The organism is Streptomyces sp. NPDC048461, assembly GCF_055587105.1.
Genome location: NZ_JBVJGW010000002.1, coordinates 526,846 through 582,949, shown reverse-complemented (window position 1 = coordinate 582,949; position 56,104 = coordinate 526,846). Strand labels below are relative to the sequence as shown.

General features: G+C 75.3%; 48 protein-coding genes and 1 riboswitch (2 of these 49 running past the window's edge). Of the genes, 25 read left to right on the top strand and 23 right to left on the bottom strand.

Features of this window, described 5'->3' with window-relative positions:
• A protein-coding gene (locus tag ACZ6S8_RS05440) for a beta-ketoacyl-ACP synthase III (protein WP_469452697.1) crosses the window boundary here: on the bottom strand, positions 1-22 show its beginning. It extends 920 nt beyond the left edge of the window; the window shows 22 of its 942 coding nt (coding positions 1-22); the start codon lies at positions 20-22; the stop codon falls past the left edge of the window.
• Between the two features lie 204 nt (positions 23-226).
• On the opposite strand from ACZ6S8_RS05440, the gene fdhD reads away from it, so the two are divergent.
• Positions 227-1,057 carry a formate dehydrogenase accessory sulfurtransferase FdhD gene (gene fdhD, locus ACZ6S8_RS05435; RefSeq protein ID WP_469452695.1) on the top strand — a complete coding sequence of 277 codons (831 nt, stop codon included), beginning with the start codon at positions 227-229 and terminating at the stop codon, positions 1,055-1,057.
• A 55-nt stretch (positions 1,058-1,112) separates the two neighbouring features.
• Here the strand turns inward: fdhD and ACZ6S8_RS05430 are convergent, their stop codons facing one another.
• Both ACZ6S8_RS05430 and ACZ6S8_RS05425 read right to left on the bottom strand, forming a co-directional pair.
• Positions 1,113-1,544, bottom strand: coding sequence for a (2Fe-2S) ferredoxin domain-containing protein (locus ACZ6S8_RS05430; RefSeq protein WP_469452693.1), 432 nt, complete (start codon positions 1,542-1,544; stop codon positions 1,113-1,115).
• Positions 1,545-1,553: 9 nt separating this feature from the next.
• Positions 1,554-2,588, bottom strand: a complete 1,035-nt coding sequence (locus tag ACZ6S8_RS05425; protein WP_469452691.1) for a bile acid:sodium symporter family protein — start codon at positions 2,586-2,588, stop codon at positions 1,554-1,556.
• Between the two features lie 134 nt (positions 2,589-2,722).
• Between ACZ6S8_RS05425 and ACZ6S8_RS05420 the strand changes: the two genes are divergently transcribed.
• From ACZ6S8_RS05420 to ACZ6S8_RS05390, 7 genes are all read left to right on the top strand, one after another.
• A complete protein-coding gene (locus ACZ6S8_RS05420) occupies positions 2,723-3,574 on the top strand; it encodes a LysR family transcriptional regulator (RefSeq protein ID WP_469452689.1) in 852 nt (283 codons plus the stop codon).
• Between the two features lie 587 nt (positions 3,575-4,161).
• On the top strand, positions 4,162-5,985 hold the full coding sequence (locus ACZ6S8_RS05415) for an AMP-dependent synthetase/ligase (protein WP_469452687.1): 1,824 nt from the start codon (positions 4,162-4,164) through the stop codon (positions 5,983-5,985).
• 113 nt (positions 5,986-6,098) lie between these two features.
• Positions 6,099-7,364: an ABC transporter substrate-binding protein gene (locus tag ACZ6S8_RS05410; protein WP_469452685.1), complete on the top strand. Its 1,266-nt coding sequence runs from the start codon at positions 6,099-6,101 to the stop codon at positions 7,362-7,364.
• Positions 7,365-7,379: 15 nt separating this feature from the next.
• A complete protein-coding gene (locus tag ACZ6S8_RS05405) occupies positions 7,380-10,145 on the top strand; it encodes an ABC transporter permease subunit (RefSeq protein ID WP_469452683.1) in 2,766 nt (921 codons plus the stop codon).
• Between the two features lie 32 nt (positions 10,146-10,177).
• A complete protein-coding gene (locus ACZ6S8_RS05400; RefSeq protein WP_469452794.1) occupies positions 10,178-10,948 on the top strand; it encodes an ABC transporter ATP-binding protein in 771 nt (256 codons plus the stop codon).
• A gap of 114 nt (positions 10,949-11,062) precedes the next feature.
• A complete protein-coding gene (locus ACZ6S8_RS05395) occupies positions 11,063-11,911 on the top strand; it encodes an aldo/keto reductase (RefSeq protein WP_469452682.1) in 849 nt (282 codons plus the stop codon).
• A gap of 18 nt (positions 11,912-11,929) precedes the next feature.
• Entirely contained in the window at positions 11,930-12,349 is a 420-nt protein-coding gene (locus ACZ6S8_RS05390) for an RICIN domain-containing protein (protein ID WP_469452680.1), read from the top strand.
• A 45-nt stretch (positions 12,350-12,394) separates the two neighbouring features.
• On the opposite strand, the gene ACZ6S8_RS05385 is transcribed toward ACZ6S8_RS05390, so the two are convergent.
• On the bottom strand, positions 12,395-12,700 hold the full coding sequence (locus ACZ6S8_RS05385) for a 4a-hydroxytetrahydrobiopterin dehydratase (RefSeq protein ID WP_383926263.1): 306 nt from the start codon (positions 12,698-12,700) through the stop codon (positions 12,395-12,397).
• 141 nt (positions 12,701-12,841) lie between these two features.
• On the opposite strand from ACZ6S8_RS05385, the gene ACZ6S8_RS05380 reads away from it, so the two are divergent.
• Positions 12,842-13,633, top strand: a complete 792-nt coding sequence (locus ACZ6S8_RS05380; protein WP_469452678.1) for a helix-turn-helix domain-containing protein — start codon at positions 12,842-12,844, stop codon at positions 13,631-13,633.
• Here ACZ6S8_RS05380 and ACZ6S8_RS05375 read toward each other — a convergent pair.
• Positions 13,619-14,041, bottom strand: coding sequence for a hypothetical protein (locus tag ACZ6S8_RS05375; RefSeq protein WP_469452676.1), 423 nt, complete (start codon positions 14,039-14,041; stop codon positions 13,619-13,621). The two genes, ACZ6S8_RS05380 and ACZ6S8_RS05375, sit on opposite strands and share 15 nt — an antisense overlap.
• Before the next feature lie 256 nt (positions 14,042-14,297).
• A complete protein-coding gene (locus ACZ6S8_RS05370) occupies positions 14,298-14,606 on the bottom strand; it encodes a hypothetical protein (protein ID WP_469452674.1) in 309 nt (102 codons plus the stop codon).
• Positions 14,607-14,930: 324 nt separating this feature from the next.
• On the opposite strand from ACZ6S8_RS05370, the gene ACZ6S8_RS05365 reads away from it, so the two are divergent.
• Positions 14,931-17,087: a PIG-L family deacetylase gene (locus ACZ6S8_RS05365; RefSeq protein WP_469452672.1), complete on the top strand. Its 2,157-nt coding sequence runs from the start codon at positions 14,931-14,933 to the stop codon at positions 17,085-17,087.
• A 63-nt stretch (positions 17,088-17,150) separates the two neighbouring features.
• On the opposite strand, the gene ACZ6S8_RS05360 is transcribed toward ACZ6S8_RS05365, so the two are convergent.
• Positions 17,151-18,641: a glycoside hydrolase family 15 protein gene (locus ACZ6S8_RS05360; protein ID WP_469452670.1), complete on the bottom strand. Its 1,491-nt coding sequence runs from the start codon at positions 18,639-18,641 to the stop codon at positions 17,151-17,153.
• Positions 18,642-18,992: 351 nt separating this feature from the next.
• Between ACZ6S8_RS05360 and ACZ6S8_RS05355 the strand changes: the two genes are divergently transcribed.
• From ACZ6S8_RS05355 to ACZ6S8_RS05335, 5 genes are all read left to right on the top strand, one after another.
• Positions 18,993-20,558: a DUF6056 family protein gene (locus tag ACZ6S8_RS05355; protein ID WP_469452669.1), complete on the top strand. Its 1,566-nt coding sequence runs from the start codon at positions 18,993-18,995 to the stop codon at positions 20,556-20,558.
• 204 nt (positions 20,559-20,762) lie between these two features.
• The gene (locus ACZ6S8_RS05350) at positions 20,763-21,788 is read left to right on the top strand and encodes a hypothetical protein (RefSeq protein WP_469452667.1); all 1,026 of its coding nucleotides are present in this window, start codon (positions 20,763-20,765) and stop codon (positions 21,786-21,788) included.
• On the top strand, positions 21,785-22,351 hold the full coding sequence (locus ACZ6S8_RS05345) for a toxin-antitoxin system, toxin component (protein ID WP_469452666.1): 567 nt from the start codon (positions 21,785-21,787) through the stop codon (positions 22,349-22,351). Before ACZ6S8_RS05350 ends, ACZ6S8_RS05345 begins: the two co-directional genes overlap by 4 nt.
• 83 nt (positions 22,352-22,434) lie before the next feature.
• On the top strand, positions 22,435-23,964 hold the full coding sequence (locus tag ACZ6S8_RS05340; RefSeq protein ID WP_469452665.1) for an NAD(P)/FAD-dependent oxidoreductase: 1,530 nt from the start codon (positions 22,435-22,437) through the stop codon (positions 23,962-23,964).
• Positions 23,961-25,157, top strand: a complete 1,197-nt coding sequence (locus ACZ6S8_RS05335) for an MAB_1171c family putative transporter (protein WP_469452663.1) — start codon at positions 23,961-23,963, stop codon at positions 25,155-25,157. The genes ACZ6S8_RS05340 and ACZ6S8_RS05335 overlap by 4 nt, the downstream gene beginning before the upstream one ends.
• Here ACZ6S8_RS05335 and ACZ6S8_RS05330 read toward each other — a convergent pair.
• A complete protein-coding gene (locus ACZ6S8_RS05330) occupies positions 25,132-26,733 on the bottom strand; it encodes a peptide MFS transporter (protein WP_469452661.1) in 1,602 nt (533 codons plus the stop codon). The genes ACZ6S8_RS05335 and ACZ6S8_RS05330 overlap by 26 nt on opposite strands.
• A 136-nt stretch (positions 26,734-26,869) precedes the next feature.
• A complete protein-coding gene (locus ACZ6S8_RS05325) occupies positions 26,870-27,715 on the bottom strand; it encodes a bifunctional 5,10-methylenetetrahydrofolate dehydrogenase/5,10-methenyltetrahydrofolate cyclohydrolase (protein ID WP_469452792.1) in 846 nt (281 codons plus the stop codon).
• Between the two features lie 61 nt (positions 27,716-27,776).
• Positions 27,777-27,870, bottom strand: a riboswitch (ZMP/ZTP riboswitch).
• A 57-nt stretch (positions 27,871-27,927) separates the two neighbouring features.
• Between ACZ6S8_RS05325 and ACZ6S8_RS05320 the strand changes: the two genes are divergently transcribed.
• Positions 27,928-28,689, top strand: coding sequence for a class I SAM-dependent methyltransferase (locus ACZ6S8_RS05320; RefSeq protein ID WP_469452659.1), 762 nt, complete (start codon positions 27,928-27,930; stop codon positions 28,687-28,689).
• A 215-nt stretch (positions 28,690-28,904) separates the two neighbouring features.
• Positions 28,905-30,494, top strand: a complete 1,590-nt coding sequence (locus tag ACZ6S8_RS05315; RefSeq protein ID WP_469452657.1) for an RNA polymerase sigma factor — start codon at positions 28,905-28,907, stop codon at positions 30,492-30,494.
• A gap of 185 nt (positions 30,495-30,679) precedes the next feature.
• Here ACZ6S8_RS05315 and ACZ6S8_RS05310 read toward each other — a convergent pair whose 3' ends face one another.
• From ACZ6S8_RS05310 to ACZ6S8_RS05300, 3 genes are all read right to left on the bottom strand, one after another.
• Positions 30,680-32,104: an amino acid permease gene (locus tag ACZ6S8_RS05310; protein ID WP_469452654.1), complete on the bottom strand. Its 1,425-nt coding sequence runs from the start codon at positions 32,102-32,104 to the stop codon at positions 30,680-30,682.
• Positions 32,105-32,179: 75 nt separating this feature from the next.
• The gene (locus ACZ6S8_RS05305; RefSeq protein WP_469452652.1) at positions 32,180-34,381 is read right to left on the bottom strand and encodes a phage holin family protein; all 2,202 of its coding nucleotides are present in this window, start codon (positions 34,379-34,381) and stop codon (positions 32,180-32,182) included.
• A 149-nt stretch (positions 34,382-34,530) separates the two neighbouring features.
• Entirely contained in the window at positions 34,531-34,935 is a 405-nt protein-coding gene (locus ACZ6S8_RS05300) for a recombinase family protein (protein WP_469452650.1), read from the bottom strand.
• Between the two features lie 137 nt (positions 34,936-35,072).
• Between ACZ6S8_RS05300 and ACZ6S8_RS05295 the strand changes: the two genes are divergently transcribed.
• Both ACZ6S8_RS05295 and ACZ6S8_RS05290 read left to right on the top strand, forming a co-directional pair.
• A complete protein-coding gene (locus ACZ6S8_RS05295) occupies positions 35,073-35,849 on the top strand; it encodes an MBL fold metallo-hydrolase (protein ID WP_469452648.1) in 777 nt (258 codons plus the stop codon).
• Positions 35,846-36,484: a DedA family protein gene (locus ACZ6S8_RS05290; protein WP_469452646.1), complete on the top strand. Its 639-nt coding sequence runs from the start codon at positions 35,846-35,848 to the stop codon at positions 36,482-36,484. The genes ACZ6S8_RS05295 and ACZ6S8_RS05290 overlap by 4 nt, the downstream gene beginning before the upstream one ends.
• 73 nt (positions 36,485-36,557) lie before the next feature.
• Here ACZ6S8_RS05290 and ACZ6S8_RS05285 read toward each other — a convergent pair whose 3' ends face one another.
• The 3 genes from ACZ6S8_RS05285 to ACZ6S8_RS05275 all read right to left on the bottom strand — a co-directional run bounded on the left by ACZ6S8_RS05285 (position 36,558) and on the right by ACZ6S8_RS05275 (position 40,207).
• Positions 36,558-37,970 (bottom strand): amidase, encoded by a 1,413-nt coding sequence (locus ACZ6S8_RS05285; RefSeq protein WP_469452644.1) that lies wholly within the window; start codon positions 37,968-37,970, stop codon positions 36,558-36,560.
• Between the two features lie 236 nt (positions 37,971-38,206).
• Positions 38,207-39,424, bottom strand: a complete 1,218-nt coding sequence (locus ACZ6S8_RS05280; protein WP_469452642.1) for an aminotransferase class I/II-fold pyridoxal phosphate-dependent enzyme — start codon at positions 39,422-39,424, stop codon at positions 38,207-38,209.
• Between the two features lie 213 nt (positions 39,425-39,637).
• Positions 39,638-40,207 (bottom strand): TIGR03086 family metal-binding protein, encoded by a 570-nt coding sequence (locus ACZ6S8_RS05275; RefSeq protein WP_469452640.1) that lies wholly within the window; start codon positions 40,205-40,207, stop codon positions 39,638-39,640.
• Between the two features lie 191 nt (positions 40,208-40,398).
• On the opposite strand from ACZ6S8_RS05275, the gene ACZ6S8_RS05270 reads away from it, so the two are divergent.
• A complete protein-coding gene (locus ACZ6S8_RS05270; RefSeq protein WP_469452638.1) occupies positions 40,399-41,217 on the top strand; it encodes a methyltransferase domain-containing protein in 819 nt (272 codons plus the stop codon).
• A gap of 113 nt (positions 41,218-41,330) precedes the next feature.
• Here the strand turns inward: ACZ6S8_RS05270 and ACZ6S8_RS05265 are convergent, their stop codons facing one another.
• From ACZ6S8_RS05265 to ACZ6S8_RS05255, 3 genes are all read right to left on the bottom strand, one after another.
• On the bottom strand, positions 41,331-43,298 hold the full coding sequence (locus ACZ6S8_RS05265; RefSeq protein ID WP_469452637.1) for a DUF5107 domain-containing protein: 1,968 nt from the start codon (positions 43,296-43,298) through the stop codon (positions 41,331-41,333).
• Positions 43,299-43,505: 207 nt separating this feature from the next.
• On the bottom strand, positions 43,506-44,405 hold the full coding sequence (locus ACZ6S8_RS05260; protein ID WP_469452635.1) for an arginase family protein: 900 nt from the start codon (positions 44,403-44,405) through the stop codon (positions 43,506-43,508).
• Between the two features lie 25 nt (positions 44,406-44,430).
• Positions 44,431-44,985 (bottom strand): GNAT family N-acetyltransferase, encoded by a 555-nt coding sequence (locus tag ACZ6S8_RS05255; protein WP_469452633.1) that lies wholly within the window; start codon positions 44,983-44,985, stop codon positions 44,431-44,433.
• 35 nt (positions 44,986-45,020) lie between these two features.
• Here ACZ6S8_RS05255 and ACZ6S8_RS05250 point away from each other — a divergent pair, with 35 nt between their 5' ends.
• Together ACZ6S8_RS05250 and ACZ6S8_RS05245 are read left to right on the top strand one after the other, a co-directional pair.
• Complete coding sequence (locus tag ACZ6S8_RS05250; RefSeq protein ID WP_469452631.1) at positions 45,021-45,428, top strand: hypothetical protein; 408 nt, start codon at positions 45,021-45,023, stop codon at positions 45,426-45,428.
• Positions 45,429-45,464: 36 nt separating this feature from the next.
• Positions 45,465-45,956, top strand: coding sequence for a hypothetical protein (locus tag ACZ6S8_RS05245; protein ID WP_469452629.1), 492 nt, complete (start codon positions 45,465-45,467; stop codon positions 45,954-45,956).
• Between the two features lie 16 nt (positions 45,957-45,972).
• Here ACZ6S8_RS05245 and ACZ6S8_RS05240 read toward each other — a convergent pair whose 3' ends face one another.
• The 4 genes from ACZ6S8_RS05240 to ACZ6S8_RS05225 all read right to left on the bottom strand — a co-directional run bounded on the left by ACZ6S8_RS05240 (position 45,973) and on the right by ACZ6S8_RS05225 (position 50,818).
• Positions 45,973-47,988, bottom strand: a complete 2,016-nt coding sequence (locus tag ACZ6S8_RS05240; RefSeq protein WP_469452627.1) for a dipeptidyl-peptidase 5 — start codon at positions 47,986-47,988, stop codon at positions 45,973-45,975.
• A 13-nt stretch (positions 47,989-48,001) separates the two neighbouring features.
• On the bottom strand, positions 48,002-49,360 hold the full coding sequence (locus ACZ6S8_RS05235; RefSeq protein WP_469452625.1) for a M20/M25/M40 family metallo-hydrolase: 1,359 nt from the start codon (positions 49,358-49,360) through the stop codon (positions 48,002-48,004).
• Positions 49,353-50,186, bottom strand: coding sequence for a M55 family metallopeptidase (locus tag ACZ6S8_RS05230; RefSeq protein ID WP_469452623.1), 834 nt, complete (start codon positions 50,184-50,186; stop codon positions 49,353-49,355). The genes ACZ6S8_RS05235 and ACZ6S8_RS05230 overlap by 8 nt, the downstream gene beginning before the upstream one ends.
• Before the next feature lie 188 nt (positions 50,187-50,374).
• A complete protein-coding gene (locus ACZ6S8_RS05225; RefSeq protein ID WP_469452621.1) occupies positions 50,375-50,818 on the bottom strand; it encodes an SRPBCC family protein in 444 nt (147 codons plus the stop codon).
• Between the two features lie 195 nt (positions 50,819-51,013).
• On the opposite strand from ACZ6S8_RS05225, the gene ACZ6S8_RS05220 reads away from it, so the two are divergent.
• Both ACZ6S8_RS05220 and ACZ6S8_RS05215 read left to right on the top strand, forming a co-directional pair.
• Complete coding sequence (locus ACZ6S8_RS05220) at positions 51,014-52,075, top strand: Rv2578c family radical SAM protein (protein WP_469452619.1); 1,062 nt, start codon at positions 51,014-51,016, stop codon at positions 52,073-52,075.
• A gap of 112 nt (positions 52,076-52,187) precedes the next feature.
• Positions 52,188-53,765 (top strand): alpha/beta hydrolase, encoded by a 1,578-nt coding sequence (locus tag ACZ6S8_RS05215; RefSeq protein WP_469452617.1) that lies wholly within the window; start codon positions 52,188-52,190, stop codon positions 53,763-53,765.
• Positions 53,766-53,819: 54 nt separating this feature from the next.
• Here the strand turns inward: ACZ6S8_RS05215 and ACZ6S8_RS05210 are convergent, their stop codons facing one another.
• A complete protein-coding gene (locus tag ACZ6S8_RS05210; protein WP_469452615.1) occupies positions 53,820-54,371 on the bottom strand; it encodes a HEAT repeat domain-containing protein in 552 nt (183 codons plus the stop codon).
• A 403-nt stretch (positions 54,372-54,774) separates the two neighbouring features.
• On the opposite strand from ACZ6S8_RS05210, the gene ACZ6S8_RS05205 reads away from it, so the two are divergent.
• Positions 54,775-56,104: the 5' portion of a 3-hydroxyacyl-CoA dehydrogenase family protein gene (locus ACZ6S8_RS05205; RefSeq protein ID WP_469452613.1), read on the top strand. 467 nt of this gene lie beyond the right edge of the window; 1,330 of the gene's 1,797 nt are visible here — the first part of the coding sequence; it begins with the start codon at positions 54,775-54,777; its stop codon lies off the right edge, out of view.

Sequence of the window (56,104 nt, the reverse complement as noted above, 5' to 3'; positions counted from 1 at the left end):
CCACCACGCGTGAACCGGTCATGGGCGGGGTCCCCCCTCGTCGGCAGTCAGGACCACCCAGCTTCGCCTGCTACCGATGGGTACGAGTGCGCGTGATCCGACAGGATTCGGGCACCGGAATTTGGAGATTCCCGAGGATCTGGCTGCCGGGAGCGCCGCGGGAACCGGAACGGCGACAATAACTCTGTCGGCCGCGGCAGAAAACAGAGCGAGGTGGGGGAACACCATGGGACGCGTCACCGAGCGGCGCCGGGTCGTGCGGATCCGGAACGGGGTCACCGGGGTGCGCCCCGACACGCTGGTGACCGAGGAGCCGCTGGAGATCCGGCTGAACGGCAAGCCCCTGGCGATCACGATGCGCACCCCGGGGGACGATTTCGCCCTCGCGGTGGGCTTCCTCGTGAGCGAGGGCGTGCTCGGTACGGCTGCGGACGTACGGGCCGTCACCTACTGCGAGGGCGCCGCCGAGGACGGGTCGAACACGTACAACGTCGTCAACGTGCAGTTGGCACCCGGCGTGCCGGTGCCGGACATCACGCTGGAGCGGAACGTCTACACGACCTCCTCCTGCGGGCTGTGCGGCAAGGCCAGCCTGGACGCGGTCCGGACGGCGAGCCGCTTCCCGGGCGCCGCCGCCGGAGATCCCGTACGACTGCCCGCGGAACTCCTGGCCCGGTTCCCGGACCGGCTGCGCGAGGCCCAGAAGGTCTTCGACCGGACGGGCGGGCTGCACGCGGCGGGGCTCTTCACGGCGGAGGGCGAGCTGCTGGACGTACGGGAGGACGTGGGCCGGCACAACGCGGTGGACAAGATCGTCGGACGGGCGCTGCAGGCCGGGCGGCTGCCGCTGACGGGCGCGGTGCTGCTGGTGTCGGGGCGGGCCTCGTTCGAGCTCGTCCAGAAGGCGGTGATGGCGGGCATCCCGGTGCTGGCAGCGGTCTCGGCGCCGTCCTCGCTGGCCGTGGACCTGGCGCTGGAGTCGGGGATGACGCTCGTCGGCTTCCTGCGGGGACCGGACATGAACGTGTACGCGGGCGAGGAGCGGATCACGGCGTAGTCCCGCGCCCGCTCCGCCGCCCTCCCGCTCCGCCGCTCCCCCGCTCCGCCCCGTCTCAGCGGTCGCGGCGGGAGCGGCGCGAGGACTTCGCGGCCGGTTTGGGCTCCGGCGGGTCGATGCGGTGGAGGTCCAGGGTGTCCGGGACCGGTGTCGTGCCGGGGCCGCCCGATCGGGCCCAGGCGATGATCTCGTCGGTCGCGGTGTCGTCCAGGGCCCAGCCGAACCAGGTCGCGCGGGCGCCCCGGCGGCGGGCCTCGCTGGTGGGCTGGACCACGATGACGTTGGCCTGCGCGCAGGGGCCGAGGCACTCGCTCGTACGGACGGCCAGCCGGCCCCCGGAGTCGGCGGCGGCCGCGCGCAGCCGGGCGAGCTGGCCGGCGTGGTCGGAGCCGGGGTTCTTGCGGGGGTCCCCGCAGCAGCAGCCCCGGCAGACCACCAGGGTGCAGGGGCGTTCGGCGCGGGCGGCGATCGGGCGTATCCAGGTCACCGCCGCACGCTACCGGGCCCGGGGGCCGGGGTGTTGGGGCTCCCGGGAGACCTCCGCCACACGGTGGGGCGCGGGTTCGGCGTCGCGGGCCCTGCGGCGGGCCAGGACGGCGCAGACCATCAGCTGCATCTGGTGGAACAGCATCAGCGGCAGTACGGCGAGGCTCGCGTGCGCCCCGAACAGCACGCTGGCCATGGGCAGTCCGGCGGCCAGGCTCTTCTTCGAGCCGGCGAACTGGATGGCGATGCGGTCCGCGCGGTCGAAGCCGAGGCGCTCGGCGCCGTACCAGGTGAGCAGCAGCATGACGCCCAGGACGGCGGCCTCGACCAGCATCAGGGCGCCGAGGCGCGGGACGCTGACCTGGCTCCAGACGCCCGCGACCATGCCGGCACTGAAGGCGGCGTAGACGACGAGCAGGATCGAGCCGCGGTCCACGTGGCCGAGCACCGCGCGGTGGCGGGTGAGGAAGCCGCCGACCCGGCGGCGCGTCACCTGTCCCAGGACGAAGGGCAGCAGGAGCTGGAGGGCGATCTTGAGGAGGGAGTCGGCGGAGAAGCCCCCCGCGTCGCCGGCGAGCAGCACGGCCGCGAGGAGGGGGGTGAGGAGGATGCCGGCGAGGCTGGAGAAGGAGCCGGCGCAGATCGCGGCGGGGACGTTCCCCCGGGCCATGGAGGTGAACGCGATGGAGGACTGGATGGTCGAGGGGACCAGGCAGAGGAAGAGCAGGCCGCTGTAGAGCGGAGGCGTCAGCAGGGTGGGCACGAGGGCGCGGGCGGCGAGGCCGAGGAGGGGGAAGATCAGGAAGGTGCAGGCGAGCACGGTGAGGTGGAGCCGCCAGTGGCGCAGGCCGTCGAGTGCCTCGCGGGTGGAGAGGCGGGCGCCGTAGAGGAAGAAGAGCAGGGCCACGGCCGCGGTGGAGGCCCCGTCGGCGAGGGTGGCGACCGGACCGCGGGCCGGGAGCAGGGCGGCGAGGCCGACGGTGCCGAGCAGGGCCAGTACGTACGGGTCGAGGGGCAGCCGGGCGGGCAGGTGCGGGCGGCGCATGCGCGGGGCTCACTTGCTGTCGGGGGCGCGGAGGCGGGGCCGGTGCCCTGCCCTCCCATGGTCGGGGGCGGGTGGTCATCGGGAAACCCGCACACCGAACTCACTGTCATCACGATGCGCGATAGCCTGGCGGGATGTACGACCCGGTCCAGCTGCGGACGTTCCTCACGGTGGCCCAGACGCTGAGCTTCACGCAGGCCGCCGGACGGCTCGGCGTGCGGCAGTCGACGGTGAGCCAGCACGTGCGGCGGCTGGAGGACGCGACGGGCCGGCCGCTGTTCGTCCGGGACACCCACAGCGTGGAGCTGACGGAGGACGGCGAGGCGCTGCTGGGCTTCGCGCGGACGATCCTGGAGGCCCACGAGCGGGCGGCCGCCTTCTTCACCGGGACGCGGCTGCGGGGACGGCTGCGGTTCGGGGCTTCGGAGGACTTCGTGCTGACGCGGCTGCCGGAGATCCTGGAGGGCTTCCGGCACGAGCACCCGGAAGTGGACCTGGAGCTGTCGGTGGAACTGTCGGGGACGCTCCACGAGCGGCTGGACGCGGGCCGGCTCGACCTGGTGCTGGCCAAGCGGAGGGGACCGGGCGACGAGCGGGGCCGCCTCGTCTGGCGGGACCGGATGGTGTGGATCGGGGCGGAGGGCCTGCGGGTGGACCCCGAGCGGCCGGTTCCGCTGATCGTCTTCCCGCCGCCGGGGATCACGCGGGCCCGGGCGCTGGAGGTGCTGGAGCGGGACGGGCGCGCGTGGCGCATCGCCTGTACGAGCGGCAGCCTGAGCGGCCTCGTCGCGGCGGCCCGGGCCGGGCTGGGCGTGATGGCGCACACCCGGGGGCTGATCCCGCCGGGCCTGGTCCGGGTCGGGGGGCTGCCGGAACTGGGGCCGGTGGAGTTCGCGCTGCTCCAGGGGCGGCGCCCGACCCCCGCGTCGGACGCCCTGGCCGCCGCCGTCCTCACCGGCGCCGACCGCCTGAGCCGCCCGGCCTGACACCCCCGCCGCCGAAGCACGCCCAACGGCCCCGCACCGGACACCGCCGCAGGGCGGGGCGCGGACGACGGGACACGCCCGCGGGGCGGGGACGCGGAGGAGGGTCCCCGCAGGACGAGCGCGCAACCACCCCGCACCGTCGCAGCCCCCGCCCAGTGCGCGAGCCGAGGAGACACTCCGCAGCGGCCCCGCCCCACACCACCCCGGCCAAGTCCGCCAGACCCGCACCCGGACACCCCACACGGCGAGGCCCGGCCGACGGGGACCCGCATCCGGCCATCGCCGCGGGGCGGGGACGCGGAGGAGGGTCCCCGCAGGACGAGCGCGCAACCACCCCGCACCATCACAGCCCCCGCCCAGTGCGCGAGCCGAGGAGACACTCCGCAGCGACCCCGCCCCACACCACCCCGGCCGAGGCCGGCGGGGCCGCCGGGACCACCCGCCCCGCCCCCGCCGCGCGCCCCTGTCCGCTCCCGCACCCCACCCCCCGCGCCCCCTGCGTAGGTCTTGTGGAGGTGTTCGGCGGCTGATCAACTGCCGACAGGCGTGGGGTAGCGTCGCCGCGCTGTGCGGAGAGGAGCGGGGCCTTGCGCGAGTTCACCGTCCCACCCGTCGTCACAGGCCCGCCCGTGGGCGGCCTGGCCGACGTCGTCTTCCAGTACGCACACCAGGACCCGGGCCGCGTCGTGCTCGGCCGCAAGACGGCCGGCGTCTGGACGGACGTGACCTCCGGGGAGCTGGCGGCCGAGGTGCTCGCCCTGGCGAAGGGCCTGCTGGCCCAGGGGGTGCGGTTCGGGGACCGGGTCGCGCTGATGTCCCGTACCCGGTACGAGTGGACGCTCTTCGACTTCGCGCTGTGGGCCATCGGGGCGCAGCCGGTGCCCGTCTACCCCTCCTCCTCCACCGAGCAGGTGCACTGGATCCTTGAAGACTCCGGCTGCGTGGCGTGCGTCGTGGAGAACGAGGACCAGGCCATGACCGTGGGCTCGGCCATCGACCGGCTGCCCGGCCTGCGGCGGCTGTGGCAGCTCGACGCCGGGGCCCTGGACGCGCTCGTCGCCGACGGGCGGGGGGTCGCCGAGGACGTGGTGCACCGGCACCGGGGCGCGGTGACGCCCGACGCCGTCGCCACCGTGATCTACACCTCCGGGACCACGGGCCGCCCCAAGGGGTGCGTGCTCACGCACGCCAACTTCATGTACGAGGCCGACACGATGGTGCGCCGCTGGGAGTCGGTGTTCCAGGCCGGTCCGGGCGAGCAGCCGTCCACGCTGCTGTTCCTGCCGCTGGCCCACGTCTTCGGGCGGATGGTGGAGGTGGCGGCCGTACGGTCGCGGGTCAAGCTCGGGCACCAGCCGGTGCTGGCGGCGGCCGAACTGCTGCCGGACCTGGCCGCGTTCCGGCCGACGTTCGTGCTGGGGGTGCCGCACGTCTTCGAGAAGGTGTTCGCGGCGGCCCGCCGCAAGGCGGAGGTGGAGGGGCGCCGGGCTCCCTTCGACCGGGCGGTGGAGACGGCCGTACGGTACGCGGAGGCGCGCGAGGCGAAGGCGTTCGGTACCGGGCCGGGGCCGTCGGCGGGGCTGCGCGTGCAGCACCAGCTCTTCGACAGGCTGGTGTACGGGAAGGTCCGCGAGGCGATGGGCGGCCGGGTGCGGCACGCCATGTCGGGCGGGTCCGCCATGTCACGGCGGCTCGGGCTGTTCTTCGACGGCGCCGGGATCACGGTGTTCGAGGGGTACGGGCTGACCGAGTCGAGCGCGGCGGCCACCGCGAACCCGCCGGGGGCGACGAAGTACGGCACGGTCGGCCCGCCGATCCCGGGCAGTACGGTGCACATCGCCGAGGACGGGGAGGTGTGGCTGCACGGCGGCCACGTGTTCTCCGGGTACCTCAACGATCCGCCGGCGACGCAGGCGGTGCTGCGCGGCGGGTGGCTGGCGACGGGGGACCTGGGGCGGCTGGACGCGGACGGCTACCTCACCATCACCGGGCGCAAGAAGGAGATCCTGGTGACCTCCAACGGAAAGAGCGTCTCGCCCAGCGCCCTGGAGGAGCGGGTGCGTTCGCACCCGCTGGTGTCGCAGTGCGTCCTGGTGGGCAACGACCGGCCGTACATCGCGGCCCTGCTCACCCTGGACGCGGAGGGCATCGCGCACTGGCTGTCGATGCGCGGCCTGGCGCAGCGGCCGGCGTCGGAGCTGGTGCACGATCCGGAGCTGACCACGGAGGTCCGCCGGGCGGTGGTGGCCGCCAACACCCTGGTCTCCCAGGCGGAGGCGATCCGGACGTTCCGGGTGCTGCCGGGGCAGTTCACGGAGGAGCTCGGCCTGCTGACGCCCTCGCTGAAGCTGAAGCGGCGGGCGATCGAGAAGGCGTTCGCGACGGAGGTGGCCGCGCTGTACCGGGGGTGAACGTCACGGCCCGGCCACTATCTGACGATCCGTCACTTCACCTGGTCGACAATATTGACGATCCGTCAGGTCGCCCACAGAATGCGGGGATCCCGACCGGAGGGAACCCCTCGATGTTGCGATCGATCCGCACCCTGGCCGCCGCCGCGGCGGCCCTCGCGCTCGTCTCCGCCTGCAACTCGGCCGCCACCACCGACGAGGCGGCCCCCGGCGCGTCCGGCGGGACCTCCCGCGGCGTCACCGCGGACACGATCAAGGTCGGCGGCATCGTGTCGATGACCACGGCCAGCGGCTACAGCAAGAAGGACACCGACCTCGGGGCCAAGGCCCGCTACCTGAGGGCCAACGCCGAGGGAGGAGTCAACGGCCGGAGGATCGACTACCTCGGTGCGGAGGACGACGGCCAGGACCCGGCGAAGAACATGGCGGCCGCCCGCAAGCTCGTCCAGCAGGACAAGGTCTTCGCGGTCTCCCCCATGAGCTCGGTGACCTTCTCCGGCGCCGACTTCCTGGAGCAGGAGAAGGTCCCCACCTTCGGCTGGGGCACCCTGCCCTCCTTCTGCGGACCCCGCTACATCTACGGCTTCAACGGCTGCCTGGTCCCCTCCCCCGGCGGAACCCTCAACCAGACCTGGCCCGAAGGCATCGGCCGGGTGCTCGGCGGGGCCGCCGGCAAGTCGGTGGCGGTCATCGCGAACGACAGCGACGCCGGGAAGTTCGGCATCCGCACCTTCCAACAGGGGTTCGCCGGCGCCGGGTTCACCGTCGCGTACGCCAAGGCCTCCGTGCCCGCCACCGCCGTCCCGAGCGACTGGTCCGCGTACGTCAAGGAGATCATGGAGAGCAACGGCGGCAAGGCGCCCGACGCCGTCGTCTCCGTCATGCAGACGCCCAACAACATCGGGTTGTTCAGCGCGCTCAAGCGGGCCGGCTACAAGGGCCTGATCTCCGACCCCACGGACTACGACCCCGGCCTGCTCGCGAAGGAGGCCACCAAGCAGGCCCTCGACGGGGTGCACGTACTGCTCCAGTTCGAGCCCTTCGAGTCGGACAACCCGAAGATGGCGCAGTTCAAGGCCGACATCAAGGCCGCGGCGGGCGGCCAGGACCCGCCGCCCCTGAACATGCACATGCTCACCGGCTACATGTCGGCCGACCTCTTCCTGTCCATCGCGCAGAAGGCCGGCAAGGACCTGACCGTCGAGTCCTTCCAGGCCGCCGCACAGGGCTTCTCCGACACCGGCACGCTCGTCGGCGACCGGGCCGAGCCCAAGGGGCAGAAGGAGAGCTTCGGCTGCGGGGCGCTCGTCCAGCTGAAGGACGGCGCGTACAAGGTGTCCGTCCCCTTCACCTGCTACGAACCCGTCCCCTTCTCGTAGGGGCGGGGCAGCCGAATGGGAGATCTGCTCGTCTTCGTGCTGAGCGGCCTGGTCTCCGGCGCCCTGTACGCGCTGCTGGCCACCGGGCTCGTCCTGTCGTACTCGGCGTCCGGGCTGTTCAACTTCGCCCACGGGGCCACCGCCTACCTGTGCGCGCTGACCTTCTACGAACTCCACTCCGGGCTGGGCTGGCCGGCCGTACCGGCGGCGCTGCTGGTGGTGTTCGTGCTGGCGCCCGGGCTCGGGTGGGGGCTGGACCGGCTGATGTTCCGCCGGCTCGCGCGCGTCGGCGAGACCGCCCAGATCGTCGCGACCATCGGCCTGCTGGTCGCGCTGCCGGCCGTCGGGCTGTGGGCGGTGGAGCTGCTCGCGGACGCGGGCGCGCCGGTCAAGCCGGCGGAGAACCAGTTCGGGCTGCCGGGGGTGGGGCCGAGCCCCGCGGTCTCCTGGCAGCTCGCCGAGGGGGTCGGCATCGACTCCGACCAGCTGATCACCTGGGTGGTGACGGCGCTGGTGGCGGTGGCCCTGTGGGTGCTGATGCGGCACACGCGCCTGGGGCTGCGGCTGCGGGCTGCCGTCGACAACCGGTCGCTGACCGAGCTGCGCGGCATCAGCGCCGACCGGCTCTCGTCGGTGGCGTGGATGATCGCGTCGGGGCTGGCCGGGCTGGCGGGCGTACTGGCGACGCCGCTGCTGGGCCTGTCGGCGCACGACTTCACGCTGTTCCTGTTCGTGTCGGCGACGGCCGCGGTCATCGGGCGGTTCGCGTCGGTCCCGCTCGCGTTCGCCGGCGGGCTCGGACTGGGCGTGCTGCAGAACCTCGTCGCCGGGTACGCGTCCTTCGCCGAGGACATCACCGGGCTGCGCACGGCGGTGCCCTTCCTCATCCTGTTCGGCGGCCTGCTGGTCCTGACGCGCAGGGCCCGGACCGCGGGGACGCCGGCCGTCGACGCGCCGCCGGTGGACCACCTCGCCGGGGCGTCGTGGGCACGGCGCTGGGGCGGGTGGACGGCGGGCGCCGTGCTGCTGGGCACGGCGTTCTACACCGTGACGACGCCGTTCTGGAGCGGGCTGCTGGCGCAGGGGCTGGCGATCGCCCTGGTGTTCATGTCCTTCACGGTGGTGACCGGGCTCGGCGCGATGGTGTCCCTGGCCCAGGGGACCTTCGTCACGGGGGCCGCGCTGGTGGCCGGGCTGCTCATGAGCCGCGGCTGGCCGTTCGTGGCCGCGCTGGCGGTGGGCACCTGTGTGGCCGCCGTGCTGGGGGCGCTGGTCGCGCTGCCCGCGTTGCGGCTGGGCGGCCGGTCCCTGGCCCTGGCCACGCTGGCGCTGGCGTTCCTGGCCGACCAGGTGCTGTTCCAGCTGCGGTGGCTGCGCAACGGGGACGCGGGGTGGTCGATCCCCCGGCCGGTGTTCGGGCCGGTGGACCTCTCCGACGACCGGGCGCTGGGAGTGGCCCTGGTCGTCCTGGTCGCGGCGGTCGCGGCGGGTCTGGGCGCGCTGCGGAACTCGCCGTCCGGGAGGGCGATGCTGGCCGTCCGGTCGGCTCCGGCGGCGGCGATGGCCTCGGGAGTGTCGGTACTGCGGACGAAGCTGCTGATGTTCACCCTGTCGGCGGGGCTGGCCGGGTTCGGGGGCGTGCTGTACGCCTCGTACAACACCCGGATCACCGCGACCGACTTCACTGCCATGACGGGGCTGGTGTGGCTGGCCGTGGTGGTCGCGGCCGGGGTGCGCAGACCGCAGTACGCGGTGGTGGCGGGACTGGTGTTCGCCGTCGCGCCGCGGCTGCTCGCCGACTACGTGACGGAGTCGGCCCACCTGCCGGTGATCCTGTTCGGCCTGGCCGGCCTGGCCCTCGCCAACGATCCCGACGGCTACTGCGCCGCGGTCCCCGTGCGGTGGGCGCGCAGGCGGGCGGCCGGCCCCGCGGGACGGTCGGCGGCCCCGGCGGACCGGGAGGCGGCCGATCCGGCCGACCCGGCCGACCGGACCGGGCCGGCGGGGACCTCCGCGGGCCCGGCTCCGGACTCGGCCCCCGGGACCGCCGTCCCCCGCCCCCGGCCGGTGGCGTCGCCGGCAGCGGCGCGCCCCGCGCTGGAGTTGCGCGGGGTCGGCGCCGGGTACGACGGCGGGCGCGTCCTGCACGGGGTGGACCTCGTGGTCCGGCGGGGGGAGATCCTCGCCGTCCTCGGGCCCAACGGGGCGGGGAAGAGCACCGCCTGCAAGGTGGCCGCCGGCCTGCTGCCGGCCGTGGGCGGGAGCGTGTGGGTGGCCGGGCGGGACGCGACGCGGGACGGACCCGTGCGCCGATCCCGGGCCGGGGTGCTGCTCGCCCCCGAGGGCCGGGGGATCTTCCCCGCGCTCACCATCGAGGAGAACCTCGCGCTGTACCTCCGGGACGCCGCCGCCCGGAGCGCCGTCTACGACCGCTTCCCCCGCCTCGCGGATCGGCGCGGGGTCGCCGCCGGGTCCCTGTCCGGCGGGGAGCAGCAGATGCTGGCGCTGGCACCGCTGCTGCAGCGGCCGCCCGAGGTGCTGATCGCCGACGAGCCCTCGCTCGGGCTGGCCCCGCGGGTCGTGGAGGAGGTGTACGCGCTGCTGGCCGAGCTCCGCGGGGCCGGGACGGCGCTGCTGCTGGTGGAGGAGAAGGCCGCCGGGATCCTCGGGATCGCGGACACGGTCGCGTACCTCGCGCAGGGCCGGGTCTCCTGGTGCGGCCCGCGGGCCGAGGTGGAGGCGGACCGGCTCACCGAGGCCTACCTGGGGATGACGACATGAGCGGTGGCATGAGCGGTGGCGTGAGCGGCGACATGACCGGTGACGTGTTCCGGGCCGTGGGCGTCAGCGTCCGGTTCGGCGGTGTCCGGGCCCTGACCGGGGTGGACCTCGGTGTCCGGGCCGGTGAGGTGTGCGGGCTGATCGGGCCGAACGGGGCCGGGAAGACCACGCTGTTCGACGTGCTGTCCGGCATCCGGCGGCCCGACCGGGGGCGGATCCTGCTCGACGGCGCCGACGTCACCCGCCGCTCCCCCGTCTGGCGGGCCCGGCACGGGATGCGCCGGACCTTCCAGCGCCAGCAGCTGTTCGGCCAGCTCAGCGTGGCCGACAACGTGCTGGTGGCGCAGGAGTGGCGGGGCGGCGGGGGCGGGATCGCCGCCGACCTGCTGGCCTTCCCCGCCCGGCGGGCCCGGGAGCGGGAGCGGCGGGCCCGGGGCGAGCGGGTGCTGGCGGGCTGCGGGATCGGCGCGCTCGGCGCCTCGTACGCGGGCGGGCTGCCCGTCGGGCAGGCCCGGATGGTGGAGCTGGCCCGCGCGGTGGCCGACCCGCCGCGGGTGCTGCTGCTGGACGAGCCGGCGTCGGGCATGTCGGCGCCCGAGCGGGAGCGGCTCGCGGCGGTGATCCGCCGCCTCGCGCGGGAGGAGGGCTGCGCGGTGCTGCTGGTCGAGCACAACGTGGCGTTCGTGATGGACCTCTGCACGCGGGTGGTGGTCCTGGACCTCGGGGCGGTGCTGGCCGAGGGGACCGCGGCGCAGGTCCGGGCCGACCCGTCGGTGCGGGAGGCGTACCTGGGGACCTCCTGACGGGGCGGCCCGCCGTACGGTGCGGGCGCCGGGCCGGGCGGGAATACGTCGTACGGGAGGCCGGTTGCCGCCCCCGTACGGCGCAACCGAACCGACGCGAGGGAACGGCCAGACGTGAACCAGGTCCCCACCATCAAGCTCAACAACGGCACGCTCATGCCGCAGCTCGGCTACGGCGTCTGGCAGGTGCCGGACGAGGAGGCGGAGCAGGCCGTCGGCACGGCCCTGGAAGCGGGCTACCGCAGCGTCGACACGGCGGCCGTCTACGGCAACGAGGCCGGCACCGGCAAGGCCCTCTCGGGCTCCGGCGTGGCGCGCGGGGACCTGTTCGTCACCACCAAGCTGTGGAACGGCCCGTCGCAGTCGTGGGGGCGCGACGAGGTGCTCCGGGCGTTCGACGACTCGCTGGCGAAGCTGGGCCTGGACCACGTCGACCTGTACCTGATCCACTGGCCGCGGCCGATGCGCGACGACTTCCTCTCCATCTGGAAGACGTTCGAGGAGCTCGCCGAGAGCGGCCGCGCCAAGGCGGTCGGCGTGTCGAACTTCCGTCCGGCGGACCTGGACCGGCTCGCCGCGGAGAGCGCGCTGGTGCCCGCCGTGAACCAGATCGAGCTGCACCCGCTCTTCCCGCAGACCGAACTGCGCGCCCTGCACGCGGAGCGCGGGATCGTCACCGAGGCGTGGTCCCCGCTGGGCCAGGGCAAGGAGCTGCTGACGCTGCCGGCGGTGGCCGCGATCGCCGCCCGGCACGGGCGCTCCGCCGCGCAGGTGGTCCTGCGCTGGCACCTCCAGCACGGGAACGTCGTGATCCCCAAGTCGGTGACCCCGGCCCGGATCCGGGAGAACCTGGACGTGTTCGGCTTCGAGCTGGACGCCGACGACGTCGCGGCGCTGGACGCGCTGGGCGCGGGCGCCGCGGGCCGCCGGATCGGGCCCGACCCGTCCGTCTTCGACGTCTGAGGGCCGGGGGATTCGCGCGTGAACGTCCCGGACGGGACCTACCTGGTCCGCAACGTCGCCAGTGGGCTCCTCCTCCAGGTGGAGGCCGGCAACCGGGTGGTGGTCGCGCCCGCCGGCCCGGTGCCGGAGGCGGTGCGGTGGGAGGTCTCGCCCGTGCACGCGGGCGGGGGCCTGTTCCACCTGGTGAGCGTCCACAACGGCAGGCGGCTGGACGTGGCGAACGCCTCGACGGAGAGCGGCGCCCGCGTCCAGGTGTGGAAGGCGAACGCCTTCGGGGCGCAGGAGTGGCTGGTCGAGGAGCACCTCGACGCCCCGGGCGTCGTCTCGCTCGTCGCCGCCATCAGCGGTCTCCCGCTGGAGGCGGACGCGGAGGGCCGGGCCCGCCAGTGCGAGGACACGGACTCGCCGGGCCAGTGGTGGCGGCTGGAGCGCGCGTAGCGGCGGCGGCCCCGGCCCTTGGGGGCGTCGGGACGGGGGGCGGCGTCAGCTCGCGCCGTGGGCCGGGGCGAGGGACTCGACCCGTTCTGCGAGCGCGAAGTCGGTCTCGGTGACGGCGCCGCCGGCGTCGTGGCTGTTGACCGACACGCGGACGGTGTCGTAGCCGAGGGTCAGGTCCGAGTGGTGGTTCAACTCGTCCTGGACGGCGGCGATGTGGGCGACGAGGGCGCTCGCGGCGAAGTGCGTGCCCAGCCGGTAGGTGCGGATGATGCGGTCGTCCTCGAAGGCCCAGCCGGGGAGTTCCCGCAGCCGGTCCTCGATCTCCTTCTGCGACAGCGGCTCACTCGGCATCGGGCGGCTCCTTCTCCTCGTGACGGGGTGTCAAGGATCCCACAGCGTGCGCTGCGGCGACCCTCTCGCGCCATGGTGCGCCCTCCTGTGCCTTCGAGCGGCACGCCGGGTGGCGGTGGCGCGCTCGGCTAACGTCGGGGCATGACGACGACGACCGGCGTGGGTGCCCTGTTGCGGACGTGGCGGGAGCGGCGCGGCATCAGCCAGCTGGAGCTGGCGGGGCGCGCCGACTCCTCGTCCCGGCACATCAGCTTCGTGGAGAACGGCAGGTCGCGGCCGAGCGAGGAGATGGTGCTGCGGCTCGCGGACCACCTCGACGTGCCGGTCCGGGACCGCAACGCGCTGCTGGTGGCGGCCGGTTACGCACCCCGGTACGCGCACACCCCGCTCGACGCCCCCGCGATGGCGGCCCTGCGCGAGGGGCTGGAGCGGCTGCTGACCGGCTACGAGCCGTACCCGGCCCTGATCGTCGACGGGACGTACACGGTGGTGGCGGCCAACCGGGGGATCGCCATGCTGCTGGACGGGCTGCCGGAGCACCTGCTGACGCCGCCGCTGAATGCGATGCGGATCACCCTGCACCCGGAGGGCCTCGCGCCGCGGATCCACAACTTCGGGGAGTGGCGGGGTCACCTGCTGGCCCAGATGGAACGGCAGATCGCGCTGGCCCGCTCGCGCGCGCTGCGGGAGCTGTACGAGGAGGTGTCGGCGTACCCGGCGCCGGACCGGCCGGGCGGCGCGGAGCCGGAGGAGGCCGCCGCGTACATCGCCCTGCCGCTCGTGATCGAGCACGACGGGCACGTGCTGTCCTTCGTGTCGTCCATCTCCACCTTCAACACCCCGATGGACGTCACCGTCGCCGAGCTGGCCATCGAGACGATGCTCCCGGCCGACCCGGCGACCGCGAAGTACCTGCGGTCACTGGAGGGTTGATCCGGACCGCAGCGCCAGCTGCTGGAGCACGCCGAACGAGGCGACGGTGACGGCCTGCGCCGGGATCCACACCAGGCCCGCCGTGGTGGGCGAGAACCAGACGACCAGCGACACCAGGCTGAGCGCCGCCCAGGCGTAGTTCACCTCGACGACCAGCCGGACCGGGAGGCGGGGCGGCTGCCGCCGCGAGGCCAGCCACGCGACGCCGGCGCCGTACAGGGCCAGCAGGACCCCCAGGCCGAGGAGCAGCCCCTCCCCGACTCCGAGGAGCCGTCCGAGCGCGGCGGGGAAGGCCAGGTAGGCGACTCCGTTGGCGGTGGTGACCACGGCGTCGAGCGCGAGGAACCGGCGCAGCGCGACCTGCGGCTCGGGGGTGCGGGCGATGCTGCCGAGAAGGGTTGCGGACATGGGAGATCAGCCTCCGTCGAAGGGGGGACGCACCGGTCGGGTACGGGCCCCGGAGCCGAGTGCGCGACCCCGGAACCCGCACGCCCACTCTGCGCCGCCCCACCCGCCGGGTCGATTACCCGCGGGGTAACGGCCACCGCCTCCGCCCGGTCATGCCGGCCGGCACCCGGGTCCGCGGCCACCGGCCCGGGGCGGGGTCAGGAGGACGGGCTCAGCAGGGGTGGGCGCAGCAGGGACGGGCGCAGCAGGGGCGGGTTCAGGAGGGGCCCAGCTTCCCGTCCAGGCGGGTGGGCCAGTCCGCGGTGGCCAGTTCGGCGGCGACCAGCAGGTCGCGCCAGTCCGTCTTCGCCGCCGCCACCGCCGTCCGCAGCCGCCGGACGTCGCCGCGGGCGACGAGCAGCACGGCGGCCGCCAGCCGCTCGGCGCTCGTTCCGCGCATCCCGTCGGGCCCCAGGTCCGCGACCAGCGCCCGCAGGGCGTCGGCGACGCCCCGTGCGGCCCGCTCGTCCGGGAAGTCCGACCGGATGCGCCGGTGCAGGCGCTCCGTGAGCACGTCGTCGGCCACGCTCCCCGCCCCCCCTCTCTCCCCCGCCCCCGCAACCGCGACGGAACCGGAGGGTCAGCATGGCGCGGGGCGGCCGCGAGCGGTAGGGGGAACGGGCCGGTCCGGACCGCCGAGACCAGCCGGGCGAGTCATATCAAAAAGGGCATTATGGCAAAACAGCGCATTCAATCTGATTTGGCTTCATATGCCGCTTGATGCTGTGTCAGTCGCAAACGCGTGGGGCACAATCGGCCCCGGTCGCCTCCGGAAGCGGTGGAGCCCCCAGGGCACCGACCCGCCCCCTCAGCGGAATTCCGCACCGGACCGATCCTCAAGGCGTTCTCGATGTACCTGGCCAGCCGCACCCGTCTCGCGGCCCTGCTCGCCGCGCTCGCCGTCGGCGCCACCGGGGTGACCACCTGGGCCTACGGGCGCGGCGGTGCGCCGGAGCCGACCGCGCTGGGGGCGGGGCTCCGTCCGAGTGTGACCGAGGGCACGGTCGTCCAGGTCGTCGCGCACCCCGACGACGACCTGTTCTTCATGAACCCCGACCTGAGCCGCTCCATATCCACCGGCGTCGAGGTCGCCACCGTCTACCTCACCTCCGGCGAGTCCGACGGCCGCAACGAGGCGCACAGCCCGCACCTGGAGGACCCCGCGGGCCCCGCCGACCGCGCCGCCTACGCGGAGGCCCGGCAGAACGGCATACGGGCCGCCTACGCGGAGATGGCCACCGGGGACCGCGCCGGCGCCTGGCGGCGTACGGCCGTCCCCACCGCCGGCGGGGGCGGCGCGGAGGTGGACGTCCTCGTCGCGAGGCCGCAGGTCAGCCTGGTGTGGATGCAGCTGCGCGAGGCCCGCAGCATCTCCGACGACACCCCGGACAGCCTGCGCGGCCTGTGGGACGGCAGGGTCCCGGCCCTGGGCTCCCAGCTGACGTCCGGAACGCCGGTGGCGGCGCCGTTCTCGTACACGAGGGACCAGGCCGTCGAGGCCATCGCGGGAGTCTTCGCGCGGTACCGGCCGACGACGATACGGACGCAGGACCCGACGCCGGGCCGGTCGCCGGGCGGGGCGTTCCTCGACCACCAGGACCACGTGTACGGCGCCCGGTTCGTGCAGGCGGCGGCCGAGCGCTACGCCACGTCGGAGGGGGCGGGGTCCGGGCGCGACGGCGTCGCCGGCCGGCCGCACTTCTCCGTCCAGAACTACGTGAGCTACCCCAACAGCTCCCTGCCCCCGACGCTCGGCCCGCAGGCGGCCGAGGAGAAGCTCGGCTACCTCAAGACCTACGCCTGGACCGACCACCGGGACTGGTGCGGCAGCCCCGCCGGCTGCGGCGACCGCAAGACCGCGACCCGGCCCACCGGCGCCGGATGGAACCGGGCCATCCGCTACAGCCGGGGCGAGGGCACCTCCTGGCTGACCGAGGGCGTCGCCGGCCGGCTGTGGGCCTTCGCCGTGCTGGACGGCCGGATGGCGTACTGGACGCGCGGCGGTTCCGGCTCCGCCTGGCAGGGGCCCCGGTTCCTGCCGGGCGCCGGGCTCGACGCGGGCGCGACGGCGGCCCGGCTGCCCGACGGGAGGGTCACCGTGTTCGGCACCCGCACCGCCCTGGGTACGACGCCCCAAGGGTACGGGCGCTCGCTCGTGTACGCCGTCCAGACCGCGCCCGACGGCCCCTTCGGGCCGTGGCGGTCGCTCGGCACCCCGGACACGAAGGACGTACCCGGCACTTCGGCGATCAGTGCACCGGCCGTCGCCGTGGACCCCACGGGCCGGCTGACGGTGTACGTACGCGATTCCGCGCGCACCCTGCGCGCCCGCGCGCAGGCGGCTCCGGACGGCCCCTTCGGCGCGTGGCAGGCCCTCGGCGGTGCCGGGCTGCAGGGCGACCCGGTCACGGCCACCGACTCCTCGGGGCGGAGCCACGTCTACGCGGCCACGGCCCGGAGCGTGCTGGCCTGGGTGCGGCCGACGCCGGACGCCCCGCTGCGCGGCCCGTTCCCCACCGGACTGCCGGCCACCACCGGCCCGCTCTCGGCGAGCGCGCGCGACGACGGCGTCGGGCTGTACTTCCGTCAGCCGGGCACCGGCGCCGTCGGCACGACCCTGGCCACGGCCGACGGGCCCGCCCCGGCGTTCTCCCCGGTCACCGGGGCGGGCGGCGAGGGCGGCTACGGCGCCGTCGGCGTCGCGGGCCGGCTGCTGACGGGCCGTGCGGGCACGGGCACGGCCGGCCTGTCGGAGGGCCCCGGCGGCGCACCGTCCTGGTCCGAATCCCGGATGCTCTACACCGGCGCCCCGGCGGCCGTGGCGCAGCCCGACGGCACGGCCGTCGCCGCCGCCCTCGGCCTGGACGCCGGCCTGCACGTCACGACGGCTCCCCCGGCCGGGTCCGAACCGGTCGGCGGCCTCCCGCCGTCCTCCCCGTGGCACGGCGCGGTACCGCCCTCGATGCTCGCGCAGGCCGCGCGCGCCGGCTCCGGGTGGCAGCGCTGACCCGAGTGCCCGGCGGGGGCCGGTGACGGGACGGGTCCCGTCCGGGCACCGCCGGTCCGGCCGTCACGGCGGCGGGGGCGGCGTGGGGAGCGGCGTGCCGTCGAGCGCCACGAGGGCCAGCACGGCGATCGAGCCCGTCCACGCGAGGGGCGCGACCGAGGACGGCCTGCCCTCCCGGTCCACCTTCTCCGGCAGCTCGCCGAGGGAGTTCTGCTTGGAGAGGATCCAGTCCAGGACCGGTCCCGCCTTCCCGGGCTGCCCGGACGCGGCCCACGCGAGCGCGAAGAAGGCCGTACTGGGCGTCCAGGCGCTCCCGCCCCACGGCGCCGCGGGGTCGTTGCCGGGGGTCAGCCCCCCGCTGGGCAGGAGCAGCGCCCGGTACGTGGTGTCCAGCGCGCGGGGCAGGCCGGCGGGGGCCGTGTTGAAGGGCGGCGCCATGAACGCCACCGCGCTGTCGTGGCCGTGCCGGCCGTCGGCGGTGCGCTGGTATCCCGCGGGGGCGAAGCGGGCGGCGATCCCCGCGGAGAGCCGCCGGGCGGCGGCGGACCAGCGCGCGGCCTCGGCCGGCCGGTCCGCCTCCCGCGCGAGGTCCGCGGCGGCGTTGAGCCCGGCGAGCAGGGGCGCGGCCGTACCGATGTTCGCGGCGGGCGTCGCCAGCTCCCAGTAGTCGGGGGAGGCCGGGGGCAGTCCGTCCGCTCGCAGCGAGCCCGCGGCGTGGTCGGCGGCCTTGCGGACCATCGGGTAGAGGGCGGCCAGGCGGACCGTGCGGGTGGCCGGCGGGGCCGTGCGGTACCACTGCCAGGCGGCCCAGGGCACCCAGCCGCCGGCGTCGAGCTGCCATCGCCGGCCGTCGGGCGGGCCGGTTCCGTCGAGCTTCGTCCGCGCCTCCCAGGTGCCGTCCGCGCGCTGGGTCGCGGCGCTGTAGCGCAGGATCCGGTACGCCTCGGCGTCGTGGCCGGTGTGCGCGAACGCGGCGGAGGCGAAGCTGGAGTCGCGCGGCCAGGAGTACTTCCAGCCCGGGCTCCACCCGGCCGCCAGGGCGCCGTTCGGCCGGAGCAGCGCGCGCATGGCAAGGAGCGCCCGCTCGGCGGCCGTGCGCTGGGCCGGCGTCCGGCCCGGGACCCGGCCGGAGGCAAGCCAGGCGCGGCTGCGGGCGATCTGCCACCACGCCGGCAGGTGGTCGGCGGCGACCACGGCCGACGCGGTCCGGTCCGCCGGGAGGTACATCAGCCGTCCGGAGGCCAGCCGCAGGACGTTGCTGCCCGGGACGTAGCGGGCGCCCTCGGCGACGGACGGCGGGACGCCCTCGGCGGCGGTCGTGTTGGACAGCACGCCGACGGCGGGGACGGCCTGCATCGGCTTCGGCCCGTAGAGGCGGGCCGTCTCGTGCTCGGCCCCGCCGCGGTCGTGGTGGCCCGCGGGCCGCAGGAGCGCCGGCCGCGCCGCGCCGGTCTCCCGCCCCGCGGACGGCGGCGCCGCGGTGCACACGGGGACGGCGGCGCACGCCAGGGCCGCCGTTACGGCCGCCCACCGGACGAGCAGGACACCGGGCACCGCCACTCCCTCCGCCGGGTCCGCGCGGCGGCCGACCTGGAGTCCCCATCCTGGGAGACCGGTACGGAGGCCGCCACGGAAGGCCCGCCGGCCGGGTGAGCGGCGCTCCCCGGCCGGGAGCCCCGCGGCTGGGAGCGCCCGGGCCCCGCGGCACGGAGCACAGCACGGCACGGCACGGCACGGCACGGCACGGCACGGACCGGCCCGGACCGGCCCGGACCGGCCCATCACCGGATGCCGGGGGCGGCGTGCCGTGCACATCATGGGTGTTCGACGGGCCGTGCGATCACCGCCGTCGGCGGGGCGCACCGGCCGCCCCTCCGGCCGGGCCCCACGGCGAAGGGGTGGTGGATGACCACTGCTGCGGTCGAGGACGAGGACGAGGGCGTCCGGGCCCCCTCCCCCGGGCCCGGCCCGCGCACCGGCCGGCGCCCCGCCCTGCGCACGATCCTCCCGGTGGCCGGGGCGACACTCGTCGCGGCGGCCGGGGCCCTGACGGCCGTCGGCTGCTTCCTCGGCCTCTACGTGCGGCCCACGTCCGACGACTGGTGCGCCGCGTGGAAGGCCCGGGACATGGGGGTCCTGGGCATCACCGCCGACTTCTACTCGACGCAGAACGGCAGGATCGCCAACGCCTTCCTGAGCGGCCTCGTCTACGGCGACGGACCGGCCGGGACGAAGGTCCTGCCGACGGTCATCGCCGTCTCCTTCACCATCGGCCTGGTCCTGCTCGGGCGGCACGCGGCCCGCTTCCTCGGCGGCAGGCCCCCGGTCCTGGTGCTCACGGCCTGCGCCCTGGTCGTGCAGGCGCTGCTGTACTTCGCGGGCACCCGCAGCTATCAGGTGCTGCTGTGGGCCCCCGCCACCATCTCCCACACCCTGCCGAGCGTCATCGGCGTGTGGGCGCTGCTGCTCGCCGTCCGGACCGTCGGCCATCCCCGCGCGGGCGTCCGTACGGCCGGGTGCGTCTCGGCGTTCCTCATCGCCTTCACGCTCGGCACGCTGAGCGAGCCGTTCGCGCTCGTCAGCGGGATCCTCGCCGCGGGCGTCGGACTGCTCTGCCTGCCCCGTCTCGGCCTGGCGCGCAGCCGGCGCCCCCTGGTGTGGTGCCTGCTCTGGTGCTCCGGGCTCCTCTGCGGCCTGGTCGTGCTCTACACCTCGCCCGGCGCCCGCTGGCGTCGGGCTCAGCAGCCGGAGAAGGAGTCCCTGCTCTCCGCGGGCGAACTCCGGGGCACCGTGCGGGACTGGCTGTTCATGTGGGACTCCGTCGGCAGCCGGTGGGCCTACCTGGGAGCCGTCACCGCGGGCGTCCTGCTGGGCCTGGCGATCCGGCACCGCGGACGCGGGAAGCGGTCCGGCCGGGAGGCGGGCGCCGGACCGCGGTCCGTACCGCGCACGACGCTGGCGGCCCTGCTGCTGCTCCCGGTGGCCGTGGTGGTGCTGGGGTCGCTGGCGGTGGTGGTGGGCCTGCGCAGCGGGTACGGCCCGAGCGGGTGGACGTACGCCCGCACCTGGACGAGCTACCTGGTGCCGATGGAACTGGCGCTGTGCGGCTACGGCGCCCTGCTGGGCGCCTGGGCCGCCCGGTGGCTGCCCGGCCGGCTCGACCGGCGCACCGCCGACGCGGTCCTGGTGGGCGGAGCCGTCGCGGCGGGCTGCCTGACGCTGGCCTCCGTCGCCGTGCTGGTCCCGGACGTCCAGCGGCTGACCACCGCGACCGTCACCCGTTCCGTGGCCTGGGACGCGCAGAACGCCCGCATCCGCGCCGAAGTGGCCCGGGGCGTCACGGACGTGGGCTACCGGCCCCTGCACATCGGCAGCCTCGCCGAGCCGTTCTTCACCGGGGACTACGAGCGGGACTGGGTCGCCGGCTGCGTGGCGCGGTGGTACGGCGTCGACCGGATCCACCGCGACTGACCGGCGGCCCGGAGCGGGAGCCGGGCAGGAGCAGGAGCAGGGCGGAACGCGGAGCCGGCCGTCCGGCAAGCGGGCGCGCCCCCACCTTTCTTGAGGCGGAGATCAGGAAACGTGGGGGTTTTCCTGGTTCGGCCGGGAGCGGACGGCTAGGCTGCACGCAGCCAGACCGCTCGAACGCCCTGTCGACATACGGAGCATCAGCCGGTGCCAGACCCCGCCCGCCCCGACCTCGCCGCCCTCTGGCGCCGCGTCGAGGAGTTGGCACGGCGGCGCGGGCCCGGCTCCTGCGACCCGCTGGACGAGGAGCGGCTCAGCCACCTCAGCGGGGTCCAACCCGCCCGCATCGCGGGGGTGGTGGCGGGCACCGCTCCCGCGACGCCGCTGGAGCGGCGCGTGCACCAGCGGTTCCTGCGGCTGCGCGCCACCCGTCTCGACAAGCACGGCCGGGAGTGGCCGCTCGCCGCCATCGCCGAGGACTTCGACGCGCCCGGCGCCTCCCTCGGCCCGCTCAACGCGGGCACCGGACTGCCCCGGCTGGGCCACGCGGCGGGCGTACAGCGGTTCTTCGGGGTGCACGCCGGCTTCCTGCTGGCCGACGCCAAGAGCGCGGTGGAGCGGGCGCTGGCCCTGTCGGGCTCCGCCGCCCCCGAGGGGCCGGGCGGGCTGGAACACCTGTCGTACCGCACCGGGATCACCCCCGGGGACATCCGCCTCACCCTCGACGGCAGGCCGCCCCGGCTCCCGTTGAAGGAACAGGTGCACCAGCGGTTCGAGCACCTGCGGCGCACCCGTTTACGGGGGGACGGGCACCCCCACTCCCTCTCCGCGATCGCCCGCTCCTTCGACGCGTCCGGCCAGTCGCTGACCCGCCTCGCCCAGGGGGAGGGACTGCCGAACCTGGCCGCGGCCGCCGGCATCCAGCGGTTCTACGGGGTCGACGGCGGCTTCCTGCTGGCCGACGACACCGAGGCGCTGACCACCGCGCTCACCGGGATCGAGCACGAACTGCGGTCCGCGGAACGGCCGGAGGAGAACCCGCTGCTCGCCGTACTGCGGGCGCACGACGTACGGAGCATCGTCGCGCGGGCCGGCCGGCTCTCCCCGCGGGGCTGGAAGTCCCTCGCCGACCACCTGGACGACCTGCTGGCGCGCGAGGGACAGCTCGGCCGTCCGGCCGGGGACGGGACGCCGGCGACCGGCGGCTCAGCCGCCGAGGGGGAAGCACCATGAGGACCACACGGGCGATGCGCAGGCTCGGCCGCGACCTGCTCGCGGGCGCGCGGCTGGCGCCGCCCACCGATGCCGGCGGGATCATCGGAGGACTGTGCGCCGCTTACGGGCGGCGCCGCGGCAGCGGCCGGAAGGTCGACTTCCGGTTCGCCTCCTTCCCGCCCGACACGGCCAGCGGCCTGTGGCTGGACATGGACGAGCGCGACCTCCTCGTCATCGAGGAGCGCACCCGGCCCGAGCACCAGCTGGTCATCGCCTGCCACGAGTTGTGGCACCTGGACGAGGGCACCTGCGACCGCCACGGACCGGGCCCCGCGGTCGCCGCGCGACGGGCCGGGCACCACCGCGGCCTGGAGGAACTGCTGCGCGGGGACACGGGGTTGAGCGCCGTCGTCCGGCACGTCGCCGCCCGGGCCGACCGGGGGGACCCCGCGGAGATCCGGGCCGAGATCTTCGGGCTGTACCTCGGCAAGATCCTCAAGCCGTACCTGCCGCCACCCCGGGAAGAGCAGTTCCCCGAGGCGATCGAGCGCATCAAGACCTCGCTCGGCTGGGGCCGCTGAGCGTCACGCCCGTGACCTCGGCCGCCCCCGCCGCACCCTTCGCGCCGATGCCTCCGCACGGCCCCGACAGAGAGCACCACACGATGACCCAGTCTTCTCCGCCCCGCCGCGCCGTCGTCATCGGCGGCAGCATGGCCGGCCTCCTCGCGGCCGCCGTCCTCGCCGAGCACGCGACGGTCACGATCATCGACGCGGACACCTTCCCGGACAGCCCCGCGCCGCGCCGCGGGCTCCCCCAGGCCCGGCACGTGCACGTCATGTGGTCCGGCGGTGCGCGCGCGATCGAGGAGATACTGCCCGGCGTCACCGAGGACTGGACGGCGGCGGGCGCGATCCGCCGCAGCCTCCCCACCGACCTGGTCACCAAGACCGCCCAGGGCTGGATCCCCCGGTACGGGGAGAAGCAGTTCAACGTCTCGTGCAGCCGCGACCTCCTGGACTCGGTGGTCCGCGCCCGGGTGAACGCCCTGGACGGCGTCACCACCCTGGAACGGAGCCGGGTCCGGAGCCTGGAGGGCACGGCCGCCCGCGTCACCGGCGTACGCGTCGACACGCCGGACGCGGAGGGCGCGCTGATCAGCGCCGACCTCGTGGTCGACGCGAGCGGGCGCGGTTCGCGGGCCCGCGCGTGGCTGCGGGAGCTCGGCGCGGGCGACGTCAGACAGGCCGAGGTCGACTCCGGCCTGGTCTACGCGACCCGCATCTTCGAGGCGCCCGCCGGAGCCCACGAGCTGGGCTTCCCCATCGTCAACGTGCAGTCCGACCCCCGCGTGCCCGTCCCGGGCCAGACGGCCACGATCGTGCCCATCGAGGACGGCCAGTGGCAGGCCACCCTTTCGGGTACCCGCGGCGGCCAGCCCACCGGCGACCCCGAGCAGTTCATCCCGTTCGCCAAGGGCATCCGGGACCCGATCGTCGGGGAGCTCCTGGAGGGGCGCAAGCCGCTCACGGACGTGGCCGTGACCCAGGGCACCGCCAACCGGCGGGTCTACTTCGAGAAGGCCGACCTGCCCGACGGGTTCTTCGCCGTCGGCGACTCGGTCGCCACCTTCAACCCGCTGTACGGGCAGGGCATGACGGTCGCCGCCAAGGGGCTGCTGGGCGTCCGGGCCCTGCTCCGCGCCAAGGGGCTCTCCCACCCCGGCTTCGGCCGCGACGCACAGCGGGCGATCGCCCCGCAGGTGGGCACCGCGTGGGAGCTGGCCACCTCGCAGGACATCCTCTACCCGGGCGCCACGGGCATGAAGCCGCGCGCCGGCGCCGGGGCGCTCAACGCGTACGTCAGCCGGCTGATGACCGGCGCGACCACCCGGGAGGCGCTGACCGCCGCGTTCCTCCAGGTGATCACGATGAGCAGCGCGCCGACGCACTGGCTGAGCCCGTCGGTGGTCTGGCAGGTCCTGCGGGCCTCGGACCGGGGCGCGCTGAAGGCTCCGCCGCTGACCGCGGCCGAACGCACGGTCGCCGGGCTCGACCGCGACTCCGCCGGGCCCGACCGCCCGACCCCCGGGCCCGACCGCGAGAGCGCCGGGCCCGTCCCGGATCCCGGAGCCGGGGCGGGTGAGGCGGCCGGACACGCGGGCCCCGCCGACCCCGTCGGCCGGGCCCGATGACGGACGGTGTCATCCTCTACGCGCCGGGCGCGGTGCTGAGCCTGGTCCTGCTCGTCAAGCTGCCGACGCTGCGCCGGGGCTGGGACCAGCCGCTGATGCGGGCCGTGTGCGCGCTGCTGCTGGTCGGCTGCCTGGTCATGGTCCTCGCCGCGCCGCCGACGATCGCCGCGGTCAACCGCCTCACCGGCGTGGTCAACTTCTCGGCGCCGCTGGTGTTCGGCACGCTGACCGCCTTCTCCGGGTCGTGCGTCGTCCTGGTGCTGCACTGGGCCGGTGGTCCGCCGGCCGCGGTGCGGCGGGCCACCCGGCTGACGGTGGCCGTGTTCGGCACCGTCACCCTGCTGATCGTCGCCCTGTTCGTGATCGGCGACGCCCCGGAGGAGCGGCTCCGGGACCTGGACACGTACTACGCCAACACCCCGTGGATCCGGGAGATGATCGTCTGCTACCTGCTGGCGCACACCGTGGGCACCTCCGCGCTGACCGGGCTGTGCGGGATGTGGCTGCGGCACGCCGACACCTCGCTGCGCCCGCTGCGCACCGGCCTGGCCCTGATCGTGCTGGGCGGGCTGCTGGACCTGGGTTACAACGCGGCGAAGTGGGCGGCGCTCTGCGCCCGCTGGACCGGCCGCGACTGGGACCGGCTGTCCACGGACCTGGCGCCGCCGCTGGCCTCGACGGCGGCCCTGATGGTGGGCTCCGGCTTCATCGTGCCGCTGATCGGCGGGTCGGCGGCCTGGCGGGACTTCAGCCAGTACCGGCGGCTGCACCCGCTGTGGAAGGAGCTGCGCGGGTTCGCCGCGTCCCAGGTCCGGACGGTCCCGATGAACTGGTGGTCGCCGGTCGGCATCCGGCTGATCCACCGCGAGTCCGTGATCGACGACGGGATCCTGGCCCTCGCGCGCTGGTTCGACCCGGCCGTCCGGTGCGCCGCGTACCGTGCCGCGCGCGCCCAGGGCCTCGGCGAGGAGCGGGCCGGCATCGTCGCGGACGCTGCGGTGCTCGCCGCCGCCTGCCGCGGCCGGGCCGCCGGGGAGGAGCCGCACCCCGAGCCGTACCGGCTGGACTGCCAGGCCCTGACGGACCTGGCGCGGGAGTTCCGCTGCTCCCCGGTCGTCGCGGCCGTCCGGTGCCGCGGCGGCGCCGCGCCGGCGCGCCCGGGGGGCCTCAGGCCGTCCCCGCCGCCCCCGTGAGCGCAGTGGCCGCGGGAGACTCGCCCGTGAGGGTCTTCAGCCGCCGCGTGAACAGGACCATCACCGCGCCCGCCGCGATCACCACGGCGCCCTGCCACAGGAAGTTGAGGCTCTGCCCGATCACGGCGTCGAGCCGCGGCAGCTGCGCGCCGATCGCGTCACCGGTGGCGGCGGCGAGGAACCAGACGCCCATCATCTGATTGGTGAAGGCGCGGGGCGCGAGCTTCGTGGTGACCGACAGGCCCACCGGGCTCAGGCACATCTCGCCCATGACCTGGATGACGTACACGCCGACCAGCCACATCAGGGAGACCTTCACGCCGGTGGACGCGATGGCGGCCGCGCCGGACATCACGACGAAGGACGCGCCGGTCAGCAGCAGGGCCAGGCCGAACTTGAGCGGGGTGCTCATCCGCCGGCCGCGGCGCACCCAGAAGGCGGCGAACAGCGGCGCCAGGACGATCACGAACAGCGAGGGCAGGGACTGCGTCCAGCTGGCCGGGACGTGCAGGCCGAGCAGGCTGAGGTCGGTCTTCTGCGCGGCGAACAGGTTCAGCTCGCTGCCCATCTGGTCGTACACCAGCCAGAACAGCGTCGCGGCGAGGAAGAGCCAGACGTACGCCCGCAGCCGGGTCCGCTCCACGGGGGTCACCTTGGGGCTGCGGTACATCGAGAGCAGCACGCCGGCGGGGACGACCACGGCGACGACGGTCAGCACGAAGGTGACGTTGTCGATGCTCAGGGCGTGCGCGGCGGCCAGCAGCCCGATCAGGGAGGCCGTGAACACCAGCCCGTACGCGGACGAGCGCCGCACCCGCGTCCGTTCGGCGGGGGTCAGCCGGACCACGGGCTCCTCGCGCAGCTGCCCGGCGAGCCGGCGGCCTCCGAGGGCGTACTGGACCAGGCCGAGGGCCATGCCGACGGCTGCGGCGCCGAAGCCCAGGTGCCAGTCGACCTCCTCGCCGAGGTAGCCGACGACGAGGGGGGCGATGACCGCGCCGAGGTTGATGCCCATGTAGAAGATCGAGTAGCCGGCGTCGCGGCGCTGGTCGTCGTCCGCGGCGTACAGGCGGCCGACCAGGGCGGAGATGTTCGGCTTGAGCAGCCCGGTGCCGACGACGATGAGGGCCAGTCCGGGCCAGACGAAGGCGGGGCCCGGTACGGCCATCAGGGCGTGGCCCGCCATGATGACCACCCCGCCCCACAGGACGGCCCGGCGGGCGCCCAGGAAGCGGTCGGCGATCCAGCCGCCGGGCAGGGCCAGCAGCGAGATCATGGCCATGTAGACGCCCTCCACGGCCTCGGCCGTGCCCTGGTGGAGGCCCATGCCGCCGTGGGCGCGGGAGGCGGCGAGGAAGTGCACGAGGATGGCGACCATGCCGTAGAGGCTGAAGCGCTCCCACAGCTCGGTGAGGACGAGGGTGGCGAGGCCGCGCGGGTGCCGCCCGCCCTTGCGCCCGGCCTTGCGCCCGGCCTCGGGCCCGCCCTTGCGCCAGGCCTTCCGCCCGGCCGGCTCGCCCGGGGCACCGCGCTCGCCGGGCGCGCACGGCGCCGGATCCTGCTTCCGCATGTCCATCGAGGGGTTCACCTGTTCAGTGCAGCCCCGGCGGGACGGGCCCCGGATCGGCCTTTCGGCCCGTTACCCCCGGATACGGAACGCCCCGGGCCCAAGGGCCCGGGGCGTTCGCCGTGCGCGGTGCGCGCGGAGGGGGTCAGAGGTCCGCGAGGTCCAGCCCGGCCTGCTCGGCGGCGGCCCGTACGGTCTGCTCCAGCAGGACGGCGATGGTCATCGGGCCCACCCCGCCGGGCACCGGGGTGATCAGCGAGGCACGGGCGGCGGCCGACTCGAAGTGGACGTCGCCGACGTTGCCCTCGTTGTACCCGGCGTCCAGGACCACGGCGCCCGGCTTGATGTCCTCGCCCCGGATGAACTCGGCCTTGCCGACGGCGGCGACCAGCACGTCCGCCTGGCGCACGATCGACGGGAGGTCGACGGTGCGGGAGTGACAGTAGGTGACGGTGGCGTTGCGCTCCAGCAGCAGCATCCCGGCCGGCTTGCCGAGGATGGCGCTGCGGCCGACGACGACGGCGTGCTTGCCGGTGAGGTCGACGTCGTAGGCCTCCAGCAGGCGCATGATGCCGCCGGGGGTGCACGAGACGAAGCCCGGCAGGCCGAAGCCCATGGCGGCGAAGGAGTGCATGGTGACCCCGTCGACGTCCTTGCCGGGGGCGATGGCCTCGAAGGCGGCGCGCTCGTCGATGTGGTGCGGGACGGGGTGCTGGAGCAGGATGCCGCTGACCTCCGGGTCCGCGGAGAGCGCGGTGAGGGCGGCCACCAGTTCCCCGGTGGTGGTCGCGGCCGGCAGCTCCACGTGGCGGGAGGTGATGCCGGCCTTGGCACAGCGGTTCTGCTTCATGCGGACGTAGGTCACCGACGCGGGGTCCTCGCCGACCAGCACGGTCGCGAGGCAGGGCGCGGTACCGGTGCGCGCGGTGATCGCGGCCGCGAGTTCGGCGGTCCGCTCCGAGATGCGGCGGGCGAGTGCGGTGCCGTCCATGAGCTGGGCACCGGCGGTCTGGGCAGTCGTCACGGGGTCTCCTGAACGTCGCTGCGGGATAGCGGTTCGCCCAGGCGCGCGGCAGTCGGCGCACATCCGTACGCCGGGCCGCTCCCCGGTGGTGATCCACCCGAACGCCAGTCACGGCCCGCCGACCACTGTAGTCGACATATCCGGTGGTTACCCGGCCCGCGGCCTGGGACGATCGGGGCATGACGCGCACTTTCGACCATCTTGTCGCCGAGGCCGAATCCGTTTCGGTCGACGGCTGGGACTTCTCGTGGCTCGACGGCCGGGCCACGGAACAGCGCCCCTCCTGGGGGTACCAGCGGCTCCTGGGCGAGCGGCTGGCCCGGGTGGGATCCGTCCTCGACATCCAGACCGGCGGCGGCGAGGTGCTCGCCGGGGCCGGCCCCCTGCCCCGGCTGACGGTCGCCACCGAGTCCTGGCCGCCCAACATCGACAAGGCGACCCGGCTGCTGCACCCGCTGGGCGCAGCCGTGGTCGCGGACGCCGACGAGCCGCCGCTGCCCTTCGGCGACGGGGCCTTCGAGCTGGTGACCAGCCGGCATCCGGTGACCGTCTGGTGGGACGAGATCGCGCGGGTCCTGCGGCCGGGCGGCACGTACCTCTCCCAGCAGGTCGGCCCGGCGAGCGTCTTCGAGCTCGTCGAGTACTTCCTCGGCCCGCAGCCGGAGCGGATCCGGCGCGGCCGGCACCCCGACGACGCGGTCGCCGCCGCCGCCGGGGCGGGCCTCGAAGTCGTCGAGCTGCGCTCCGAGCGGCTGCGGACGGAGTTCCACGACATCGGAGCCGTGATCTACTTTCTGCGGAAGGTGATCTGGATGGTGCCCGGCTTCACGGTCGGGCAGTACCGGGACCGCTTGCGCGAGCTGCACGAACAGATCGAAAGCAGCGGCCCGTTCGTCGCGCAGACCGCCCGCTTCCTGATCGAAGCCCGCAAAACGGGCTGACGAAAAGGGCGGACGGAACCGCGCCGGATCGGTTGCGCGGACACAGCGTGGCGCAGGTCACTCAATTCAGCGCGTAACGAATCGACTCGGGCATGCGATGAACCGACAGGTGTCCTCGCGCGGCCCCGGAATACAGACCCCCCTCGGGTCTGTTTCCCGAGTTCGCGCGATGATGTCCCGCCCACCCTTTATCTGTTCGCAACGAGAGGCTCCTTGTGTCGCTCAGCCCGTCCCGTACGTTCCCTCCGGAGATCGCCGAATCGGAGGCCCTCGTCGCGCTCGTCGAGCGCGGCCGCGAGCAGGGTCACATCAACGGTGACGACGTGCGCCAGGCCTTCGAGGCCGGTCGCATCCCGGTGGACCAGTGGAAGCGGGTCCTGCGCAGCCTGAACCAGGTCCTGGACGAGGAGGGTGTCGCCCTTCACGTCAGCGCGGCCCCCGCCACCAAGGCCGCGGCCAAGAAGCCCCGCAAGGCGGCCGCCGCCCCGGCACGCGCCGTGACCAAGAAGGCGGCGGCCCCGCCCCGCCCCATCGGCGCCCGCAAGACCTCGGCCAGCGCGGCCGCGGCCACCGCTGCGGCGATATCCGCTTCGCCGGCCGCCGCGACCGAGGACGAGGTGACGGCGGACGCCGCCGCCGAGCCGAAGAAGCGCACGGTCAAGAAGACCGCCGCCAAGAAGACGGCCGTGAAGAAGACGGCCGCGGCCGCCAAGAAGACGGGCGCCAAGGACGCCGACGAGGGCGAGACCCCCGCCGTCGGCGAGGACTGGGCGGCCGAGGACCTCGCCGACGAGGCCGAGGAGGAGACCCCCGTCAAGCCCGGCGGCACCGCGGGCTTCGTCCTGTCCGACGACGACGAGGACGACGCCCCGGCGCAGACGGTCATGGTGGCCGGTGCCACCGCCGACCCCGTCAAGGACTACCTGAAGCTGATCGGCAAGGTGCCGCTCCTCAACGCCGAGCAGGAGGTCGAGCTCGCCAAGCGCATCGAGGCGGGCCTGTTCTCCGAGTACAAGCTCGAAGAGGAGGAGGACCACAAGCCCGCCTTCAAGCGCGAGCTGGAGATCCTCGTCGAGGACGGCCGCCGGGCGAAGAACCACCTGCTGGAGGCCAACCTCCGCCTCGTGGTCTCCCTCGCCAAGCGCTACACCGGCCGCGGCATGCTCTTCCTGGACCTGATCCAGGAGGGCAACGTCGGCCTGATCCGCGCCGTGGAGAAGTTCGACTACACCAAGGGCTTCAAGTTCTCCACGTACGCGACCTGGTGGATCCGGCAGGCGATCACGCGTGCCATGGCCGACCAGTCGCGCACGATCCGCATCCCCGTGCACATGGTCGAGATCATCAACAAGCTCGCCCGCGTGCAGCGCCAGATGCTCCAGGACCTGGGCCGCGAGCCCACCCCGGAGGAGCTGGGCAAGGAACTCGACATGACCCCCGAGAAGGTCATCGAGGTCCAGAAGTACGGCCGCGAGCCGATCTCCCTGCACACCCCCCTGGGTGAGGAGGGCGACAGCGAGTTCGGTGACCTCATCGAGGACTCCGAGGCGGTCGTGCCCGCGGACGCGGTGTCCTTCACGTTCCTCCAGGAGCAGCTCCAGTCGATCCTGGGCACGCTCTCGGAGCGCGAGGCGGGCGTGGTCTCCATGCGCTACGGCCTCAACGACGGCCAGCCCAAGACGCTGGACGAGATCGGCCGCGTGTACGGGGTCACCCGTGAGCGCATCCGCCAGATCGAGTCCAAGACCATGTCGAAGCTGCGCCACCCGTCGCGCTCGCAGGTGCTGCGCGACTACCTCGACTGAGTCGGCCCGGCCTCCCGGGCCGGCCGGAACACTGGCCCCCGGGGGTGCACGGCAGGGAGGCGCCCTGCGGAACCAGGAAGGCGTGCGCGCCGGATCCGCAGGGCGTCGCGCTGTCCGCGTGTCGCGCGGCACCGTGTGGCCGCGCCGTACCGGGTCGGGCACCTGCCGTCCCCGGGCGCCCCGCCTCAGGCCGCGCTGTCCGCGCGCCGCTTCCGGGCCGCCATCGCGGCGTACACGAGGACTCCGGCGAAGAGGAACAGCACCCCCTGGTAGACCGCGGCGTAGCCGGAGCCGGCCACCAGCCACAGCGAGAAGCCGAAGGCCAGGCCGGCGAGGGCGGTGTCGCGGGCCAGCCGGCCGCGGTGCACGCGCTCGGACCGGCCGGACAGCAGGAAGTAGATCTGCGCGGCGGCGGACAGGAGGTAGGGCACGGTCGCCGTGAAGGTCGTGACCAGGACCAGGACCTCGAAGACGCCCTGCGGGCCGGCGGTGTGGTGGTAGACGGTCAGGGCCGAGGCGAGGGTGACCGTGACGAGGACGCCGGCCACCGGGACGCCGCGCCTGCGCGTCGCGAAGACCTCGGGGAAGAGCCCGTCCTTGGCGGCGGCGTACGGGGTCTGCGCGCTGAGCAGCGTCCAGCCGTTCAGGGCGCCGACCATCGAGACCACGGCGGCGCAGGCGACCAGCGTGCCGCCCCAGGTGCCGCCGAACATGGCGTTCACCGCGTCCGTGAAGGGGGCCTGGGAGGTGACGAGGGTGTCGTGGGCGACCAGGCCGAAGACGGAGAGGGTGCCCAGCAGGTAGACGGTGGCTGCGCCGACGGTGCCCAGGATCGTGGCCCGGCCGACGTTGCGGGCCGGGTCGCGGACCTCGCCGGCGCTCACGGCGGCGGACTCCACGCCCAGGTAGCTGAAGAGCAGGATCGCCGCCGAGGCCGAGACGGCGCCGGCCGCGCTCTGGTCGGTGGCCCGGAAGGGGCCGAGGTGGGCGGGGTCGAAGAAGAACAGTCCGCCCACGGCGACGAGCAGCAGAGGGGCGAACTTCAGCACGGTGGAGACCAGTTGGACGGCGCCCACGTAGCGCGTGCCCGCGAGGTTGGCGAGCGCCGGGAGCCACTGCACGGCGAGGGCGGCCAGGCACATGGACCACGTGTGCGCGCCGACGGCCGGGAACAGCACGGAAAGGTAGCCGACGGCCGCGACCGCCAGCGCCGCGTTGGAGACCCAGGTGGTGATCCAGTAGCTCCAGGCGGCGAGGAAGCCGGCGAAGTCGCCGAACGCGGCCCGGGCGTAGACGTACGGGCCGCCGGTCCGGGGATGGCGCTGGGCGAGGCGGCCGAAGACGAGGGCGAGGGCGATCGCGCCGACGGTGAGCACGGCGAACGCGACCAGGCTGATGGTGCCGAACGGGGCGACCGATGCGGGGAGGAGGAAGATCCCGCCCCCGATGATGTTGCCCATGACCAGGCAGGTGGCGACGGGGAGACCGAACCGCCGGGCGTGCCGGTCGCCCTGCGGCCGCTCCGGGGCGGCGGGGTCGGCGGTGACTCCCCGGGGTGCGGTGTCCTGCGGGGTGTCGCCCCGGGTTGCCGGTGCTGCGGTGCTGGTCATCGGGGGTGCGCCTCGGGATGTCTCACATGGTGGGCAGGTCGAACCATGGTTGACCACGCCGAGGGGCGCACCAAATCAGCGGGTTTCGTCCCGTACGGCACCCTCGACGGAAGGAAAGGTTCCGCCCGTGGCCCCGTCCGGCCGGTGATTCTCCGCCGCCGGTCCGAGAGCCGGCCCGCGAGCCGCTCCCCCCGGCGGTACCGCCGCCGGTTCGCCCGCCGGCCCCGCAGCGCGGGCCCCGGACCGGGCGCCCTGCGGGAAGTCCACCGGCACCTGCGGACCGTCCGCCTCGCGCACCCAGCGCCGCAGTACGCCGTGCACCGCCTCCGCGCCCACCAGGACCGCGTCCGGGTCGGACAGCACCGTCGGCCACATCAGGAACGGGTGCCCCTGCTCCCCGCCGAGCCCGCCGTGCGAACCGATCTGCTCCTCGAAGGCGTGCACCTCCCCCGTCCGCGGGTCGTACGCCGAGTTGACCATCACGTCGGCCACGTGCGGGAAGGTGTCGGTGCGCCGGACCGCCTCCGCCGCGCCCGGCCCGAAGGGGGCCAGCAGTTCCTCGGCCGCGCCGGGGACGTCGAGCCGGGCCTCGGCCCCGCCCGCGCCCAGCACCACCCCGTCGACCAGCAGGAAGCCCACGCCCGGGTGGTTGGCCAGCGTCGTCAGCAGGGCCGGGTGCGCGCGCTCGATCCGCTCCCGCGTGGCGCGTCCGGGGACGTCCGGGAAGGAGATCAGCCCGAGGTTGCCGGACGCGAGGACCACCGGGTCGGAGCCCGGACCCGGGCGGGCCCCCTCGCCCTCCTCCACGGGCCGGTGCAGGGCCGCGAGGACCGCGGCCCGGGCCTCGGCGCCGCTGCGGGTACGGCCCGCCCGGCGGGAGACCGGCAGCCCGCAGCCCGCCCGGACCAGGTCCTTGAGGGTGAGCCCGTACCGGCCGAGGAAGGTCTCCCCCGGGCTCTGGCCGTGGTCGGAGAGGAGCACGACCCGGTAGGAGCGCGGCGCGTGTTCGGCGACCCGGCCGATCAGCGCGAGGCTGCGGTCGAGCCGGGCCAGTACCCGGTCGGTGTCCCGGCCGCGCGGGCCCGAGTGGTGGGCGACCTCGTCGTAGGCGACCAGGTCCGCGTAGACCGCGGCGCGGCCGGCCAGCATGTCGCCGATCACCGCCGCCACCACCACGTCCCGTTCGACGACGGTGGCGAAGGCCCTGATCAGCGGGTACAGCCCGCCCCGGCCGACCCGCGGCTCCTCCTTGCGCAGCCGTGCCCGGACGGACTGGCCGATCTCGCGGCCCACCTCGGCGACGAAGGACAGGGCGGTGCGGACCGCGTTGGCGGGGTCGGAGAAGTACGCGAAGTAGCCCGCGCGGGACCGGTTGGCGGGCCCGCGGCGGGCCGAGACGGAGAGCACGAGGGCCAGCTGGTCGGCGCCGCCGCTGAACAGGTTGCCCCGGCTGGCCCCGTCCAGGGTGAGCAGGCCGCCGTCGCCGGTGCGCTCGACGGCGCGGCGCTGGAGCTCGGCGGCGCTGGTGGGCCGGTTGCAGACCACCACCTCGCCGGTGTCCTTCTCGTACCAGCGGAAGGCGGGCACGTCGAAGGTGGACCCGTGCAGGATGCCGAGCTGGCTGGCGCCGGTCTGGCTGGACCAGTCCGTACGCCAGGAGGTGACGCGATGGGTGCTCTCCAGCAGGCCGGCCACCGTCGGCATCAGCCCGCTGCCCGCCGCCCGGCGCAGCACCTCGTACCCGACCCCGTCGAGCTGGAGGAAGACCAGCCCGGGCGGGGCCCCGTCGGCTCCGCGCGCGCCGGTCCTGCGCTGGCGCCGGCGGCGCCGGTCGGCGAGCCGGTAGAGCCGCCGGCGGTACGCCTCGTCGTCGCGCACCGCGAGCGCGGTGGAGGTCGCCGACGCGACCGCGGACATCACCGCGGCCACCACCACCGCGGTGTCGGGGGCGACCTCACCGCCGGAAGGGACCAGGCTGAGCGCGATCAGCAGCAGCGAGCCGTTGAGGAAGAAGACGAGCAGCCCGAGCACCAGCGCGGGCACCAGCAGCAGGGCCCGGACGAGGACGGGCCAGACGAGCGCGCTCAGCAGGCCGAAGGCCCCGGCGCACCAGGCGGCGGTCAGCCCGATCTGGGTGACGCTGTCGCCGTTGCCGGACCGGAGCCGGAAGTCCGGCAGGATCCCGGCCAGGGCCAGCATCGTCAGTGTGGACACCGCCCACACGAGGACCACCCGCACCAGTGCGGCGCCCGTCGCCCGCCACCGTCCACGCAACACGCCGTACCCGCCTCACCGTCCCGCCCCTTGGGCCCGGCCTCCAGGCTCGCACAACCGCGCTCACCCGGCCGGGCGACACCGGCCGCGCACGGATGTGCGGCAGCCGCGGGTCGGGTGCCGCGCGTCACGCGGCGGCCGGGCGGCGGCGGTCAGGTCCCGTCGTACCCGGCGGTCGGCATGGACAGCCGGCGGTGCACCTCGGCCTTCATCCCGGAGGTGTAGCCCGGCTCCTCGTACCCCGCCGTCTCCAGCCGCACGCCGCGGCGCGCGCACTCGGCGGCGAACTCGTCGACCGAGCGCAGCGCCCGGGCCAGCACCCGGTCGTTGGCGGCGACGAACAGGTCGACCTGGCCCTCGTCGACGCCGGACCACAGCCCGCAGTGGTCCGGACGCATCCCGTAGACGAGCAGGTGCCGCGTCACCACGTAGCCGTGGTCGGCGGCCCAGCGCGCGCACATGGCGTGCTGGCTGCGGGTGTCCACGGCGAAGGGGTCGGCGTCCAGGTCCTCGAGCGGGGTCAGGCTGGCGATCGCGGCCACGCGCAGCTCTTCCATGGCCCCCGACCCTACTCGGATCCGGCGCCGGGGAGGAGGGGTCCACCGGGTCCGGTCCGGGCGGGGCCCCGGTTCGGGGCGCTTCGACGGGGCACGCTCTAGGCTCGGTGACGGACGAGCGAGGGAGGGAGGCCCGCATGCCGGTCGAGATCACCTGGTGGGGGCACGCCACGTGCACGGTCGAGGACTCCGGGGTGCGGCTGCTGACGGATCCGCTGTTCGCGCGGCGCCTGGCGCACCTGCGGCGGCGGCGCGGCGCGCCGCCGCCGCCCGAGGCGGCGCGGGCGGACGTCGTGCTGATCTCGCACCTGCACTCCGACCACCTCCACCTCCCCTCCCTGGCACGGCTCGCGCCCGGGACCCGGCTCCTCGTGCCGCGCGGCGCCCGCAAGGCGGTGCCCGGGCTGGCCCGGACCGCCGCGCTGCGGGACCTGGCGGTGACGGAGGTGACGCCGGGCGACGAGGTCCCGGTGCGGGCGGGGGTCGTCGTACGGGCGGTCACGGCCCGGCACGACGGCCGGCGCCTCCCGTTCGGTCCGCAGCTCGCCCCGGCCCTCGGGTACGTGGTCGAGGGCGCGGCGCGCACCTACTTCGCCGGGGACACCGGGCTGTTCGACACGATGGCCGAGGAGGTCGGTCCGGTGGACGTGGCCCTGCTGCCGGTGGGCGGCTGGGGCCCGTACCTCGGCCCCGGCCACCTGGACGCCGGGCGGGCGGCGCTGGCGCTGGCCGAGCTGGCCCCGGCGGCGGCGGTCCCGGTGCACTACGGGACGTACTGGCCGATCGGCATGGACGCGGTGCGGCCGCACGAGTTCCACGCGCCGGGCGAGGAGTTCGTGCGCCGCGCGCGGCAGCTCGCGCCGAAGGTGACCGTACGGGCCCCCGCGCACGGCGAGAGGGTACGGCTGCCGTGAGCCCGCTCGACCTCGCGGTGGCCGCCGGCCAGGCGCCGGAGACCACCCGGCAGGCACTGGGCTACCCGGCGCTGTTCGTCCTGGTGGCGCTGGGCGCGCTGGTTCCCGTGATCCCGACGGGGGCGCTGGTGAGTTCGGCGGCGGTGGTGGCGTTCCACCACCAGGCGCCGCCCTTCGGGGTGCTGCTGGTGTTCGGGGTGGCCGCGGCGGCCGCGTTCACCGGGGACGTCGCGCTGTACTGGCTCGGGCAGCGCGGCGTGCGTTCGCGCAACGGCTCGCGGTGGCTGGAGCGGCTGCGCGCCCGGGCCACGCCCGAGCGGCTGGAGCAGGCGCAGACGAAGCTGGACGAGCACGGGGTGCTGGTGCTGGTGGTGTCCCGGCTGCTGCCGGCGGGCCGCATCCCGGTCATGCTGGCGTGCCTGCTGGCGGAGTTGCCGCTGCGCCGCTTCGCCCACGGCGACGCGCCGGCCTGCCTCGCCTGGGCGGCCACGTACGGCCTGATCGGCATCGTGGGCGGCTCGCTCTTCTCGGAGCCGTGGAAGGGCGTGGCCCTGGCGGTCGGGCTGACCCTGCTGATCAGCGCGGGTCCGGCGCTCTGGCGGTGGATCAGGGCGCCCCGGCCGGCCGACGGGTGAGCCGGCCCCGCCGCGGGCGGCCCCGGGGCGGCGGTGCGTGCGAGCGGCGGCACGACGGCGCGGCCGCGGGCGCTCACTCCGCGAGGACGGGCCTGCGGTCCGCCCACGGACGTACGGCCTCCAGCTGCGCCGCCACCCGGACGAGGGTGGTCTCGTCGTGCTCCCCGCCCACCAGCTGGACGGCCGACGGCATCGCGTCCGCGGCGAATCCGGCGGGCACGGAGGCGGCGGGGTTTCCCGTGACGTTCCACAGCGCGGTGTAGGCGATCATCGGGAACGAGCGGACCATCGCCCGGAGCAGGCCCGCACCGTCGAGGGCGCCGACGCGCCGCGGCCGTTCGGCGAGGGTCGGGGTCAGCAGCACGTCGACCTCTTCGAAGACCCGGTTCGCGCGCACGGCCATCCGCTCCCCGGCGCGGACCGCCCGTTCCACGACGGCCTCGGGCGCCAGCCGGGCGACGCGCAGCGTCTGCCGGGTGCGGCGTTCCAGGAGCTCCGGCCGTTCCATCGCCGCCGCCTCGGACCGGACGCCGCCGCCGAACTGCGGGAGGAACGCGGCCGTGGTGTCGGGGTAGCGCGGGTCGACGGGGCGTACGTCGTGGCCCAGTTCGCGCAGCGCCCGCACGGTGTCGCGCAGGGCCCGTACGTGGTCGGGGTGCGGACGCACGCCGGGCACCGCCGCTTTGGCCGAGTACCCGATCCGGAGCCTGCCGGGGTCGGTGGACGCCGCCTCGGTGAAGCTCGTGCGGGTGGGGCGCGCGGTCCAGCGGTCACCGGCGACCGGCCCGCTGAGGACGTCGTACAGGACGGCGCTGTCCAGCACGGTACGGGTGAGCGGCCCCACGGTGCCCAGGGCGTACCAGAGGTGCGGGTGGGGGGCGGTGGAGACGCGCCCCCGCTGCGGCTTGAGCCCGAACAGGCCGCAGCAGGCCGCCGGGATGCGGATCGAGCCGCCCCCGTCGCCGCCCAGGGCGGCCGCGACCAGCCCGGCCGCGACGGCGGCGGCGCTGCCGCCGCTCGATCCGCCGGTGGTGCGGGAGGTGTCCCAGGGGTTGCGGGTGTAGCCGTGGGCCGCCGACTCCGTGAACGGCCACTGGCCGAACTCCGGCATGGCGGTCTTCCCGACGATCACCGCGCCGGCCGCCCGGAGCCTGCGCACCGCCTCGGAGTCGCGGACGGCCGGGGTGTGGTTGGCGGCGCCGCCGAAGGTCGTCACCTCGCCTTCGACGTCGAGCTCGTCCTTGACCGCGATCGGCACGCCCTCCAGCGGTCCGCCGTCCGCGCCGGCGGCGCGCGCGGCGTCCCGGGCGTCGGCCTCGGCCAGCGCCCGCTCGGCGCGGACCACGCGGAACGCGCCCAGGTGGCCGTCGATCCGCTCGGTGCGGCGCAGGGAGGCCTCCACCAGCCGCCGGGCGGTCACCTTGCCCGCGCGGACGAGCTCGGCCTGCCGCGCGACCCCCAGGTACAGCAGCTCGGTGTCGTCCATGTGCGCGCCTCCCGGGGGACGGGCCGGGCCCCGCGTGCGGTTCCGTGCGTACGCGTGGTCCGGCAGGGGTGATCTTGAGCAGCGAACGGAGCGTATCCGCCGTGCCGGACGCGCACAACGGCGCGGAACGGGCCGGACGCCCGGGCGCCTCGGGTGCGTTCACGGGCAGGTGTGGACGGACCGGGTGACCGGGCGGCACGGGTGGGCCCGTGACCCCCGCGCGCGTCCGGGAGGGGTCAGGCGAGCCCGCGCAGGACGGACCCGAGCAGCTCCAGGGAGCGCCGTACGTGCGGGAGCTCCAGCGGGTCCCGGGCGGTGAGCGCGGCCAGCCGCTCCTCCGGGTCCGCGCCGAGCAGCGGCCCCGTCGACAGCCTGACCCGCAGGGCGACCGACTCGTCCGCGAACCGCTGCCCGCCCGGGGTGGGCGCGCCGAGCCGGCCGCCGAGCCAGTCCTCCAGCTCCATGGCGTCGCCGACCCCCTGGCGGGCCAGTCCGGCGCGCAGCGGGTTCAGGTCCGCGTACAGGTGCCGGCCGGCCTGCGGGGGCCGGGCCAGCGCCCCGACGGCGAGCAGCTCCCGGTGGGCGGCGGCGGCGACCGCTCCGTGCAGGGCGGCGGCCGAGCGGGCCCGTTCGGTGACGGCGACCGGCTCGTCGAGGGCGTACGCGGCGGCGCCCGCGACGGGTCCGGCCGTGAGGGCGCCGGTGGCGGTGAGGACGTCGAGGGTGCGGGCGCGCAGCCAGGTCCCGCGCGGGGTGCCGGGAAAGCGGACGACGGCGGCCGGCCAGCCCGCGGGCAGCAGCGCCCCGGACAGGTCGACGAGCACGGCGGCCCGGTCCGGGAGCATCTCGGCGGGGCTCAGGACCAGGGTCTCGTGCGGCCGGTGCAGGGTGTCGCGCCAGCTCTCGTCGCTGACGACGAACAGCCCCGCCGACTCGGCGGCCTCGCAGGCCTCGCGGAGCATCTCGGGCGGCGGCACGGTCGCCGTCGGGTCGTCGGCGACCGACAGCAGCAGGACGCGGGGGTCGCCGCCCTCGGCGCGCACCCGCCGTACGGTCTCCAGCAGGGCGTACGGATCCGGCACGCCGCCGCACTCGGCCGGGGTCGGCACGTGGTGGGCCCGCCGTCCCAGCAGCCGGAGCTGCGGCGTCCACCAGGCGGGACACGGCCGGGGCAGCAGGACGTCGCCCCCGTAGGCGCCGATCAGCGCGAGGAGCAGCGCGGGCGCGCCGGGGCCGGCCGCGACGTTCTCCGGGGCGGTCGCAAGGCCGCGGCGGCCCCAGTAGCGGCAGGCGGCCTCGCGCACGGACCTCCCGCCGCCGGGGGGCTCGGGCGCCGCGCGTCCGGCGGCCGCGGCAAGCACCGAAACCAGCTCGGGCAGCACGGGCAGGCCCGGCTGGGGTGCGGGAGGGCCGTACCGGACCGGACCGCGGCCCTCCGCCGTCGTGTGCCGCATCCCCGTCACCGCGTCGTCCCCGTCACCGCGTCATTCCCGTCATCGCGTCCCGCCTTCCGGACTCGCCGCTCGTACCGGCCCTCGCAGGGACCTTCCTCCGATGGTGTGCCCGGCGGTGCCCGTTGTCGCGCCGCGGGCCGGCCGTGATGCGCGAAGGCGCGGGGGCGGGGTCCGGCGCCGGGCTCGGCCGCGTCGTCCTCGGCCGCGTCGTCCTCAGCCGCGCCGTCCCAGCAGCCCGAGCAGCCTGGTCTGCGCGTCCGCTCCGGCCGGGACCACGAGCGGTTCGTCGTACATGCCGCTCGCCGCCAGCCCGTCGGCGTAGGGCATGACCTCCTTGACGGAGAACTCGACGAGGCCGTCCGGCAGCCGGTCGTCGGCGCCGGTGCCCCGCGCCAGGTCCCAGGCGTGCACCACGCAGTCGGCCGTCAGCTCCGAGCAGTACGCCCGCCCCGGCGCCGGCCCGTACGAGAGCCGTACGGTGCGGTCCAGCGCGCCGGGTGCGGCGAAGGCGGCCGCCGCTGCGGCCGCGGCGCGCTCCCAGGCGGCGACCGGGTCCGCGCCCAGCAGGTCGCCCGCGAGTTCGTCGCCGACGTCGTCGACACCGCGGCCGGCGACGAGCGGCACGACCCACAGCTGTTCCCCCGTGACGTGGTTGACCAGGTCCCGCACGGTCCATTCGGCGCACGGTGTCGGCGCGTCCCACTGGTCGTCCCCGACGGCGCGCACCCGCTCGCCGAAGAGCCGCAGTGCCTCGGCGTGCCGTGCGAGCAGCGTGTCCGGCATGGCTCTCACCGTCCTGTGCCAGATGCCCGTCCCCCTGCGGCCCACTCTCCTCGCCCGCCGAACGGCCTGCCACCGCCGAGCCCGGATCCCTTGTCACGCAGGAGCAGTGTCCACATGTCGAAACGTATATCTCACATGGCGAACGCATCCCCTACGGTGGGAGGCATCCCTTCGACGACGAGGAGCCGGCCATGAGCGCCGCCAAGGAGACCGCTGTCTACACCCACGGCCACCACGAGTCGGTGCTGCGCTCGCACCGGTGGCGCACCGCCGAGAACTCGGCCGGGTACCTGATCGGCGAGCTGCGCCCCGGCATGTCCGTCCTGGACGTGGGCTGCGGGCCGGGCACGATCACGGCCGACCTCGCGGAACGGGTCGCACCGGGCGGCCGGGTCACCGGCGTCGACGCCGCCCCCGGCATCGTGGAGCAGGCCCGGCGGTACGCGGAGGAACGCGGCCTGACCGGCATCGGGTTCGCCACGGCGGACGTCCACGCCCTGGAGTTCCCCGACGACACCTTCGACGTGGTCCACGCCCACCAGGTGCTGCAGCACGTCGGCGACCCGGTCCGGGCCCTGCGCGAGATGCGGCGGGTGTGCCGTCCGGGCGGGATCGTGGCCGCGCGGGACGCCGACTACGCGGCCATGACCTGGTATCCGGCCACCCCCGGCCTGGACGCGTGGCTGGCCCTGTACCGCCGGGTCGCCCGCGCCAACGGCGGAGAGCCGGACGCGGGCCGCCGGCTGCGCGCCTGGGCCCGGGAGGCGGGGTTCACCGAGGTCGCCTCCTCGGCGACGTCCTGGTGCTACGCCACGCCCGAGGAGGCCGCCTGGTGGTCGTCCCTGTGGGCGGACCGCACCACCGCCTCCGCCTACGCGGACACCGCCACCCGCGGCGGCCACACGACGCCCGCGGAGCTGGCCTCCCTCGCCGCGGCCTGGCGGACCTGGGGCGCCGACCCGGACGCCTGGTTCTCGGTCCTGAACGGCGAGGTCCTCTGCCGGGCGTGACGCGCCGCCCGCACCCGGCGTGCGCCGCTCCCCCGGGCCGCGCCGGGCCGCGGGCTCCCGCCCGGCCGGACCGGCCCACCCCGCCCGACCGGCCCCCGGCCCGTACGGCCTGCTTACTCCGGCGGCCGCATCCGGAAGTCGTAGCGGGCCGGGAGCGGCCGGTCGGTGAGGGAGGCCCAGACCTCCGCGAGGGTCTCCTCCCCCTCCCGCAGGTCGGGGATCTCGAACCCGTCCTCGAAGACCCGCCGGGCGGCCGCCACGTGGCCCTCCGCGGCCAGCAGCCGCGCGGCCAGCAACCGGAAGCGCCCCTGCTCCCGCTGGGCCGGCCGCAGCCGGTCCCACACCCGGCGGGCCTCGGCCGGTCGCCCCGCGGCCAGCAGGGCCTCCATCGCCTCCCGGCCCAGCGCCGACTCCGCCGCGGCCCAGGCCTCGCCGCCCCGGCTCTCCACGGCCAGGTCCTCGAAGGCCTCCGCACAACCGTCGGCCGCCCGCTCGTGGGCGCCGGCCAGCCCGTCCGCCACCGCCAGGCACCGCAGCAGCGGCCACCGCGACGGAGCCGACACCAGCCCGCGCTCCCAGCTCCGTACCGCCTGGGCCACGTCACCCGCGTGCCACTGCGCCACGCCCAGGTGGTACTCGGTCAGCGGGTCCGCCGGGGCCGTCTCCAGCATGTCCCGCCAGTGCGCGGCGACCAGGCTCGGCCCCGGTGGCTGCGGCCCGCGCGGGGCGGGGAAGACGCCCGTGCGCCACAGCTCCAGCCAGGGGGCCTGCTCCTCGCCCAGCGTGGACTCCTCGAACGGCGTGCCCGGCAGCTTGAAGCCCGCGCGCAGCACCTCCAGGGCGCCCCAGCCCGTCCCGACCGCCAGCCGCTCACCCGGTTCGGCGTCGGCGCACCCGCGCCACGCCTCGTACGCCGCGTCCACCCGCTCCCGGGGCAGTACGGCTTCCAGGGCGGCTCCGGCCGCGCCGCGGGCCGCCGCCCAGTCGGGCCCGTGCACCGCGCCGGCCTCCGCGGCGAGCGGGCCGTAGGCCTCCAGCCAGCTGAACTCCGCCCCGCCGTCCAGCCGTACGTGCTCCGGCCGGGTCCGGGCCGGCCCGGCCTGGATCTCCGCGTAGCCGCCCGTGCCCGGCTCGGTCAGCCACTCCTGCCGGCGGCGGCCGCCGGGCCCCGTCCCCCAGACGAACAGCCTGCGGCCGCGCAGCTGCCCGGTGGAGCTCTGCACGAGCCCCTGTCCGGCCGCGTCCAGCGAAGCGATCCAGGGGCGGTCCCCGCTCCGGACCTCGTAGAAGAGGTCGGCGGGGGACACGGCGGCCGACGGGTACGTGCGGTCGGCGCCCTCCCACTCGGGCACCGGGACCCGCTGCGGCGCGCCCTCGTACCCGAAGTGCCAGGCCTCGTCGGCCGGGGCCAGGATCCGCGTACCCGGGTCCTCCGGGACGGCGGTGTTGGACCACCAGTACACGGGGGCGGGCCGCTCGTGGGGATTGCGCACACGGACGCCGGCGTACAGGAACTCCGAGTCCCCGGGCAGCCACAGGTCCACCTGGAACGGCAGGTCGCGCAGCCGCTCCCACTCCCACAGCCGGACCATCACGCCCCCGTCGGGGGCCGGGACGAGCGCGGCGTGCAGGGGGGCGCACGAGAGGGCGGAGTGACCGGGGGCGCCGGTGTTCCACTCGATGCCGCCGGAGAACCAGGCACCGTTCAGCGCGAAGTGAGCGGGCTGGAACACCGGGTTGCGGTACAGCAGTTCACGGCCGGTGGGCAGGTGGACGAGCGAGTGGACCCGGCCGCCGAGGCCGGGCAGGACGGTGACCCGCAGGTGCTCGTTCTCGATGACGATGGTCTCGAACTCGCGCGCGGAGCGGTCGCGTCCGTAGCCGTCCCGGATCCGGACGGGCAGCAGGGAGCGCAGCGCCCCGTACCCCGTCTGCCGGACCGGGTCGCGCGGCAGCCCGCCGGGCGCGCGCTCGTCCGGGGCGTGGACGCCGTCGGGCGCGCGCAGGGCGGGCAGCGGGTTCTCGGGACCCAACGGGGCGGCGGGCAGGGTCAGTACGGCGCGTCGGACGGTGGTGGCCATGGGAAAAGGGAACACGCCCCGGCGGCCGGTGCACAGGGGTTCCGCACAGGACCACCGGTCAGGATTACGCAAAGGCCCCCGCGCGACGGCGCGCGCGGGGGCCCACGGCGGGGGCTTCCGGCCGGTGCTTCCGGCCGGTGCTTCCGGCCGGTGCTTCCGACCGGGGAGCGGGGCGCCGCGGGCCCGGCAAGATCCGAAAGAGACGGCCTACGCGAAGGCTCCCGCGACCAGGTCCGCGAGGAGCACGCCCGCGCGCCCGTCCGGGTCGAGGTCCGGATCGTAGATGGTGACGTTGAGGCCGACGCAGCGCGGCGAGCGCACCAGCACCCCGAGCAGCTCGGCGAGTTCGTCGGGGACGAGGCCGCCGGGGTCCGGGCTGTCGACCGCCGGCATCACGGCGGGGTCCAGCACGTCCGCGTCCAGGTGCACCCAGAAGCCGGCGGTGTCCGGCGGGTGCAGTCCGTCCAGGGCCGCCCGCGCGACCGGCCCGGCGCCGCGCTCGCGGATCTCGCCCACGGTGGCCGTCCGGATCCCGGCGGCCCGCAGCTCGGGGAGGTCCGCGTCGCCGTCCCGCAGCCCGAAGAGCCGTACGTCCTCGTCGCGCAGGTACGGTCCCAGGCCCTCCAGGTCCGCGAGGTCGGACTGTCCGCGCCCGGTGCCCAGGGCGAGTTCCTCGCCGCCGGCGGCGCCGACCGGGCCGTTCACCGCCTCGTTGCCCGGGTGGCGGAAGTCGGCGGAGCCGTCGATCGCCGCCAGGCCGTACCGGCCGATGCGGCGCATGGCCAGGGAGGCGCCGAGCTGAACGGAGCAGTCCCCGCCGAGCACCACGGGGAACTCACCGGCCCGCAGGTGCCGTTCGACGCGGTCGGCGAGGGTCACCGTGTACGCGGCGAGGGCGGCGGCGTTGAACACGCCGTCGCCCTCCTTCCAGTCACCGCGGTCGTAGCGCGGCGGGACCACCACCCCGCCCTCGCGGGCGCCGAGACGGGCCAGCAGGCCCTGCTCCCGCAGGGCGCCGGCGAGTTTGTACACCCCGGGCACGGTGCCGGGAGCGGGCGGTTTGAGACCGAGGTTGGACGGGGCGTCGAGGAGCACCAGGGATCGCATGGCCCCATCCTCCGCCAGAGCGCGCTCAGCGGCGCGGCATGGTGGCCGTGATCGCCCACCGCTCGTGGTCGCGCCAGGCCCCGTCGACGTGGAGGAAGTCCGGGGACAGTCCCTCCAGCCGGAAGCCCGCGCCGCGGACCAGGGCGATCGAGGCGGCGTTGCCGGGCTGGACGTTGGCCTCCAGGCGGTGCAGCCCGAGTCCTTCGCCCTCCGGCGCGAAGGAGTGGGCCAGGACCAGCCCGAGGGCTTCGCGGAAGAGGCCCCTCCCGGCGGCGTGGGCGAAGGCGCCGTAGCCGAGGGCGCCGCACTGGAAGGCGCCGCGCACGATGTTGTTGACGTTGACGAAGCCCGCGACGGCTCCGGTGCCGAGTTCGCAGACGAGGAACCCGGCGCGGCCCTCGCCCCCGGTGAGGCGGGCTGCGTACGGCTCGAACTCCTCCGGGGTGACGGGCGGGAACAGCCAGGGGCGGTGGAGCTCACGGCTCTCGTGGGCGCGGGCCGTGAATTCGGGCCCGTCGGCGGCACGGACGGGGCGCAGGCCCACCCGGGCGCCCTCGCGGAGGTACGGGGAAAAGGACATCCGCCCAGGTTAGAAGGTGTGGCAGGATCCCCGGCGTGATCACCACCCCCGATCGTCACCGGCTGCGGCTCGCCGCGGCGCGCAACAACGCCGCGTGGTGCGACGCCGTCTGCCGCTCCCACGGGCTCCCCGGCACGTTCGGCGCGGACGCCTGGACCAGCCCGCGGCGGACCCCGCCCCTGTACCCCGACGCGGTGACGCTCGGCCCGGACGGGGTGTCGGCGGCGGCGCTGGTGGCGGCGGTGGACACCGGCTCCCCGGGCTGCTCGGTCAAGGACAGCTTCGCCGCGCTCGACCTGGGCCGTGTCTTTCGGATCATGGCGGGCCCGGGGTGTCCGGCACCGCGCCTCGCGGCGTTCTCGTCGGTCGCCGACACACCACGTCGGCTCCCTCCTCGGCCTTGCGACGCACGGCACCGGACACCCCGGCCTGATCCGCCCTGATCCGAAAGACACGGCCCAGGCCCGGAGGGTTTCCGGGTGCTGTTCGAGGCCCAGTGGATCCACCGGCCCGGGGGGGCGCCGGTCACGGCCTCCGGTCCGCCCCTGGAGTGGTCCGAGGTGGCCGGCGCCGGGGAGTTGCGGCAGTGGGAGGCCGCCTGGGCCGACGGGGAGCCCCCCGGCCTGTTCCGTCCGGACCTGCTCGCCGGCGGGACCGTCTTCCTGGCGGGCCGCGCCGGCAGCGACGACGGCGGGACCGCCGGGGGCACCCGGGCCGCCGGCGGCAGCACCGGCCGGATCGTCGCGGGGGCGGTGGCGCACCGCACCGGCGACGTCGTCGGCGTCTCCAACCTGTTCGCCCGCGACGGCGCGTCCGCCGGCTCCGCCTGGGCGGGCGTCCTCACCGCGGTCGCGGCGCGCCGGCCGGATCTGCCGGTGGTCGGCTACGAGTCGGGGGACGACCTCGACGCCGCCCTCCGGGCCGGCTTCACCACGCTCGGCCCGCTCCGCGTCTGGATCGCGGCGGCCTGAGCGGCGGAGCCCGGCCTCACGGCTCCAGCCGCAGCAGCGGCACGTCGGCGCGCTCGATCCCGAAGACCTGGGCGTACAGGGACAGTTCCGCCTCCAGCGCGCGGACCATGGTGTCCGCCCGCCGGAAGCCGTGGCCCTCACCCGCGAAGGTCACGTAGGCGTGCGGCACCGGCCGGCCCCGCAGCGCGGCCAGGAACCGCTCGGCCTGGGCCGGCGGGCAGACCGCGTCGTCCAGCCCCTGGAGCAGGACGAAGGGGGCGGTGATCCGGTCGGCGCGGGCCACCGGCGAGCGCTCGCGGGAGCGGACGGCGAGGGTCTGCGGCGGCCCCGCCAGGCCGTCGAGGTAGCGGGACTCCAGGTCGTGGGTCTCCTCCGCGAAGCCGAGCAGGTCCAGTACGGGGTAGATGATCGCGGCGCAGGCGTACAGCGGGGTGGCGGCCAGCGAGGCCGCCGCCGTCCAGCCGCCGGCGCTGCCGCCGCGGATGGCGAGGCGGTCCGGGTCGGCGGTGCCCTCGGCGGCCAGCGCCCGGGCCACGGCCGCGCAGTCCTCCACGTCGACCACGCCCCACTGCTCGCGCAGCCGCTCCCGGTAGGCCCGGCCGTAGCCCGTGGACCCGCCGTAGTTCACCTCGACCACGCCGATGCCGCGGGAGGTGAAGTAGGCGATGTGCAGGTCGAGTACGGGCGGCACGTGGTCGGTGGGGCCGCCGTGCGCCCACACCACGTACGGGGGCAGTTCGTCGGCGGCGGCCCGCAGGGCGGGGTGGTGGGGCGGGTAGACGTGGGCGTGGATCTCCCGGTTGTCGGGACCGGGGAAGGTGCGGCTCTGCGGCTCCGGATAGTAGGCGGGGTCCACCGGGTCGACGCCCTCCGCGCCCACCACGCGGGCGTGCCCGGTGGCGGTGTCCAGCTCGACCACCTCGTACGCGCTGCGCGGGCTGGCGGCGACCCCGTAGACCCGGGTGCCGCTCACGGCGAGCGTCGGCTGCCAGGCCGTCCACGGTCCGGCGGCGTCCACCAGGTCACCGCTGTCGGGGTCCAGGACGCCGAGCACCGAGGAGCCCTGACCGTGCAGCACGGCGACGAGCCCGTCGGGGAGCGCGGCGATCCAGCGCAGCCCCGGTTTCCACAGCGGCCCCCCGAACTCCTCTTCCCTCGGGCACAGGTTGATGGCGTCGCCGCCCTCCGGGTCCACCCGGTACGGGTTCCACCAGCCGCCGCGGTCACTGACCGCGAGGAGGCTCCCGCCGGGCGTCCACTCCACCTGGGCGACGGATTCCTCCGGGCCGCCGAGCACGGTGCGGGCCCCGGTCAGCTCGCCGTCGGCGGTGATGTCGGCGAGCCGCAGCTCGGTGCCGTCCCAGGGCATCCGGGGGTGGTCCCACACGAGCCAGGCGGCCCGCAGCCCGTCCGGGGAGAGCCGGGGCCCGGTGGCGAACCGGTGCCGCGCGTCGGTGAGTTCGCGCACCCGGGAGCGGTCCTCGGCGGCCGACCCGTCGAGCGGGACCGCCGCCAGCACCCGGCGCACGTCGGTGGGCGCGGGCCCGGTGAACTCCTCCAGCACGCACCACACCTCCCCGCCGCGCAGGACCGGGTCGACCCAGCGCAGCCCGCCGCCGGCGGAGGACGGCGGGGTGAGGGGCCGGGGGCCCGGTCCACCGGGGGCGTCAGGGGCGCCGGGCACATCGGGGGCGTCGGGTTCGAACGCGTACAGCCGCTGGTCGTCGAAGTGCACGAACACCACCAGGGGCCCGCCCGCGGGCCGTTCGGCGCCGGCCCAGGGCCGGCCGCCGTACTCGGTGAACCGGCTCCGCACGTTCCACGGCGCGGGCAGCGCCGTGACCTCGGGTCCGGCGCCGGCGGGACGCCGGCGCACCAGGGTCCGGCGGCCGCCTTCCTCGGGCCGGGGCTCGGTCCACCACACCTCGGAGCCGACCGTGCCGACGTATTCGGGGCGCCCGTCGAGCGAGGCGGCGAGGGCCGCGTCGATCGGTGAGGGCCAGCTTCCGTAGGGCCGGGTCTCCGCCGCCATCACAGGGTCTCCCTCACAGGGTCCGCAGCGCGTGGTCGAGGACGCGGACGCCGAAGTGCAGGGCCTCGACGGGCACCCGCTCGTCCACGCCGTGGAAGAGGGACCAGTAGTCGAATCCGGGCGGCAGCTTCAGCGGGGAGAAGCCGTAGCCGGTGACGCCGAGCCGGGAGAACTGCTTGGCGTCCGTGCCGCCCGCCATGCAGAAGGGGACCACGTGCCCGTCCGGGTCGAACCGCTCGACGGACTCGCGCAGGATCCCGTACGTCCGCCCGTCCACCGGGGCTTCCAGGGCGACCTCCCGGTGGTGGAACTCCCAGCGCACGTCCGGTCCGGTGAGCGCGTCCAGGGTGGCGATGAACTCGGCCTCGCCGCCGGGCAGCATCCGCCCGTCGACGTAGCCGGTGGCCTGCCCGGGGATCACGTTGAGCTTGTAACCGGCGCTCAGCATCGTCGGGTTGGCGCTGTTGCGCAGGGTGGCCTCGACCAGGGCGGCGGCGGGACCGAGTTCGGCGAGTACCGCGGCGAGGTCGAAGCCTGGGGCCCGGGGGTCGACCGACAGGCCCTGGAGGGCGGCGAGTTCGGTGATGCAGGCGGTGACGGTGTCGGTGAGCCGGACCGGCCAGGCGTACTCGCCGATCCGCGCGACGGCGGCGGCGAGCCGGCTGACGGCGTTGGAGCGATTGGGCTTGGAGCCGTGCCCGGCGGTGCCGTGGGCGGTCAACTTCAGCCAGGCGGTGCCGCGTTCACCGGCGGCGATCGGGTAGAGGGCCCGTCCGGGTCCGGCGTGCACGGTGAAGGCGCCGGACTCGCTGATGCCCTCGGTACACCCCTCGAAGAGATGCGGGTGGTGGTCCGCGAGGAAGCCCGCGCCGTCCACGGCGCTGTCCTCTTCGTCGGCGGTGTAGGCGAGGACCACGTCCCGGCGCGGCCTCACCCCGGCGCGGGCCCAGGCCCGCACGACGGCCAGGACCATCGCGTCCATGTTCTTCATGTCGACGGCGCCGCGGCCCCAGACCACGCCGTCGCGGACCTCGCCGGAGAAGGGGTCCACGCTCCAGTCGGCGGCCTCGGCCGGCACCACGTCGAGGTGGCCGTGGACCAGGAGGGCCTCGGCCGAGGGGTCGGTGCCCTCGATCCGGGCCACCACGTTGGTGCGGCCCGGGGTCCGCTCCAGCAGGAGCGGCTCCAGCCCGGCCGCGGCGAGCCGCTCGGCCACGTACTCGGCGGCGGGGCGCTCGCGGCAGTCGCCGCCGCCCCGGTTGGTGGTGTCGATCCTGATGAGGCCGGAGGTGAACTCGACGGCCTCGTCGAGCGCGACCCGGTCCACGGCGGCGGCCGGGGCCTCGGCGGTGACTGCGGGCATGTCAGCCATACTGCTCCTCCACGGCCGCCGAGACGACCGTCGTGACCGCCTTGAAGGCGCGGATCCCCTCGTACATCGTCTCGCTGGCGTACGCGACCCTGCGCTCCCCGCACCGCTCGACGCCCGGCACCACCGTGGCAGCCATGGCCAGGTGCTCGGCGTCGAACTCCAGCTCCACGGCGAAGGGGCCGCCGCGCACGGGCTCGTGGCACACCGCGAGGGCCGCGGCCTCCTGGGCGGCGGCGCGGATGTCGGCGGCGGTGCGGGCGGGGGTCCGGCAGACGGCGGCGTAGCGCGAGACGTGGTCCTTGACCGCGACGGTCACCGCACCGGGGGCGTAACCGGCGGCGTCGACGCAGGTCAGGTCGTCCCCGGTGACCAGGACCACCGGTACGCCGTACTCGGCGACGACGTGCGCGTTCAGCAGGCCCTCGCTGGCGCGGACCCCGTTGACCCAGACTCCGGTGATGGAGTTGGCGAGGTAGGTGTGGGCCAGGACGCCTTCGGCGCCGGCGCCGGTGTGGTAGCCGACGAAGGCGATGCCGTCGACGTCGCCGTGCTGCACGCCCTCGACCATGGAGAGGGTCTTGTGGCGGCCGGTGAGCATCTCGGCACGGGCGTCGAGCTTCTCCAGCAGGAGGTTGCGCATCGTCCAGTGCGCCTCGTTGACGACGACCTGATCCGCGCCGCCGTCGTAGAAGCCGAGGACGGCGGCGTTCACGTCCGAGGTGAACAGCGACCGGCAGCGCTCCCACTGGGGCGTGCCGGGCAGCACGTCGGCGGGCCAGGTGACGCCGGTGGCGCCTTCCATGTCGGCGGAGATGAGGATCTTCATCGGGCCCCCGGGCGGTCGGTCGCACGCGTGCGACGGCACGCGCGCAGGGCCCCACCCTAGCCGCCGGGCCTGCGGGCGCCCCGGGGGCCACGCCAGGCTTCCGGGGGTGGCGGGCGGGGCCGCCGCCGACCGGGGAAGTCCACCCGAACCGGTGAGCCGCCGACGCGGCGCGCGGACGCCGCGGGCGCTCAGCCCTCGACGTGGGCGGCCAGGTTGGCCAGCAGGGTGTCGTAGATGCGGCCGAGGCCCTTGGGGGCGAAGGTGCGCTCGAAGAAGCCGCCGATGCCGCCCGCGCCGTTCCACACGGTGGAGACGACGACCCTGGACTTGCCCTCACCGGCCGGGGTGACCACCCAGGTGGTGACCATGGAGGAGTTGCGGTCGGTCTCGACCAGCTGCCCGTCGGTGGGCTCGGTCACCTCCAGCAGGCAGTCGCGCACGCGCTTGCTGGTGGCCTGGAGCTTCCAGTGCACGAGGGTGCCCTCGCCGTCGCCGCCCTCGCGCACCTCGTACTCGCTGAAGTGCTCGGGCAGCAGCTTGCCCCGGGTGCCGGCGTAGTCCGCCAGCGCGTCGAACACGGTCTCCGCGTCGGCCGTGATGATCCGCTCCGTGGTGGCCTCGACCTGCGCCATGGCGTTTCCTCCAGCAGTTGTGATCGCTCGTCACGCCGAAGCCAACCACCTCCGGCCCGGGCACCCAAATCCGGGCCCGCCCCGACGCCGCCCGACCCCGCCCCGACCCCGATCCGGGCACCCCGGGAATCCCGTCCGCACGATCATGGGAACGTTTGTTCTATTCTCGGTTCAGATCTACCGAGGGAGGCGCCCATGCGCTGGGACCATCTGACCGGGGAGTCCGGGGACGGGCGGCGGGCCGCCGGTCCGGCCGCCCTCTTCGGCACCGACGCCGTCGTCACCCGAACCTTCGACACCCCCGAGTTCCACGGGATCACCTTCCACGAGGTACGGGCCCGCTCGATCGTGAACCGGGTTCCGGGCGCCTCGCGGATGCCGTTCGAGTGGACCGTGAACCCGTACCGGGGCTGCAGTCACGCATGCGTGTACTGCTTCGCCCGCAAGACCCACTCCTACCTCGACCTCGACACCGGCCTCGGCTTCGACTCCCAGATCGTGGTGAAGGTCAACGCCCCCGAACTGCTGCGCCGCGAACTCGGGTCCCGCCGCTGGACCGGAGCGCACATCGCCATGGGCACGAACGTCGACTGCTACCAGCGCGCCGAGGGCCGCTACCGGCTCATGCCGGGGATCATCGAGGCGCTGCGCGACCGGGCCAACCCGTTCTCCGTCCTCACCAAGGGGACGCTGATCCTGCGCGACCTCCCGCTCCTGCGGCAGGCCGCCGAGGTCACCGAGGTCGGGGTGTCCGTCTCCGTCGGCTTCACCGACACCGCCCTGTGGCGGACCGTCGAGCCCGGCACCCCCTCCCCCGCCGCCCGGCTGAACGCCGTACGGACCCTCACCGACGCCGGGATCGAGTGCGGGGTGCTGATGGCCCCCGTGATCCCGTTCCTCGGGGACGCCCCGGAGCAGCTGCGGGCCTCCGTCCGGGCCGTCGCCGCGTCCGGCGCGACCTCCGTGACACCCCTGGTACTCCATCTGCGGCCGGGCGCGCGCGAGTGGTTCACGGCCTGGCTGACCGCGCACCACCCGCACCTGGTCGAGCGGTACGCGCGGATGTACGCCGGCGGCTCGTACGCCCCCACCTGGTACCAGCGGCAGATCACCCGCCAAGTCCACGAACTGGCGGCCGAATTCGGCATCGGCCCGAGCGGCCCGGGGGCGGCCCGCCGCACGGTCCTCCCGGACCGCCCCGACGGCGGTCCGGGCGCGCCGCGGCCCGGGGAGCCGACGCAGCTCGCGCTGCTGTGACCCGGCAGGCCCGCCGAGGGGTCATCACATCGGGCCAATGAACCGCCCAATCCCGCTTTCGGGCCGCGGTTTCCGGGACGATTCCGCCCAGAACCCTCGGCTGGGAGGCCCCATGCTGCACCCCTTGAAGAAGCGCGCCGCTGTCCTGCTGTCGATCTCCACCGTGGCCGCCGCCCTCGCGAGTCCCGTCACCGCCGCGCCGGCGCCGGCCGGGTCCCCCGTCGCGGCCGGGGCCGCGGCCGCCCTGAGCTGGACCGGCTGCGCGACCCCCCGCTACCCCACGCTGCAGTGCGCCTCCCTCAAGGTCCCCCTCGACCACGACCGGCCCGGCGGCCGGCAGATCTCCCTCGCCCTGACCCGGGTCCCGCACACGGCCGCCTCCTCGCAGGGGCCGCTGCTGGTCAACCCCGGCGGCCCCGGCGGCAGCGGCCGCGCCCTGGCCGGGTTCGTCGCCTCCGCCCTCCCCGACGACGTCGCCGCCCAGTACGACGTGATCGGCTTCGACCCCCGGGGCGTCGGCAAGAGCGAGCCCGTCCTCGACTGCGCGGCCGGGCACTTCAAGCCCGTACGGCCGGACTCCGTGCCGCGCGACGCGGCCACCGAGCGGGCCAACCTGGAGCGGGTCCGCTCCTTCGCCGAGTCCTGCGGGACCCGGCACGCGGACGTGCTGCCGCACGTGGGGACCGTCTCGGCCGCCCGCGACATCGAGGCGGTGCGCGTCGCGCTGGGCGCGGAGCGGATCAGCTACTTCGGGTACTCCTACGGGACGTACCTGGGCGCGGTGTACGCCAAGCTCCACCCGGGCCGCGTCCACCGTCTCGTTCTGGACTCCGTGGTGGACCCGGCGGGCGTCTGGTACGAGGACAACCTCGCCCAGGACCGGGCCTTCGACGCCCGCCACAAGGCGTTCCTGGCCTGGGTGGCGAAGTACGACGCCACGTACCGGCTGGGCACCGACCCGGAGGAGGTCGAGGAACGCTGGTACGCGATGCGGGAGTCGCTGCGCGCGACACCGGCGGGCGGCACGGTGGGTCCGGCCGAGCTGGAGGACACGTACATGCCGGGTGCCTACTACGACGGCTACTGGCCGAACCTCGCCGAGGCCTTCGCCGCGTACGCCCGGGACGGGGACCCGAAGCCGCTGGTGGCGGCGTACGAGCGGTTCGGCGCCGTGGAGCCCTCGGCGGGCAACGGCTACAGCGTCTACACGGCGGTGCAGTGCCGGGACTCGGCCTGGCCGAAGAACTGGAACCGCTGGCGCGCGGACATGTGGCGCACCCACGCCGAGGCGCCGTTCATGACGTGGAACAACGCCTGGTACAACGCCCCGTGCGCGTTCTGGCCGACGGAGTCGCTGCGGGCCCCGGACGTCACCAACGCCGGCCTGCCGCCGGCCCTGATCCTGCAGGCGACGGAGGACGCGGCGACCCCGTTCGGGGGCGCTCTCAGCATGCGCGACCGGCTGAAGGGCTCGGCGCTGGTGGTCGAGGAGGGCGGCGGCAACCACGGGATCGCGCTCAGCGGCAACAAGTGCCTGGACGAGAAGGTGGCGGCGTACCTGAGGACGGGGACGGCCGCGGACGCGACCTGCCCCGCCCGGCCGGCCCCGAAGCCGGCGACGGCGACCCGCGCGGTCCCGCCCTCGGCGGGCGGCGCGGCCCTGCACGGCCTGCTGGGCTTCCGCGGCTGAACCGCGGCCGGACCGCGACCGGACCGCGGCTGATCAGGCGGCCGCGCCGCGGTGTCAGCCGAGCTCCCGCAGCGCCGTGGTCGCGGCCACGGCGAGGCGGGGGTGGGACTGGGCCCGGACCAGCAGGTCGCGGGCGCGCGGGTCGCCGAGGCTGCCGAGGCCCTCGACGCAGGCCAGGGCCACCCGCCAGTACGGGTCGTGCGGGGACAGCAGCCGGGAGAGCGTGGTCATCAGGGCCGGTACGGACTCGGGCGCGCGCAGCGCGGTGAGCAGCCGGACCGGGTGCAGGGCGTAGGCGGTGCGCAGGGAGTTCGTGGCGAGGGCGGCCGCCGCGCGGGCGGTGCGCGGGTCGGCGAGCACGGCCAGGGCGGTGGCGGCGGCCGCGCAGCGGGGCGGGTCCCGGTGGTTGAGCAGCAGGACGAGGGACTCGAAGGCGCGCCGGTCACCCGCCAGCCCCAGCCGGTACGCGGCCAGTTCGCGGGCCCACAGGGGCAGCCCGGCCGAGGTCAGGGAGGCCGCCAGGGCCTCCGGCTGCGCCGTGCGCAGCACCTCGTACTCCGGTGATGGCCCGGCCTCCGCCCGCAGGCGCTCCAGCACGTCGTTCACCCGGCCACCCTAGGGGTCCGACGGGGCGCGCACGCGGGGTTCCGGACATGCGGTTGATCGATGATCGATGATCGGTACATTTGGGCGGTACAGGTCACATCTCCGCGCTCTGGCGGACCAGTTACCGACGGGTTACTGTCCTTACAACACGTACGAGGGCGGCCTGGTGACGCAGCCGCCCCGTGCCAGTCGGTTCTGAACGACTCTGCACGACCTCACGGCGCGGACCCCGGGACAGGGTTCCGCCGCTTCTTCCCTCCGGGCGTCTTCGCCTCCGGGCCCATCGGCCCCGGGTGCGCCCCGCGGGACCTCTCCGCGCGGCCTTCCTTCCGTACGGCCTGCGCGTGCACCGTGCGCCACGCGCGTCCCCTCAGTCGTCACCCTCTTCCACTGGAGTCCCTCGATGGACCGTCAGTCCAGTCACTCCTCCCTCCAGACCATCGCCGTCGTCGGCCTCGGCACGATGGGCTCCGGCATCGCCGAGGTCCTCGCCCGGGCCGGTCACGAGGTCATCGGCATCGACATCAGCGAGGCGGCCGCCCGCCGGGCCGCGGCCTCGCTGGAGGCGGCCACCGCCCGGTCCGTCACCCGCGAACTCCTCACCGAGCAGGAGCGGGCGGACGTCCTCGCCCGCTTCCGCACCTTCGGCGACCTGGGCGCCGCCGCCGAGGCCGACCTCGTCATCGAGGTCGTGCCCGAGTCGTACGAGGCCAAGCAGCAGGTGTTCCGCGAGCTCGACGCGGTCGTCCGGCCGGACACGATCCTGGCGACCGGCACCAACGCGCTGTCGGTGACCCGGCTCGCCGCCGAGTCGCAGCGGCCCGAGCGCGTCCTGGGCCTGCACTTCTTCAACCCGGCGCCGGCGATGAAGCTCGTCGAGGTGGTCTCCTCGGTCCTTACCGCGCCGCCGGCCGTCGAGGCGGTCACGGCCCTGGCCCGCGAGCTCGGCAAGGAGCCGGTCTCCGTCGGCGACCGGCCCGGTTTCGTCGCCGACGGCCTGCTGTTCGGCTACCTCAACCAGGCCGCCGCCATGTACGAGTCGAAGTACGCCTCCCGCGAGGACATCGACGCGGCGATGCGGCTCGGCTGCGGCCTGCCCATGGGCCCGCTCGCGCTGCTCGACCTGATCGGGGTGGACACCGCCCGGACCGTCCTGGAGGCCATGTACACCTCCTCCGGCGACCGGCTGCACGCCCCGGCGCCCATCCTCGGGCACCTCGCCGAGGCCGGCCTGACCGGCCAGAAGGCGGGCCGCGGCTTCTACACGTACGAGGCGCCGGGCAGCTCGGTGGTCGTCCGCGACCCGCAGACCCCGGCGGACGGCGCCGGAGCGGCCGGTGGCCGTCCCGTGACCTCGGTCGGCGTGGCCGGCTCGGGCACGATGGCGAGCGGGATCGCGCAGGTCTTCGCGCAGTCCGGGTTCACCGTGGTGCTGGCGGCCCGCAGCCAGGAGAAGGCCGAGGCCGCGAAGGCCGCGATCGGGAAGTCCCTGGGCCGTGCGGTGTCCAAGGGCCGCCTGACCGAGGAGGCCGCCGCGCAGACCCTGGGCCGGATCACCCCGGCCGGCTCGCTGGACGCCTTCGCCGACGTCGACCTGGCCGTGGAGGCGGTCGCGGAGGACCTGGCCGTGAAGCAGGAGCTGTTCGCGGCCCTGGACAAGGTGTGCAGGCCGGGCGCGGTGCTGGCCACGACGACCTCCTCGCTGCCGGTGATCGCGGTGGCCCGCGTGACCT

Coding starts and splice junctions, on each gene's coding strand:
- fdhD (WP_469452695.1), top strand. CDS start 227: ATGGGACGCGTCACCGAGCGGCGCCGGGTCGTGCGGATCCGGAACGGG.
- ACZ6S8_RS05425 (WP_469452691.1), bottom strand. CDS start 2,588: ATGCGCCGCCCGCACCTGCCCGCCCGGCTGCCCCTCGACCCGTACGTA.
- ACZ6S8_RS05420 (WP_469452689.1), top strand. CDS start 2,723: ATGTACGACCCGGTCCAGCTGCGGACGTTCCTCACGGTGGCCCAGACG.
- ACZ6S8_RS05410 (WP_469452685.1), top strand. CDS start 6,099: ATGTTGCGATCGATCCGCACCCTGGCCGCCGCCGCGGCGGCCCTCGCG.
- ACZ6S8_RS05405 (WP_469452683.1), top strand. CDS start 7,380: ATGGGAGATCTGCTCGTCTTCGTGCTGAGCGGCCTGGTCTCCGGCGCC.
- ACZ6S8_RS05400 (WP_469452794.1), top strand. CDS start 10,178: ATGACCGGTGACGTGTTCCGGGCCGTGGGCGTCAGCGTCCGGTTCGGC.
- ACZ6S8_RS05385 (WP_383926263.1), bottom strand. CDS start 12,700: ATGCCGAGTGAGCCGCTGTCGCAGAAGGAGATCGAGGACCGGCTGCGG.
- ACZ6S8_RS05380 (WP_469452678.1), top strand. CDS start 12,842: ATGACGACGACGACCGGCGTGGGTGCCCTGTTGCGGACGTGGCGGGAG.
- ACZ6S8_RS05375 (WP_469452676.1), bottom strand. CDS start 14,041: ATGTCCGCAACCCTTCTCGGCAGCATCGCCCGCACCCCCGAGCCGCAG.
- ACZ6S8_RS05365 (WP_469452672.1), top strand. CDS start 14,931: ATGTACCTGGCCAGCCGCACCCGTCTCGCGGCCCTGCTCGCCGCGCTC.
- ACZ6S8_RS05355 (WP_469452669.1), top strand. CDS start 18,993: ATGACCACTGCTGCGGTCGAGGACGAGGACGAGGGCGTCCGGGCCCCC.
- ACZ6S8_RS05345 (WP_469452666.1), top strand. CDS start 21,785: ATGAGGACCACACGGGCGATGCGCAGGCTCGGCCGCGACCTGCTCGCG.
- ACZ6S8_RS05340 (WP_469452665.1), top strand. CDS start 22,435: ATGACCCAGTCTTCTCCGCCCCGCCGCGCCGTCGTCATCGGCGGCAGC.
- ACZ6S8_RS05335 (WP_469452663.1), top strand. CDS start 23,961: ATGACGGACGGTGTCATCCTCTACGCGCCGGGCGCGGTGCTGAGCCTG.
- ACZ6S8_RS05330 (WP_469452661.1), bottom strand. CDS start 26,733: ATGGACATGCGGAAGCAGGATCCGGCGCCGTGCGCGCCCGGCGAGCGC.
- ACZ6S8_RS05325 (WP_469452792.1), bottom strand. CDS start 27,715: ATGGACGGCACCGCACTCGCCCGCCGCATCTCGGAGCGGACCGCCGAA.
- ACZ6S8_RS05320 (WP_469452659.1), top strand. CDS start 27,928: ATGACGCGCACTTTCGACCATCTTGTCGCCGAGGCCGAATCCGTTTCG.
- ACZ6S8_RS05310 (WP_469452654.1), bottom strand. CDS start 32,104: ATGACCAGCACCGCAGCACCGGCAACCCGGGGCGACACCCCGCAGGAC.
- ACZ6S8_RS05300 (WP_469452650.1), bottom strand. CDS start 34,935: ATGGAAGAGCTGCGCGTGGCCGCGATCGCCAGCCTGACCCCGCTCGAG.
- ACZ6S8_RS05295 (WP_469452648.1), top strand. CDS start 35,073: ATGCCGGTCGAGATCACCTGGTGGGGGCACGCCACGTGCACGGTCGAG.
- ACZ6S8_RS05285 (WP_469452644.1), bottom strand. CDS start 37,970: ATGGACGACACCGAGCTGCTGTACCTGGGGGTCGCGCGGCAGGCCGAG.
- ACZ6S8_RS05280 (WP_469452642.1), bottom strand. CDS start 39,424: ATGCGGCACACGACGGCGGAGGGCCGCGGTCCGGTCCGGTACGGCCCT.
- ACZ6S8_RS05275 (WP_469452640.1), bottom strand. CDS start 40,207: ATGCCGGACACGCTGCTCGCACGGCACGCCGAGGCACTGCGGCTCTTC.
- ACZ6S8_RS05270 (WP_469452638.1), top strand. CDS start 40,399: ATGAGCGCCGCCAAGGAGACCGCTGTCTACACCCACGGCCACCACGAG.
- ACZ6S8_RS05265 (WP_469452637.1), bottom strand. CDS start 43,298: ATGGCCACCACCGTCCGACGCGCCGTACTGACCCTGCCCGCCGCCCCG.
- ACZ6S8_RS05260 (WP_469452635.1), bottom strand. CDS start 44,405: ATGCGATCCCTGGTGCTCCTCGACGCCCCGTCCAACCTCGGTCTCAAA.
- ACZ6S8_RS05255 (WP_469452633.1), bottom strand. CDS start 44,985: ATGTCCTTTTCCCCGTACCTCCGCGAGGGCGCCCGGGTGGGCCTGCGC.
- ACZ6S8_RS05240 (WP_469452627.1), bottom strand. CDS start 47,988: ATGGCGGCGGAGACCCGGCCCTACGGAAGCTGGCCCTCACCGATCGAC.
- ACZ6S8_RS05235 (WP_469452625.1), bottom strand. CDS start 49,360: ATGGCTGACATGCCCGCAGTCACCGCCGAGGCCCCGGCCGCCGCCGTG.
- ACZ6S8_RS05230 (WP_469452623.1), bottom strand. CDS start 50,186: ATGAAGATCCTCATCTCCGCCGACATGGAAGGCGCCACCGGCGTCACC.
- ACZ6S8_RS05225 (WP_469452621.1), bottom strand. CDS start 50,818: ATGGCGCAGGTCGAGGCCACCACGGAGCGGATCATCACGGCCGACGCG.
- ACZ6S8_RS05220 (WP_469452619.1), top strand. CDS start 51,014: ATGCGCTGGGACCATCTGACCGGGGAGTCCGGGGACGGGCGGCGGGCC.
- ACZ6S8_RS05215 (WP_469452617.1), top strand. CDS start 52,188: ATGCTGCACCCCTTGAAGAAGCGCGCCGCTGTCCTGCTGTCGATCTCC.